Source organism: Bifidobacterium porcinum, from assembly GCF_055378475.1.
The window spans coordinates 1,151,741-1,209,411 of the sequence record NZ_AP029603.1 but is presented as its reverse complement, the minus strand read 5'-3'; the positions used below and the strand labels follow the sequence as shown (position 1 = coordinate 1,209,411).

The following is a 57,671-nucleotide window of genomic DNA, read 5'->3' as shown; positions in this document are numbered from 1 at the left end:
ACATCCAGGAAACACTGGAACGCAGCTGGAAGGCCCAAGGTTTGGCTGTCCGCCCGGACCATCAGATGATTGGGCATACCGGCTTCCTCGTCGTCACCCGTGCCATGGCCGAAGGATGCCACGCATTGCATAAGCGGGATCGCGCCACGAAGGACACGACCACCGATGTCGACGAGTTGAGTGTGCAGCAACGTGCAGCGCAGCTCGAAGACTTGGAACTACGCGATATCTCCGACAGAAAACTGCGCAAAGTCCTCCGCGATCTCGATGCGCAGGTCGCCAACATCTCCTCCGCACAATCAGGGCAGCAATCCGGTGCCGGCACATCCGCGGATGATGCTTCCTCGGAGTTGAAATAAGGACAAACCAAGTCGAAAGAGGCAGGAAATGGCACAATCACTGAAGAACATCGCCAAGACAGCGGACCGATATCGGTACGTGCTGCTGGTGATGCGCCACGCGAAAACCGAACCGGCAAATCTGGCGGGGGACCGTGCCCGTGAGCTGACGGACAAAGGCCGAAAACAGGCGAAAAACGTGGCGCGTGGAATCCAGTCCCTCAGACTGGTTCCTGACCGAATCGCGTGCTCGGGGGCGGTCCGCGCCCAGCAGACGCTGGACCGGATGCTCAAGGTGTTCGGCGATGGGCCGCAGGTAGATTATCGGCAGAGCCTGTATGAGGGCGGAGTCCAAGCGGTGTTTGACGAGATCGCGCGCACGCCGGATAAATACCACAAACTCATGGTCGTCGGCCATGAACCCACGGTATCCATCGCATCCGAATGGATCGCATCGGAGCGTTCGGAGCAGTCGGTACTTGACCGGCTTCAGCTGGGGTTGTCCCCGGCATCGGTGGTGGTATTCGGATCCGACAAACCGTTCTCGAGCTGGCAGGTGCATGCGGCGGATCTGCTCGCAGTGCTCAATCCCAAAGATTTCAGCGACTGAGGCGCTCTGCTGCTAGGAATGAACAACGGCAAGTAATAGGTGCACCGGATAACGTGTGAGTGAGCATGAGGCGGCGTGGTCAGCTACGTTTGTAGTCATCTATGTCCGTGAGGATCGAGAATCATTTGCGTTGCATGGCAATAACTTATTCTTTGATATCAGGCCAAGTTTTTCATCTGACGGTATTCGCAGCCTGATGCCGCCCAATCGGTTGATGGCAGCCGCTTTAGACGGCCGTGCGACGAGACCACATACCAACCACCGAGACTGACGACAATCCGCAGAAAACCGCGCTTTATACGAGGTGTCCGCCTGTTCGGCGCCGAAGCCGACAGTGTCTGGAATTCCATGGATATAAGTCAGTCTTATAACGACACCCATAATCGGCTGATGACCTTGTTACACGGATTTTTGATATGGTGAGCGCGTTGCAATAGATATCCGTTTCGATTTTGGAGGACAGCCATATGACAGCACTGACTTCTGTTTCCGGGTTCCCGCGCATCGGCAGCAACCGAGAGCTCAAAAAGGTCATCGAGGGGTATTGGAAAGGCGCCAAGACGCTCGAGGACGTGCGTACCACTGCGAAGCAGCTGCGCGCCAACCATTGGAAGCTTCAGCAGGAAGCCGGCATCGACCTCATCCCCAGCAATGATTTCAGCTACTACGACCAGATGCTCGACACCGCGATTCTGCTGGGCGCTGTCCCCGCACGGTACCAGCGTCTGGGCTTCGAACAGCCTGAGGACGCGCTGTTCGCCATCGGCCGCGGCTATCAGGGCGACAAGGGCGACGTGACCGCGCTGCCGATGAAGAAATGGTTCACCACGAACTACCACTACATCGTGCCGGAAATCGAAAGCTCCACGCAAATCCACCTTGCCAGCACCAAGCCCTTCGACGAATTCAACGAAGCGAAAGCGCTGGGCATTGTCACCAAGCCAGTGCTCATTGGCCCGTACACCTTCCTCAAGCTCGCACGCGACCCGCAGGCAGAAGAACTCGAATTCGACCGCGGCCTGATCAACGATATCGCCTCCGTCTACGCACAGGTGCTCGGCAAGTTCGCCGAGCTCGGCGCCCAGTGGGTGCAATTCGACGAGCCGTACCTCGTGCTCGACAAGGAAGACGGGGACGTCGAACTGTTCAAGAGCCTGTACGCCAAGATCCTCCCCGCCCGCGACGGCAAAGTCAAACTGCTGCTCAACACCTACTTCGGCCACATCGCCGACATCTACGAAACCGTCAACCTGCTCGGCTTCGACGGCATCGGGCTCGACCTGATCGAAGGCAAAGACGAAAACCTCGCCGCCGTAGACAAGTACGGCGTCGCCGACGGCACGACCATCTTCGCCGGCGTCGTCAACGGACGCAACATCTGGCGCAACAACTACGCCGTCAGCCTCGGCGTGATCGACGCGCTGCGCACCAAGACCGACAACATCGCCGTCTCCACCGCATGCTCCCTGCTGCACGTGCCGTTCAGCACCGAAGGGGAGACCGGGCTCGAACCGCAGGTGCTCAAGCATTTCGCATTCGCAGTCGAAAAGCTCGGCGAACTGCACGATATCGCGGTGTTGGCTGACCAGGACGATACCTCACGCCGCGACGCCAAGGCACTCGCCGACAACCAGGCGCTGTTCGACGGCACCCGCGTCACCCCGGACCAGGCTGTCGCCAAGCGTCTCGCCGCGCTGACCGCCGACGATTTCGTCCGCCAGCCCGCTCGCGCGGAACGCCAGAAGCTGCAGCGTGAGGCACTCGGCCTGCCACTGCTGCCGACCACCACCATCGGCTCCTTCCCACAAACCAAGGAAGTGCGTGCCGAACGTGCACGCCTGCGCAAGGGTGAAATCACCCGTGAACAGTACGACGAGTTCATCAAGCAGCAGATTGACGAATGCATCAAGCATCAGGAGCAGATCGGTCTCGACGTGCTCGTCCACGGCGAATTCGAACGCAACGACATGGTCGAATACTTCGGCCAGCATCTCAACGGCTTCCTGTTCACCAAGAACGCTTGGGTGCAGTCCTACGGCACCCGTTGCGTCAAGCCTCCGATCGTATGGGGCGACGTCTCCCGCGCCGAGCCGATTACCGTCGCCTGGAGCGCCTACGCGCAGTCCCGCACCAAGCACGTCATGAAGGGCATGCTCACCGGCCCGGTGACCATCCTCAACTGGTCCTGGCCGCGTGAGGACGTCAGCCATGAACTGCAAACCCAGCAGCTGGCGCTCGCCATCCGCGACGAAGTGCTCGACTTGGAGAAGGCCGGCATCAAGGTCATCCAGATCGATGAGGCCGCCCTGCGTGAGAAACTGCCGCTGCGCAAGAGCGACTGGCACAAGAAATACCTGGATTGGGCGATTCCTGCGTTCCGTCTTGTGCACTCCGCTGTGAAGCCCACCACGCAGATCCACACGCATATGTGCTATTCGGAGTTCAACGACATCATCCGCGATATCGACGCGATGGACGCGGACGTCATCTCCTTCGAGGCCTCCCGTGGCGATTTGGTCGTGCTTGACGCGATTCATGACGCGAACTTCGAGACTGAGGCCGGCCCCGGCGTGTACGACATCCACTCGCCGCGCATCCCGAGCGAAGAGGAGATCGAACACCGCATTGACGAGATCCTCGCCAAGATGGACGTCAACAAGGTGTGGATCAACCCCGACTGTGGTCTGAAGACCCGTGGCAACGCGGAAACCTGGCCGAGCTTGGAACATCTGGTCGCCGCCGCCAAGGCGGTGCGCGCACGACTGGGGAAGTGACATGCACCAGCCGATGTTCTCCATCGAGGTGTTCCCGCCCAAGCGCAATGCGCCGGTGGGAACCATCTACGACACGCTCGACGGGTTGCAGGGACTCAACCCCGACTTCATTTCGGTGACCTACGGAACCGGCAAGTCGTCTGACCGGACGGCGACCGCGCGCATCGCGAACACCATCCGCAAGGAGTATGACATTCCCGCCGTCGCCCACCTGACCGCGCAATACACCACGCGGGAGCAGGTCGACGAGGCGCTTGACATGTTCAAGCAGGCCGGAGTGTCCGCGGTGCTCGCGCTGCGCGGAGACCCGGTGCCGGGCCGCGAACCCGAAGGGGCATTCGAACATGCCAGTGATCTGGTCGCCTATATCCGCGAGCATGAGCCTGACATGACGATTTTCGGGGCATGCTACCCGGAATGCCACCCGCAGGCCACCGACTTGGATGAGGACATCCGCAACCTCAAAATCAAGGTTGACGCTGGTGCAAGCCATTTGATCTCCCAGTTGTTCTACGACAACGCGGATTTCTACCACTTCCTTGACAAGGCGCGAGCCGCGGGTATCGATGTGCCGATTGAGGCTGGCATCATGCCCGTGACCAACGCCAAGCAGATTCGTCGGATGGTGCGTATGTGCTCATCGCGTGTGCCGCTGCCGCTGGAATCCCTGCTCGACAAATGGGGCGACGACCCGAAGACACTCAAGCAGGCGGGTGTCATCTATGCGTCGAACCAGATTGCCGATCTTGTCGCCCACGGGGTTGACGGTGTTCACCTGTACTCGATGAACAAGCCCGCTGTCACACGGCAGATATGGCACAACGTCGAGGATCTGTTCTCGCCCGCGCAAACGGGCACGGACTTCGCCTGAGTAATCTATTGCAACAAGCCGGCGGACGGACGTACCATTGCGGTATGACTGTCCGCCGGCTTTTTTATGTGGTGGGCGGAATTGATTTCGACGGAGGGCTCTGTGGTGGTGGCTGAGTTTGGTATTCGCCCGCGGTGCGACATCCTGGTTGCATGCGGCGGCGGTTATGCGTGAGTGTAAAGGCCAGCGGTGTTGAATCGGCATGTGGTGCGATTGCGCTATTACACGGTGTTGGAGATAGATGTGGATTGAGGCCGTTGCGTCACGATATCTGTCCGCGGTGCGATTGCGCAGTGCCAGAGCATGGAGATATAACACGGGAGGAGGCTGTTGCAATATGGTATCTGCCTGCGGTGCGATCAACAGGTCACACGGCGGGCCGTAATCAAGTTGCCGTCATATCAGGCCCGTATTCCCTGCATCGGCGGGATTCGGCGGCATCGGCGGTATATTGGAACTATGGATTCATCACCGGCTTTTCCTTTCAGCACCCGTGATCTCATCCATATCGGATTCCAACGGTTGGACGAGGCTCGATCGGCTTTTTCGACACTTAACGAGTACGGCATCAGCGCCGACTATATCCGCCCGATCGCCGACGCATTGGCGAGCGCCCTCGACCCGGACACCGCAATCGACAATCTCATCGGCATACTCGACGGACTGCCGCAGGACGATGACAGCGTGCGTCGCATCCTCGAAGACGCCACCGCCGCGCGCAGGCTCATTGCCGTGCTCGGGGCGAGCGACAAACTGGGTAAACTCATGCGCACCCGAGCCGACCTTGTCCGCGCCGCGGCCTTAGACCCCTGCCATAGCTGCGACTATAACCGTCCGCAACGGTTCGCCAAGCTCCTCGACGCGGTACAAGCCAAAACATTGGAACTTACCGACGCACAGGAGGATGGCCGGACACATCTGGCGTACGAATCATCCCTGCCGTTGCCGGAGGCCACCGACCGCCTGCGTGCCGCCTACCGCCGCCAGCTTGCCGCGATCGTCGCCGTTGACGCCACCGCCGAACAGCCGTGTGACATTCAGCCGCGAATCAGCAAAGCGCTGTCGGACCTCGCGGATGCCGCGCTCGAAGCGGCGCTCGCCATCGCCCGTCATGAGACCCCGGACAGTGCACGATGCCGGTTCAGCATCATCGGCATGGGCAAACTCGGCGCCCAGGAATTGAACTACGTTTCCGATGTAGATCTGATTTACGTGGTTGAACCCACCGACGCCGACACCGGCACGACCACGCTCACCCGCATCGGCACCAGAATGGGCACCATGCTGCAACGCGTCTGCCAATCCGTCATCATGGGTTCCACCGAACCTCCGTTATGGCAGATTGACGGCGGACTTCGGCCTGAAGGCAAGGATGGCCCGCTGGTCCGCCGTCTCGAATCGCATCGCAGCTACTATGAGCAGTGGGCGCAGAACTGGGAATTCCAGGCGCTGCTCAAAGCACGTCCCGCCGCAGGCGACAGCGAACTGTCACAAGCCTACCTGGAGATGACCCGCCCGTTCGTATGGTCCGCTTCGAAACGCGACAATTTCGTCCAGGACTGCCAGCAGATGCGCCAACGCGTCGAACGGCTCATCCCCGACAATCTCAAAGACCGTGAAATCAAACTTGGCCGAGGCGGCTTGCGGGACGTTGAATTCACCGTGCAGATGCTCCAGCTCGTCCACGGGCATTCGGACACCACGCTACGTAAACGTGGCACGCTGGACGCGCTCAAGGCGCTCGCCGACGGCGGATACGTCTCGCGCAAGCAGGCGACGCTATTGGCGCAAGATTACCGGTTCGAACGCGTGCTCGAACACCGCCAGCAGATGTGGGAACTCAAGCGCACCCACCTGTTCCCGGACCTCGGAACCGGCAATATTGGCGGCCTAGAACGCAAACGGGACGTCGACATCGACGCGCTTAGCCACAATGAGGAACTCCGCCGGCTCGCGCGTACCTTCGGCCTGCACCCCGAGGAGCTCGTCGAACGCTACGACGAGACGCGGCGCGAAGTCAGGCGTCTGCACCTAGACATCTATTACCGACCGATGCTGCCGATCAGCGCGCGCATGGACGACGACCAGATCACCCTGTCTGACCAAGCGACCCGCGAACGGTTCGAATCCATCGGTTTTGCCGACCCCGACGCCGCCATGCGCCACGTCAAGGCGTTGACCGACGGCCTGTCACGTGCCGCGCGCATCAACCGCATCCTCCTGCCTGCCGTCCTCCAGTGGCTCGGGCAAGGGCAGAACCCGGATATGGGTCTGCTCAACTGGAGACGATTGGAAGAGCATTTCGGCGAAGACAGCGACTATCTCGGCTTCCTGCGCGACTCCCAATCCGCAGCGCAACGGCTGTGCCACATCCTGTCCAACTCGCGTTTCCTGGGCGACGCGCTCAACCGTTCGGTCGAATCCGTGACCTGGCTGGGCGACGATGACGAACTCAGGCCGCGCACCCGAGCCAGCCTCGACGTGCAATGCGACGGCATCATCGCCCGCAACCGGTCGAGTCTCAAAGACGCAGCCACGTTGTTGCGCGCCATGAGACGGCACGAGATCGAACGCATCGGACTGGGCTGGATGAGCGGCGTCATCGACGAGGACACCACCCTCACCGGCATGACCGACGTGTATGACGCAATCATCGATGCGGCCTTGCACTGGGCGTTGGAACACCGCTGTGCCATGATGGGTCTGGACGCATATCCGGCAGATATCGCCGTCATCGGCATGGGACGCTACGGCGGCAGGGAAATCAACTTCAGCTCCGACGCCGACGCGATTCTCATCTACCGAGCCAACGGCACGGGAGACACCGGACAGGGAACGCCGGACGAGGCGCTCGCCGGTTCATATGCGAGACAGGTCACCGACGATGTACGTTCCCTGCTGCAAGGCCCGTCCACATTGGAGCCACGCATCGACCTTGACCTCGACTTGCGGCCGGAAGGCAAGAACGGCCCGCTCATCCGTTCGTACGCCTCATGCGAGGAATACTACGGGTCCTGGGCGAGCACCTGGGAGAGCCAGGCGCTGATCCGTGCGCGGTATGCGGCGGGGGACGGCACGCTCGCCCATGATTTCCTTGACAATATCGCCAATCCGCTGCGCTATCCGACGGCACCGCTCAACGGGCAGCAGATCGGTGAAATCCGCAAGCTCAAAGCCCGTATGGAAGCTGAACGGCTGCCCAGGGGCGTGCGCCGCGACCGGCATCTCAAACTCGGTAAGGGCGGATTGTCCGACGTGGAATGGACCGTGCAGCTGCTGCAATTGGAGCATGCCGGCACCTGTCCCGAGTTGCGCACCGGGTCCACGATGGATGCGCTTGACGCGCTCGAAACCCAAGACATGCTTGGACACAAGGACGCGGACACGCTGCGTCGCGCATGGCGGATTTGCACCGCGGCCCGCAACGGCAACTACCTGTGGTCCGGACGTGCCACGCGCGCGGACATCCTGCCTGACGACCTCGATTCGCTCGGCGGAATGGCCGTGTACCTCGGGTACGGGGCCAATCGCGGGCAGCAATTCGAAAACGACATCCTCGCCCTGATGCGCCAATGCCGTGGGGTCGTGGAACGTCTGTTCTACGGGCAGCAGTAAGCTCCCGGCAGGCTTGGGACAAGCTGACACGACCGGTCCCGGCGAACCCGCGGTGACTCCGTAGCGCCGGGCCAACCCGCGCCGAACGCGAGTGTGCCGCGAGCTTGGCCGCAAGACGCCGGCATGTCCCTGAATCGTCCTACAGTTGGCTAGGTCACATAAGGTGGCCACCTCTCAACAGGAAGGTGAGCCTTGTCCGAACACAGCACTCAGTTGCCGGCAAACGGCGTTCCCCAAGAAGCCGAATCGTCCATGGTCGGCAAAAGCGTGGTCACGCTTGACGATTTGACGACATCCCAGATTGTCGATTTGCTCCATAAAGCGCAGTACATCGAAACGCATCGTCATGAGGTGGCGCATACCTGCGACGGCAGGGTGCTGGCCACCCTTTTTTATGAGCCCAGTACACGCACGCGTCTGAGCTTCGAAACGGCGATGCTCCGGCTCGGCGGCCATGTGATCGGTTTCGCCGGCGCCCAATTGTCCTCCGTGACCAAGGGCGAATCCATCGCCGACACCGTCAAAACCGTGTCCAACCTCGTCGACGTCATCGCGATGCGCCACCCCAAGGAAGGCGCCGCGCTCGTGGCGGCCCGTGCGGCCAAGGACTTCGGCATTCCCGTGATCAATGCGGGCGACGGCGGCCACATGCACCCCACCCAGACGCTCGCCGACCTTGCGACCATCACCTCGCGTTATGGCAGAATCACCGGGCTGACCATCGGCCTGTGCGGCGACCTGACCTTCGGGCGGACCGTGCATTCGCTGGTCGAGACCCTGTGCCGTTTCGGCAATGTGAACTTCGTGCTCATCAGTCCTGACGAACTGAAAATGCCGCGGTACGTGATCGACCGCATCAAACGCGCGCCCTCCTGCACCTACACCGAAGTGCGCGACCTCGCCGGTGTGATCGGCGATCTGGACGTGCTGTACATGACCCGCGTGCAGAAGGAACGCTTCTTCAACGAGGACGATTACCTGCGCTTGCGCGACACCTACATTCTTGATGAGGCGAAGCTCCAGCTCGCCAAGCCGGATATGGCGGTACTCCACCCGTTGCCGCGAGTCAACGAGATTTCCGTGGACGTCGACCACGACCCGCGCGCCGCCTACTTCGAGCAGGTACACAACGGCATGCTCATGCGCATGGCCTTGGAAAGCTCGGTGGTCGGCGACACGCTGCCCGGGTATGAGGAATGGAAGAACGAGGAGGTCCACGCCTGATGGAAGTCACCAGCATCCGCAACGGCATCATCATCGACCACGTGCCTGCGGGCACCGCGCTGAAGGTATTGCAGTACCTGAAGATCGATCCGACCAGCACGAAGCTCGCGCTCATCATGAATACGGACAGCCGCCAGTACGGTTCGAAGGACATCATCAAGATCGAGGACGCGGGGGATTTGAACCTCGACGTGCTTGGCTTCATTGCACGCCAGGCGACAATCGACATCGTGCGCGGCGGCAAGATCGTGCGTAAGGAGAGGCCGAATCTGCCTGAACACATGGTCAACGTCATCAAATGCAAGAATCCGCGGTGCGTGACCACCACGGAACGCGGAATCGACCAGATGTTCCATCTGGTGCACTCGGAACGCCAGGAATACCGTTGCGACTATTGCGACGAGGAAGCCAAGCTCTGAGCCGCGCCGCGAGCGTCGAGGAAAGGAACGATGAGTATGCTCACGCTGCATGACATCCGCGTCTGGGACACGGGGGAGAGGATCGACCTCGTGATCCCCGGCACGGACGCCCAGCGCTACTTCGACGAGCCGGGAGCCGTGTCTGACGGCGAGTTCGACGCCTCCGGGCTGACCGTGGCACCGGGATTCGCCGACCCGCACGTTCACTTCCGCGATCCGGGGCAGACCTACAAGGAATCCATGCGTTCCGGGTGTGCTGCGGCGGCCTCAGGCGGCTATACGCGGGTGCTTATCATGCCGAACACGTTGCCTGCGATGGACGGCAAACCGGCACGACCGGGGGCACCCGGTGCCGACGATGTACTCGCCGCCGGCGCCCGAGACACCATCGACTATCTCCAGCATTACGACGCGACCCATGACGGCACGCTGCCCGCACACTACGACCTGTGCGTGTGCGCTTCCGTGGATCGTGCCGGAGCGCAGGCCACCGACCCCGAGGATTGGCGCGCGCACCTGCCCGGTGTCGGCGATGATACAAAAGACCAATACCAGTTGACGCATCCGGTCACCGCAATCAGCGATGACGGCGCGGCTGTCCCGGACGCGATTCTCGACCAGGTGCTCGCCAATGCGAAAGCCACCGGGCTGTATCTCATCGAGCATTGCGAACACCATGACAGCGGCATCATCAACGAGGGCCCGGTCAGCCGCAAGCTTGGCGTGCCCGGCATCCCCGAGGACACCGAGTTGCGCATCGTCACCCGTGATATCGAGGCTTCGCGGCGCACCGGCGTGCACGTGCATTTCCAGCATGTGAGCACCGCCGGGTCGTTCGAGGCGATTCGCGCAGCCAAGGCGGAAGGCCTGCCCATTACCTGCGAGACCGCACCGCATTATCTTGCATTGAACGACGAGGCGATTCTCACCTACGGCGTCATGGCGAAAATGAACCCTCCGCTTCGTTCCGAAGCGGACCGCAGGGCCACCGTCGCGGCGATTTCGGACGGAACGGTTGATCTGATCGCCACCGACCACGCCCCGCACGCGCAAGATGAGAAGGCCGCGGGCCTTGAACAGGCCCCGAACGGCATCATCGGCCTTGAATGCGCGTACGGCGTATGCCATCGGGTGCTGGTGGACGGCGGCTACATCTCCGAGCAGCGGCTCATCGAACTCATGTCCGTGGCTCCGGAGCACCTCATGGGGCATACGCCGACCGACGTGGCCGGACTGCTGAATACCTCCTCGCGATGCGCGACCAAACGCACCTTGGACCTTGCTGCGGTGGAGCACCCCGAAACCGTGGATCTGGCGATTCTCGACACCTCCCGACACTGGACCGTGGACAAGAACCGCTTCCATTCCAAGGCGCGCAACACGCCGTTCGACGGCTGGCAGGTCACCGGCCTGCCGCTCGCCACCATCATCGGCTCGCGGCTGGTGTTCTCCCGTATCGGAGCATGAACCGGGAACCGTCGCAATACCCAAGCCACATGCTCACAGCGTTCTGAAAGAAGGCACATGGACAAGCTCATCGAAGCGATCAATACGACGCACAATCCAAGCGTCGTCGGGCTCGACCCGACCGACCAGGTAGTGCCGGCGCAGCTCATCGACTCCTTCCACGAGGAGGTCGCCGACCAAGTCGATGACCCGGCTGAAATCCCCGCCATGCAGCGTGCGGTCGCGTATTTCGAGTTCAACCGCGCGATTATTGACGCAATCGCGGGCATTGTGCCTGCCGTCAAACCGCAAATCGCGATGTATGAGGCCTTGGGGCCCGCCGGCATCGACACCTATGAGATGACCTGCGAATACGCGCAATCCCAAGGCCTGTATGTACTCGGGGATATCAAGCGCGGCGATATCGGCTCGACGGCCGCCGCCTACGCGCGGCATCTCGGCGGGCTCAACGCGCAGGACGGCGATGCTCTTGACCTGTGGCACGAGGACGCCGTTACCGTCAACCCGTATCTGGGCACGGACGGCATCACCCCGTTCGTGGACGCGGCCAAGGCAGCCGACAAGGACCTGTTCGTGCTGGTACGCACCTCCAACCCGTCCAGCAAGGAAATCCAAGAGCTCGAGCTTGCCGACGGGACACGCCTGTACGAGCGTGTCGCCGACCTCGTCGAGCAGTGGGGCGCGGAAACGCTTGGTGCATCCGGATACACGCGTGTCGGCGCGGTCGTCGGGGCAACCCACCCCGAGCAAGGTAAACAGTTGCGCGAGCGCATGCCGCATACCTTCTTCCTAGTTCCCGGCTACGGGGCGCAAGGCGGCACCGCGCAGGATGTCGCCGGCATGTTCGATGCCGACGGCTCCGGGGCGATCGTCAACTCGTCGCGCGGCATCATCGGCGCATGGCGCAAGAACGGCGGATACGACGAGAGCATGTCAGCTGACGATGCGCTCGCCCTGGTCGCCACCAGCGCCCGGGACGCGGCAATCGCCATGCGGGACGACCTGGAGGCCACGCTCGCCTGACACACCGCGTAACACGGCGAAACACCGAAGCAATAGAATGCACCCGTCGGCGGACGCCTCGCACGTTCAGCCGCACAGGTTCAGCCACCCACAGCTACCAAGCCCAACAGCCCAAAGGAGAGGCAATGCCCAAAGCAACGTTTATCCCAACCTTCGACGTGACCGCCGAAGCATCCCGTGCAGGACGCTTCCCCGGCAGGCGCACCGTACCGGTGGTGGATAACCGCAGATTGTCCGACGGCATCTATCGTCTGACCTTCCGTGACAGCTACATCGCGGGACATGCCAAGCCGGCCCAGTTCGTGGATCTGTATTCCGCGGATCCCACGCGCCTGATGCCACGGCCGTTCGGCGTCAGCGAAGTCGAGGGCGATGACGTGAGCCTGATCTTCGCGGTCGTCGGCAAAGGCACCGAGGAGTTCTCCCGACTGGCAGCAGGCGATACCGTCGATGTCATGGGCCCCTTGGGGCGCGGATTCGACATGAAAGCCGCCGCGAACTATGTGCTGGTGGCTGGTGGTCTCGGTGTGCCACCGCTGCTGTATGCCGCCCAGAAGCTCGCGTTGCGTGATGACGCGACCGCGACCGCCGCGTTCGGGTATCGTGACGAACGCTTCGCCGACGAACTGGTGGCAAAATACGCGGAACGTGTGGAAAGCATAACCAACGCGCAAGGCAATGTCGTCGATCTGCTTGATTCGATCGAGGATTCGCTGGTCAACGGGGAACTGCCCCCGGTCATCCTGTCCTGTGGCCCGATGCCGATGATGCGTGCCGTCGCCTCCTGGGCGGTCGCGCGCGATATCCCATGCCAGTTGAGCCTCGAGGCGCGTATGGGCTGCGGGTACGGCACCTGCTACGTGTGCGTCGTCGACACGGCGGAGGGACGGCAGAAAGTGTGCGTCGCCGGCCCGGTATTCACCCCGGAACAACTCGGATGGGACAAGTAGAGGTCAAGGCACGATGCAGGAGCAGCAGATGGACAAGCAGATCAACGTTTACGAACCGCATGAATGGAAACACAGCACCGTCGTCGCCGGCGTCGAGTGGAAGAATCCGGTGGGCACCGCCTCAGGCACGTTCCAGTATGACGCGTGCCACTGGTTCTACGATGTCAGCCAGATGGGCGCGGTGACCACCAAGGGCGTTTCCCCGGTCCCATGGGAAGGCAATCCCGGGCCGCGTACGGCCGAAACCCCGGCGGGCACGGTCAATTCGGTCGGCTTGCAGAACCCGGGTGTTGACCATTATCTCGTCGATGAGCTACCCAAGCTCAAGAAGGAAGGCGCGACGGTTATCACCAATGTGGCCGGCCATTGCGATGACGACTACGCCGAAGTGGTCGCCAAACTTGCCGATTGCCCTGCGGATATGCTGGAAATCAACGTGAGCTGCCCGAATGTCACCCACGGCGGCATGAGCGTGGGCACCGACCCGGTAGCACTCAACCGGCTGATCACCCGCTTGCGTCATATCACCTCCAAGCCTTTGATCGTGAAACTCACCCCGAATGTGACGGATATCGTCCCGATCGCGAAAGCCGCGGTGGACGGCGGTGCCGACGCGTTGAGCATGATCAACACGCTGGTCGGCATGCGTATCGACATCCGCACGGGCGAGCCGATTCTCGCGAACCGCACGGGTGGCGTGTCCGGGCCGGCGATTCTCCCGATCGGCCTGAGCTTCGTATGGCGTGTGCGCCAGGCGTTGCCCGATATTCCGATCATCGGCATCGGCGGCATCGATTCCGGTGAAAAAGCCTTGGAATACCTGTATGCCGGGGCAAACGCCGTCGAGGTCGGTGCTGTGGCGTTGTATGAGCCGACTGCTCCGATGCGTGTGGCCCGCGAATTGGACGACCTGCTGGACTCCCGTCCCGAGCTTGCCGCGAAACTCGCCGCAGGCCAGACTTGGCGGTGACGGTCAACCCCCTTGCGGTACCCTGATGTTCCGGAAACCGTCTGCACCCAGTGCAGGCATCGGCCGTGCCCTGGAGTGCGGCCGAATAGAGAAAGGACCCTCTGACCTATGACTGAGCAGAAAGTGCCGCTCGACCGGAGATTCACCTCGTTCCTCTTGCAATCGCAGGCATTGAAGTTCGGAGATTTCACTTTGAAGTCAGGCCGTCGCTCACCGTATTTCATCAACGCGGGAGCCTTCGACACCGGTCGCAAAATTGCTTTGCTTGGCTCGTTCTACGCTGAGAAGATCAACGCCGCAATTGCGGACGGAACCCTGCCCGGGGATATCGATACCGTGTTCGGGCCAGCGTACAAGGGCATCCCGCTGGCGGTTTCCACGGCGATCGCCCTGACCGCGCAATACGATATGGGCGTCGGCTACACCTTCGACCGCAAGGAGCGCAAGGATCACGGTGACGGCGGCATGTTCGTCGGAACCCAGCTGCGTGACGGCATGAAAGTGCTGCTTGTTGACGACGTGATGACCGCGGGAACTGCTGTGCGCGAGGTCGTGCCCAAGCTGCGCGAGGCGGCCGATGTGCAGATTGTCGGACTGGTGTTGTCGGTCGATCGCATGGAGAAAACGCGGGACAGCAATATATCCGCCGTCGCCGCCGTACAACAGGAGTTCGGCTTCCCGGTTGTTTCCATCGCGAACGTGCGTGAGATTTTCGATGCGGCGTCGCGTATGACCGGCGATGATGGCCTGCCGCTGCTCGACGAGGACATCAAGACGCGTGCCAAGGAGTATCTCGACACGTATGGCGCGTGACAACCGCATGATGTGATTCGCACGTCACTGCGGACAACGGCCGGCCGGGAACCACCGTATGGGGTTCCCGGCCGGCCTTATCGTTATTGCGTTCGTGTCGGTATGCGACGTCCTCACATCCGGTGAGCGTCGAGCGACGTCTTGCGCCTTGCGGGATTAGTCGATGAGCTTGTACCCGTGGGAGGCGATCACCGTGCGCAGCTTGTCCAGATAGGTCTGCGCGGCGGTCGAGAGTTTCGCACGCTCGTTGGTGATCCAGCCAAGCAGCATCGTCTCGTCCGTGTCCAGCGGCACGGTGACGATCTTCTCATTGTTGAGGTCGCCGTTGTCGATGCCCGTGCACACGGTGTAGCCGTTGAGGCCGATGATGAAGTTGAGAATCGTCGCACGGTCGGTTACGTTGATTTGCTTGGGGGAGTACTCCGGCCACACCGCTTCCTCGGCGAAATAGAAGCTGCCCTCGGAGCCTTGTTCATACTGGATGAACGGGAAGGGCTTGAGGTCTTCCATCGTGACTTTTTTCTTGCCGGCCAGCGGATTGTCTCGCGAGATGAACACATGCAGGTTCGCACGGAACAGCGGGTGGAACACGAGATGCTTCTCACGTAGCAGCTTGTTGATCACGTTTTTGTTGAAATCGGACAGATACAAGATGCCGATTTCGGACTGCATGTTGGCGACCTGGTTGATGATGTCCTTGGTGCGCGTCTCGCGGATGGTGAACTCGTATTCGTCGGAGTTGATTGAGTTGATCATTTCGACGAACGCTTCGACAGCGAACATGTAATGCTGGGTCGAGACGCTGCACAGCTGCTTGCGTGGCTTCGCATTCTTGTAGCGTTCCTCGAGCAGTGAGGCCTGGTCGAGCACCTGACGCGCATAGGTGAGGAATTCCGCGCCGTCCACGGTCAGCGCGATGCCCTGGGAGGATCGGGTGAAGATCTCGATACCCAGCTCGTGCTCCAGTTCCTTGACCGACGAACTCAAGGCCGGTTGCGAGACATACAGCTCGTGGGAGGCCTCGTTCATCGAACCACATTCGACGATTTTGACGATGTACTTGAGTTGCAAGAGAGTCATAAGAGGATTTTATATCACGAGGATGTCAAGAATCGGGCGGTTATATCCACATGCTGGTGTGACCCTCAACACCGGATCAGATCCGCACGCCCAACGATTGCAGCTCGCGTCTGGCGTGCGTTGCGTCATCGAACAGGAACGCATGCATGCCCACGGATTTCGCCCCCTCGACATTGCGCGGCGTGTCGTCGAAGAACACGCTGGATGCGGGGTCGGCGATGCCGAAACGGCCCAAAGCCAGACGGTAGAAGCCCGCGTTCGGCTTGAACTGCTTCTCCGCGCCCGACACCACGGTTCCGTCGAGCAGCTCCTTGAGCTGTGGGAACTTGTCGAACGCGAAGTGGAAGGTCTCATACGACCAGTTCGTCAACCCCCACACGCCGTATCCGGCGTCCTTCAAATCCTTGAGGAGCGATTCCGTGCCCGGGATGATCCGCGTCAGGGAATCGTCGTAGCGGGCGATGTAGTCGGCAAAGATATCGGCGATGTCATCCCCGTGGTCGCGCCTGACATCCGGGAGGATATCCGCGAGTGCCTCACCGTGGTCCATACGGTCCTCATAATCGAAGAAGCCATACGGGTCGTCCGGCGCGCAAATACGATCCACCAAGGTATCGGGGTAGCGGCCGCGCAACGCAGCAGCACACTGCCAGTCGATGAGCACGCCGCAGAAATCGAACACGATATCGCTGATCGCCGCAGCTTCATGTTCCGTGGGCTCTGCGTGCTTCGTGCCGTCCTGCGGTCCTGCCGTCTGCGTTGCCAGTGTCGTCATGCTGTCCCTTCCTATGAGCCTCGGCGATGGTTACCGACGCGCGCGTCATTCATCAGTCAGCTCCGCCAGCGACGAAGCCCGCACCACAGTCTAGCGGCAACGGCCCCCGGACTTGTGTAGACCGGCGTATCGGGGATATGAACATCTCGGGAACGTATCGCAAACAGGGCGTGGCTCACTCTTCGCCGGGTTGGAATACCTGAACGTACAGGATCTGGGTGTTTTTGTCCGCGCATCCGGTGAGACCAGTGGCATCGATGCTGAGGGCGTCCGTCTGGTCCGGAGGGTAGATGAGCATCGTGTCAGCAGCTGTTGGTGTGCAATCCGCGGCATCGAAATTCTCAGCGTTCACGATGCGCAGGGCGCTGTGCGCGGATTGCCCCGGCTTGAGTGTGATCGTGGAGGCAGTGACTGTGCTGTCGCGCTTCGCTGCAGCGCCGATTTGCGTGTCACCGTGACGTAGAGAAACGCCCGGATATCCACGCAACGTGCAGGTTTGCGAACCGGAATTGGTCAACACCAGATACGGGTAGGAGCTTCCCGCGCCCCCACCCGCGCCTTGCGTCAGCTTCGCGGTCAGTTCCTTCGTGGTGCATGCGCCGGTAGCGGCGGTGGAAGAGGAGGCCGATGCCGAGGCGGACGGTGAGGATGCCGACGCGGTGGAGGAGGGGGATTGCGACGCAGCAGGGGATGATGACGAGGCGGACGGGCTGGCATTCGTTCCGGATGTCGAGCCACACGCGCACAAGGAGCCGGCCATCACCGCCGCACTCAATGCGATCACCGCCCACGCCCGAGCCGGGGAATGAGCCCCGGACCGCCGTGATGAACCGGTACGGGACGACAAACCGCTGGAACCATTGCCATGCTGGGAACCGATCATGATATGTCCTTCCTCCGTGAAGCGCACAAACTCTTCTACCATTCTCCTACTGCTGACGCATACGACCACGTCATGGCTTCATTGTACCTGTACCATCGCTGGGAATGGGGAACCTGACGTTCGCGGGTTTCACCCGATGAGCTTGGCGATGGCCTGCGGAATGGCGCGTATCACATCGCTTGCGATAATCGGCTCGCCGGCAACATACCCGGTATTTCGCTCGCCGGCACCGTAGATTTCGGGCGCGCGCCACCCGCATTGCGTCGCGTGCGAGGCGATGGCGGCCGACAGACCGTGCAGATACACGGCCGCGGCGACGGTGTCGGCCACCGCTGGGGCGTCATCGGGTGATCCGGACACATCGGATTGGGCCAGCAACGCCCCGATCATGCCGGCAAGTACGTCTCCCGCGCCGGCCGTGCCCAGCCATGCGGGGGCGCGTCCGCACAGGAGAATCCGCGTACGGTCGTTGTCGTACGGGTCGGTTCCGGCGATGACGCTGATCGCGCCTTTAAGTACAACCGTTGCGCCGGTATCCTCATGGGCGAGCTGTGCATACCGGACGGGCGCTGACATCACCTGGTCGGCTGTAACCGGCCCGTTTATGGTATCGAGTCTGGTCAACAAACCCGCCAACTCCCCGGCGTGCGGGGTAATCACCACATTGCTGGGAACCCGGGCGGGCAGCAGGTCGAGCGCGCCGGCGTCCACGACAATGGGCGGCATCGCGTCAGGATGGATGCCCTGCGCTGCCGCATCGCCACCGTCGTCGTTGGTTCCGGACTCGTCGACGAGCGCATAATGTGCCAGCAGTCGTGTTATCGTCTCACGTTGGATATCGTCACCGTCTGCTGTGTCCGTGGACGCGGGGACGCCCGAACCGACGACCCAGGCGTTCACATGCCCTTTGCCGATGACCGCTTCCGGCAGCGCCTGCAACACGAGATCCTGGGCGCGTTGCGGGCCGAGATAGCGTACCATGCCGATGCCTGATCTTGCGGCTGCGTTGGTCCCCAGAACCGCAGCCCCCGGATATCGCGTCGACCCGGTGACCAGCCCGACGACTCCGCGCGTGTATTTCATGTCATGTACGGACGGCACGAGAATCGCGGAGGAAGCGAGGTCGGCGTCCATCATTTCCGAGGCGGGTTCGGCTTCGTCGATATCGAACCCGAAATCGACGAGTGTGACTTTGCCACAGGCGTACGCTGCGGGAGGCAGCATGGCGCACGGCTTGAGGGCGCCGAACATCACGGTCCGGTCAGCAGTAAGGTACGGACCGGGGAGTGTACCATCGTCCACGCCGATACCCGAAGGCGTGTCCACCGCCAATACCAGCGGCCGTTCGCCCGGATGGTCTTGGATCGTCTCGGAACCAGCCCGCCCGTCGATACCCCACGAATCCAATAACGCCGACGTCAATGTCGCCGCGATGCCGTGCAATGCGCCGGAAACCCCTATCCCCGTCATCGCATCCATGACAAGATCCGCCTGATTGACCAGATCGACGGCTACGCGGAGACGCTCACCGGCTTCGCCGGCGGAGAAACCGGTGACGCAACCGGGGATCTCGGCTTCCGGGTCAAGGACCAGCACACGTCCGCCACTATGCGCGAACGCTGCGAAACCGGCGTCATGCAGGCCCCGTCCGACGGCGACCACTGTGACCCGGGCGTCCTCTCCGGCAAGTTGCGCCGCGGCGAACAAGCCGTCGCCTCCGTTGTCGCCGGCTCCGGCGAGTACGACCACATTGGCATCCTCGAGCGCTACGCCTTGGGCGCCGAGCATGCGTTTGGCCTCATGTGCGGCGGCTGCCGCAGCCATACGCATCAGTGGGACGCCGTCATCCAACAGCGGCCGCTCCAGTTCACGTACCGTGTCCGCGGCATATGCGTTGAATCTAAGCATTTGCAGGCGTTCATGATCGATGCTCTCACCCATGGCATGGCCCCTTTCCTATCATTGGCGTCCAGGCCCGCTGCACACGGCATCAGGACTGCTCTTCCAACTGTAGTCCCTTTCCGGGTGAATCATGCTCCACCCGTTCCCTTGTTCGCAGCTGCATACAGCAAGAAGAAAACTCGGCTTAAGGTGTTCGTCTCCCCTAGGGCGGTACAGTGGTGGGGATGAGCGAATCGGCGAACAGCCGGTAGGAGACCAGGGAGCGTGGGTATGAACGTAGTGGCGGCTGCTGAAGCGTTATGGGCGCAGCATACAATCCATCTTGATCCTGAGCCGCAGGGGGAGCGGCACGGTGTCGTCAACGCCGATGATCCCGGTGACGCGTTGTCGTTCGTCGCCGTGGGCGATTCGATGATCGCCGGCTGCGGGGTCGAGAACCAGTCCGAGGGATTCACACCCGCCATGGCATCGGTGTTCTCCGATATGCTCGACAGGCCGGTTGACTGGCGTGCCGTCGGCAAGCTTGGCGCCACGATGCGCCGCGTTCGGTACCGTCTGCTCCCGCAGGTCGATCACCATGCCGATCTCATGGTGTTGTGCGCTGGTTCGAACGATTTGATGGCACGCAGGACCATCGCCCAGTGGCGTGATGACCTGTCAGCGTCGATTGACCTGGCCAAGGGGCGCGCCGACCATGTGGTCGTGTTCAGCGCCGCCCAGCTGTACTGCAGTCCTTCGCTGGGGCGGTCATTGCGTCACCTAATCGCGGACATGACCGACGAGCAGACGCAGACCAGCCGTGAGATCTGCGAACAGCATGGCGTCAGGTTCCTTGACATGACCCACGAGGATGTGCACGCCGATCGAGACGATTTCTACGCGCACGACCATTTCCACCCCAGCGCATACGGGTACCGGTGCATGGCGGAACGCGTCGGACAGATGCTCGGCGGATGGATGACCTCCGAACTGCGATAGCACCGGTTGCGGCTATGGGTCCGCAACGCTGTAGCCGCAGACCCATAGGACAGGGCTCCGTTGGCCCAGTGCCACGGTTATTCTTCGGCGACGAGCTCTAAATACCCGTCGTTCCACAGGTCCTCGTCGCCGTCGGGCATGAGCAGGACACGTTCTGGGTTCAACGCCTCGACGGCCCCTTCATCGTGGGTGACCAGTACGATCGCCCCCTCGTATTTCGCAATCGCCTTGAGGATTTCGTCGCGGGAGACGGGGTCGAGGTTGTTGGTCGGCTCATCCAACAGCAACACGTTCGCACGGGACGTGACCAGCGTGGCGAGCGCCAATCGGGTTTTCTCGCCGCCGGAGAGCACTTTCGTCGGCTTCATCACGTCATCGCCGGAGAAGAGGAAACTGCCCAGAATCGAACGCGTATGCGTGTCGTCAAGCTCGGGAGCCACATGCTGGAGATTCTCCAACACCGTCGCATCCATATCAAGCGTGTCGTGCTCCTGAGCGAAATACCCGATCTTGCAACCGTGCCCATACACCACTTCGCCGGTATCCGGCTGCTCCTCGCCGGCCAGGATCCGCAACGTCGTCGTCTTGCCGGCGCCGTTATAGCCAAGAATCACGACGCGTGAACCCTTGTCGATTGCCAGATTGATACCCGCGAACACGATATTGGACCCGAAGGCCTTGGAAATATCCTTCGCCATAATCGGGGTACGGCCGCAAGGCGCCGGTTCCGGGAAGCGGATGTCGGCGACTTTCTCCTTCTTCTCCGCCTCGCTTGTCTCTGCGAGCAACCGTTCGGCGCGGCGCATCATATTCTGGGCGGCGACCGCCTTCGTAGCCTTCGCATGCAGCCGGATGCCTTGCTTCATCAGGCGTTCCGCCTTCTTCTCCGCGACCTCGCGTTCACGGCGGCGGCGCTCCTCGTCGACCACACGCTGGTGCAGATAGGCCTTCCAGCCCAGCGAATACATGTCGATCTGGCCAAGCTGGGCGTCCAAATGCCACACCTTGTTCACAACCTCATCCAACAGTTCCGTGGAGTGGGAGATCACCAAGAAACCGCCTTCGAAACGCTTGAGATAGCCACGCAGCCACTCAATCGAATCAGCATCCAAATGGTTTGTCGGCTCGTCGAGAATCAACGTGTCGGCGTCGGAGAACAAGATGCGCGCCAGCTCGATGCGCCGCCGCTGGCCACCGGACAATGTGCCCAGCTGCTGCTGCATCACCTCTTGCGGCATACCCAGGCTATCGGCCATCGAGATCGCCTCGGACTGGGCGGCATACCCGCCTGCCTTCTCAAAATCCTGCATGGCCTTGTCATACCGGTTCATCGCCTTGGTCATCACATCAGGGTCAGGATCGGTCATATCCTTTTCCGCCTTGCGCAAACGCGAAATGATCGTCGCGATATCACGTGCGCTCATCATCCTGTCCAACGCAGTCTGCGTAGGGTCGGCGGCATGCGTGTCCTGGGGAAGATACCCAAGCTTGCCGGAAATGCGAACAGAACCCGCGGCGGGGAGCATATCACCGGTGATCACGCGCGTCAGTGTCGTTTTGCCTGCGCCGTTTCGGCCGACAAGACCGATCTTGTCGCCTTTGACGACATGGAAATCAGTGGGATGCAGCAATGTACGCGCACCGATCTGAATCTCCAGTCCCTTTGCCTCGATAGCCATGCCAACCTGCCGTTTCTTTCATCATCCGGGTCAAAGTCCAACGGGTTATCTTACCCATGGGGCGCCGACGTGCCGGGCATGTCATGGCGCGACACGCGCGGCACTCTTCCGCGGTTCAACCCAATATCGAACATCTGTTCGAATTTCGTCGTGCTTGCCTGTATCCTAGAACCCAGCACCAGACGTATCGGAGGCAAGACGTGAGCACAGCACAACAGGCGCAGCACCAGCATCGCACCACCGCGACCGAGCATATCCTCGACAGTGATTCGTTCCTGCAGCGGGAGCTCGCAAAAGCGCCATTGCGGGAACATGACGGCTCCCTCGTCGCCGATATCAGCCACATCCCCAACGATCTGAAAATCACCATCCAAGGCGCTCGCGAACACAACCTCAAGAACGTCGATCTGTCAGTGCCACGCAATCGCATGGTGGTGTTCACCGGATTGTCCGGGTCGGGAAAATCGTCGCTGGCGTTCGACACGCTGTTCGCCGAAGGACAACGCCGATATGTCGAATCCCTAAGCGCCTATGCGCGGCAATTTCTGGGGAGGATGGACAAGCCGAATGTCGATTTCATCGAAGGTTTGAGCCCTGCGGTGTCGATTGACCAGAAAACCACGAACCGCAACCCCAGATCGACGGTCGGCACCATCACCGAAATCTACGACTATTTGCGATTGCTGTTCGCGCGTACCGGAGAGCCCCATTGCCCGGTGTGCGGCGAACCGGTGAGCGCGCAGACCCCGCAGCAGATGGTTGACTCCTTGCTCGCCATGCCGGAGCGCACCCGTTTCCAGATTCTCGCCCCCGTGGTCAGAGGCCGCAAAGGTGAATTCGTGGATCTGCTTGAACTCCTGCGCTCCGACGGGTACGCCCGCGCTTTGATCGACGGCGACATGCGGCAACTGTCCGACGACATCAAACTTGCCAAGCAGAAGAAACACACCATTGAAGTAGTCGTCGACCGTCTAGTCATCAAGGACGGCATCCGCCAACGGCTCACCGATTCCATCGAGACGGCGCTGAAACTGTCCAAAGGCCTGGTCGTCGCGGATTTCGTCGATCTCGACGAACACGACCCGAACCGTCGGCGTCCGTTCTCGGAAAAGCGGGCGTGCCCGAACGGCCATCAGCTTGAGCTTGACGAAATCGAACCGCGCACCTTCTCATTCAACGCCCCGTACGGCGCATGCCCCGCATGCACCGGCATCGGGTACAACCTGGAAATCGACCCTGAACTGGTGATTCCCGACCCGTCGAAAACCCTCAACGAAGGCGCTATCGAGCCATGGGGGCTGACCAAGGGTACCGGTGATTATTACCGGCATGTGTTGGAAGGCCTCGGCGAGGAGATGGGATTCGATCTCGATACGCCATGGCAGGACCTGCCTGAAGACGTCCGTCATGCCATCATGTACGGCCATGATTTCAAGGTCAAGGTCTCGTACCGTAACCGCTGGGGCCGTCTGCGCGAATATTCAACGGGATTCGAAGGTGTCGTGCGTACGCTGATGCGCCGCCATGACGAGACGGATTCCGACCAGATGAAGCAATATTACGAGTCCTATATGCGCGAGGTGCCATGCCAGGCGTGTGGCGGCAAACGCCTTCGCCCGGAAGTGCTGGCGGTGACGGTGGACGGCAAATCCATCGCCGACGTGTGCGATATGCCGGTCGAACGCGGTCTCGCATGGATAAAGAACCTGCGTCTGGAAGGTTCCGCCGCCGCGATCGCCGGCGAGGTGGTCAAGGAGATCAGGGCACGTCTCACGTTCCTCAACGATGTCGGATTGAGCTACCTGACCTTGTCGCGCGCTGCGAAGACCCTGTCCGGCGGCGAGGCACAGCGCATCCGGCTCGCCACGCAGATAGGCTCCGGACTCGTCGGGGTCATGTACGTGTTGGATGAGCCTTCCATCGGCCTGCACCAGCGGGACAACAAGCGGCTGATCGAAACGCTTCATCATCTGCGCGATCTGGGCAATACCCTGATTGTCGTCGAGCATGACCAGGAGACTATTGAAACCGCGGACTGGCTGGTTGATATCGGCCCCGGAGCGGGTGAACACGGCGGCGAAGTGGTCTACTCCGGGCCGGCTGCGCATATCATCGATGCGCCGCGCTCCATCACAGGTGACTACATCGCCGGGCGGCGTGCGATCGAAGTGCCGAAACGTCGTCGCCGTACCAACGCTGGCCGGAGGCTCACTGTTGTCGGCGCTCGGGAGAACAACCTCAAGAACATCAATGTGAACTTCCCGCTGGGCGTCATGACCTGTGTCACTGGCGTGTCCGGTTCGGGCAAATCCACGTTGGTGAACACGATTCTGTACCCCGTGTTGGCTGACAAACTCAATGGCGCGCGCATCGTGCCAGGAAAACATACCAGGATTGAGGGCATCGAACAGTGTGACAAGGTCATTCATGTCGACCAGAACCCCATCGGCAGGACCCCACGGTCCAATCCGGCCACGTACACCGGTGTGTGGGACAAGATTCGTGCGCTCTTCGCCAAGACGCCCGAAGCCCAGGTGCGAGGCTATGGGCCGGGACGGTTCTCGTTCAACGTCAAAGGAGGCCGTTGCGAAGCCTGTCACGGCGACGGCACGTTGAAGATCGAGATGAACTTCCTGCCCGACGTGTACGTCCAGTGCGAGGAATGCCACGGCAAGCGGTACAACCGCGAGACTCTGGAAGTCAAATACAACGGTAAATCGGTGGCGGACGTGCTCGACATGCCCATCGAGGAGGCGGCAAAGTTCTTCAAAGCTTATCCGTCCATCTCCCGGTACCTCGATACGCTTACTCAGGTCGGCTTGGGATATATCCGTCTGGGACAGCCGGCGACGACCCTGTCAGGCGGTGAATCGCAGCGAGTCAAGCTGGCGACCGAGTTGCAGCGGCGCTCCACCGGCAAAACCGTCTACATTCTCGACGAGCCGACCACCGGCCTGCATTTCGAAGATGTACGCAAACTGCTCCTTGTCCTGCAGGGGCTTGTCGACAAAGGCAATACAGTCATCGTGATTGAGCATAACCTCGACGTTATCAAATCGGCGGACTGGATTATCGATCTCGGTCCTGAAGGCGGCGATGGCGGCGGCACTGTCGTCGCTCAGGGCACGCCGGAACAGGTCGCAAAGAACGCGAACAGCTGGACCGGCCGATTCCTCAAGGACATGCTCTGAACCTCAGGGAACTCCGGGAAACCGGGAACGGTATGGGCGCGGGACGTACATGTACGTCAACGCACCGGAACTAGAACACGACAGGTAACCATGGAAAGGAACCGACGAGCAGATGGGCATCATCGAGCGCCACAGCCCTGATCGCTGGCGTGCCACAGCCAAGGGGATTCTGGCCGAGCAGGCTGCGCAGGGGCATGATTCCACGACCGTGGACGGCCCTGCAGGCGACGCAACTGGCGGCAAGGTGGGCGCGTCGCGGGGCGTGAACGCGAACGGGGCCCCGCTGCTTGGCGACTCACGAGACCTTTTCCGCCCGAAAACCGGTGACATTCCCGCGGAACCTGGCGTATACAAGTGGCGTGACGGCGAGGGCAGGGTCATTTACGTCGGTAAGGCGAAGAACCTGCGCAACCGTCTGACGAACTATTTCCAGCCTCTTGACCAGCTGCATCCTCGCACCCAGACCATGGTGCTCACCGCACGAAGCTTGGAATGGACGGTGGTCGGCACCGAGCTTGAGGCGCTGACCCTCGAATACACATGGATCAAGGAATTCGACCCGCGGTTCAATGTCGTGTTCCGTGATGACAAAACCTATCCGTACCTCGCCGTCTCGGTGGGGGAAAGCGTGCCGCGCGTATGGGTGACGCGCAGCAGAAAACGGCGCGATACCAGGTATTTTGGCCCATACGCGAAGGTGTGGGATCTTCGGCACAGCCTGGACAGGCTGCTCAAGACCTTCCCGGTGCGCACATGCTCGGACGGGGTGTTCAACAAGGCGCGTCTCACCGGTAGGCCATGCCTGCTCGCCTCCATCGGCAAATGTTCCGCACCCTGCGTCGGACGTATCAGCGAGGCCGACCATCGCCGCCAATGCGAGCGGCTGGTCGGTGTGCTCACCGGAAGGGTCGGTAAATCATACATCGCCCAGCTAGGCCGGGAGATGAAAACGGCGAGCGACGACCTTGATTTCGAACGCGCTGCAAGGCTGCGGGACGAAATCGCGATGCTGCAAACCGTCATGCAGCAAAATTCCGTCGTTCTCGACCAGGATGTGGACGCCGACGTCTTCGGCCTGTCCTCTGACGAGCTTGAAGCGTCGGTCCACGTGTTCTTCGTCAGAGATGGATCGATTCGCGGCGAACGCAACTGGACCGTCGAACGTGTCGAGGATATCGGGGATGACGAACTGATGTCCGATCTCATCGTCCAGGTGTATGCCGATTTACTCCATGAACGCGGTAGCGTCCAAAGCTCCCGTACCGGCGAGGGCGCCCAGCCAATCAATGTTCTAGAACGCAGGGACGCTATCGGAGCCACCCAGAGCGTCACCGCTTCAGACAGCCTCACCAGGGCGCAGGCGACAAGAACCCGCCACGAGCGGTTGGAACAAACCGGCCGCGCCGACTTGCTCGCCCCGATCGCTCCGGTGCCGCGGGAAATCCTCATGCCCATCGAGCCGGCAAGACGGGCTGACCTCGAGGCATGGCTCAGCGGCGAACGCGGATCGCTAGTCACGATTCGGGTCCCTGGTCGCGGCGAAAAACGGACCCTGATGGAACGCGCCAACGACAACGCCGCCCAAGCGTTGCAACGTAGCAAAATGAGCAGAATCAGTGATATCGGCGCCCGCACCCAAGCGATGAACGACGTCGCGGACGCGCTCGGATTGCCCCAGGCACCGCTGCGCATCGAATGCTACGACATCTCCAACACCATCGGAGGCGCCTATCAGGTGGCGTCGATGGTGGTGTTCGAAGACGCCATCGCCAAGAAATCCGAATACCGCCGCTTCGCCATCCGCGGTGATGACGGCAAAGGCGCGCTCGACGACTTGAGCGCACTGTATGAGACTCTGACCAGACGATTCCGCCATGGAAATATCGCTGGCGACTCCGGTGACAGCATGGACAACGAGCGCAGAATCCGGCAAGCCGGACAGTATGCGTCCGAACAGCATGCGTCCCTCGTCACAGACCGGCCCGAAACCAGCAACGGCGAACCGGCAGGTATGGCGACGACGGCAGAAGCTGCCGGTACGTCGGGGTCTGCCGGCGTGTCCGGGTCCGCGCAGTCGATCCTGGCTCAGCACACGGTCAAACAGGGCGCCGTACAGGATGCCGCCGTGGACGAAGTCATCCAACAGAACACCCAACGGCGTCATTTCGCCTATAAACCGAATCTCGTCGTGGTCGATGGCGGCAAACCCCAGGTCATGGCGGCGGCGAAGGCATTGCATGACTGCGGGGTCGACGATGTCGCCGTATGCGGTCTTGCGAAGCGTCTCGAGGAAGTGTGGGTCCCGGATGATGACTATCCGATCATTCTCCCGCGCCAATCCGAAGGCATGTACCTGTTGCAACGCGTGCGCGACGAATCGCACCGATTCGCCATCACCTACCATCGTCAGACACGCAGAAAAGGGGCTTTGCGTTCCGCGCTCGACGACATTCCGGGCATCGGGCCGTCCTACCAGAAGCGTCTGCTCAACGCGTTCGGATCGGTCAGGGCAATGCGCGAGGCGAGTATCGAACAGCTCGAACAGGTTAAGGGCGTCGGCCACGCCAAGGCCGAAGCCGTGTACGCGGCGCTCCACGCGAAGGACGAGTGATTCGGCTACCATGGGCAATGCCGGAAACGTCGTCACCGAACGGGTGCGCGGCATGAAGACACGATTGGAACACGGGGAGGCACACGCATGATGGATATCGAGGATTCCGCGAGAGCTCCGATTACCGGCAACCAGTGCGCGGTGCTCGGCAAGCCGATCAGGCATTCACTCTCGCCGACGCTGCATCAGGCAGCTTACCGTGCGCTCGGCCTCGCCGGCACGTGGTCGTATCACCGCTACGAGATCGACGAGGATCATCTTGGGCCGTTTCTGTCAGGTCTTGATTCGAGTTGGCGAGGTCTGAGCCTCACCATGCCGTTGAAACGCACCATCCAGCCGTACGGGCTTCCCTCCAATATGTGGGCGCGCAGGCTTGCCGTCGCCAACACCGTGGTCTTCGACTGGGACGAGCCCGGCATCCCCGGCCCGGCGCGAGAGCACGGCCTTCCCTTGATGCGCCTGTATAACACGGACGTTGACGGCATCGACCTCGCCATCCGCCACGCGTGGCAGACAGCAGGAGCGGATATGCGACCCCAGAGGCATGGTATGCACGCGTTGGTCATCGGCAACGGGAACACCGCGATGTCCGCGATCGCCGCATTGTCTCAGTTGTCTTCCCCGGAGGGAGCGGTGGTGCGGTGTATCACCGTAGCCGCACGCCATCCAGAGCATAATGCGGACATCGTCGCACTTGCCGAGCATCGAGACAACGGCAGATTGTCCGGCATCGGCATCGACGTCGACATCATCATGCTCGACCGTGTCCCTGAGACGATCGCCGATTGCGATATCGTGATTTCGACGCTCCCGTCGAGGGCCGCGGATCCCATTGCGGACGCCTTGGGTGAAGCCGGAGCCATGGTACACGGCACTTTGCTCGACGTCGCCTATGATCCACGTCCCAGCGCATTGAACCGCGCTTGGTCGCAGGCGGGCGGCCTGTCCATCGGCGGCGAGGACATGCTCCTGTATCAAGCCATCGGGCAGGTATGCCTGATGACCGGCAGGGGAGCGGAACGCTGGAACGGGGATCAGCCGGCAGTCATGGAGGAAGTCGATGCCCCGCTGGAAGATGCAATGAGAGAAGCGTTATTGGAGGCACTGAATGGCTGAAACGAGCGAACAAAGCCCTGCGACCGCCGCCACGGGAAATGGCGATCGACCGGATCCCGCCGATTCTTTCGAGGTGCTGCTCATCACCGGTATGAGCGGAGCCGGACGCACGCATGCCGCGGATGCACTCGAGGACATGGGGTGGTACGTTGTCGACAACATGCCCCCGAAACTCCTGATCCCGCTGGTCGATATGATGACATCCTCCGGTTCGAAGGTCCACAAGCTCGCAGCCGTGGTGGATGTTCGTTCGCGCAGCTATTTCGACGATTTGTCCGAGGTGCTCAGTCATCTTGATGATCTGGGTGTCAAGACGCGCATCCTGTTCCTCGATGCCAGCAACGAAGTGCTGATCAAACGGTACGAGTCCGTCCGTCGCCCGCATCCGCTCCAGCATGGCAACCGGCTGATTGACGGCATTCTAGAAGAACGTACGTTGCTCGCCAATCTCAAGGAACATGCGGATATGGTGATCGACACGTCGTCGCTCAGCATCCATCAGCTGTCTACCAAACTGTATGAGGCGTTACTCGGCTCCGGCCCCACCACGGTTTCGGTCCATATCTTCAGTTTCGGATTCAAATACGGCATCCCGATCGATGCCGATTTCGTGGCGGATGTCAGATTCCTGCCCAATCCGTACTGGGTACCTTCCCTGCGTGAGCTGACCGGTCTGGACAAACCGGTGAGCGACTATGTGCTCTCGAGCAAGGGTGCCAAGGAGTTCCTTGACGCCTACCAGCGAGCCATCAGTATCGCCATCGACGGTTACGCCAGGGAAGACAAACATTATGTGACCATAGCCATCGGCTGTACCGGAGGTCAGCATCGTTCAGTGGCCATGAGCAATGCGCTTGCTGAGCGTTTGCGCGCGCAAGGATTGTCCGTGACGGTGTCCGCGCGCGAGCTGCATCGTCATCTGCATCAGGCCTGACCGCATGGCGAAAAGCCCCAAGCTGAATTTACACGGCTTGTCGTAATCTTGTCCAAGATATTGGATATCACAGTTACACGTTGCCACCTTGCCGGATTATGCCGGCATGTTGCAGAGGCAGTGAAGAGAAACAGGAAGTAGGAGGTTGGCTCTTGGCTCTTCTCGATGATGTCAATAGCGAACTCGCCACGATTAACGATGACCTGCCAGCTGCAATGGTGGCTCAGGCGGCCGCCATGTTCCAATTTGGCGGCGGTCTGCGTCAGACCAGCAGCAAACAGGTCGTGTTGTTCGCACAGTTCGATTCGCTGGAAGCGGCGAAATGGCTGCGCAATGCCATTGTCAACCAGTTCCAGCATCAGGCTCAGGAAGTCGCGAAGAGACAGCCGTTGCACGAGCAGAACGGTGCCAAGCAACCGAAATTCGACGCTGTCATCAAGTCGGTCCGCCGTAAGACCCCGCAGGGTCAAATCATCCAGCGGTACAACGTCGTCGTCGATCATGGGGCTATGGGACTAGCTGTCTGGCTGGGACTGTACAATCCGCGCATCCATCGCGTGGTTCGTGGCCTGCCGCCCGAGATCGTGAACGGGAAAATCCCGCAGATCAAAGCTGCATGGCGTGGTGCGTTCATGGCCCACGGCCGTATCTCGGACATCGGCACGGCCGGCTATCTCGAGGTCATCTGCCCAACCCATGAGGCGGCATTGGCGCTCCAAGGCGCAGCTCATCGTCTTGGCATCAGTGCAAAAACACGTCAGGTGCGCAGCTCGGAGCGTGTGACTCTTCGTGATCCTGACGCCATCGAACGGCTGCTCAACCTGATTGGCGCACCCCAGTCCGCAAGGGAATGGACCGGCAAGCGCACCGACGGCGAACCACGAGGCAAGACGAATCGTCTGGCGAATTTCGATGACGCCAATATGCGTCGTAGCGCGAAAGCAGCCGCAGAAGCGACCGAAAAAGTGCGTAACGCCTTCCAAGTCCTCGGCGAGGATATTCCGCCGAAACTGCGTGCGGCAGGACAGCTTCGCCTCGATCACCGTGACGCCAGCCTAGAGGAACTCGGCCGCCTTGCTGATCCCCCAATCAGCAAAGATGCAATCGCAGGGCGCATCCGGCGGCTGCTGCAGAAAGCGGAGAAAGTCCAGAATGCGCGGCAACAGGGGTTGTGAGCCTCTCGTTTCGCGACACGGTTGCGTTTTTCCACTTTGACGGCGTCATCCTTCTCGCTGCACGCGAAGGATGGCGTCTTTTGTTCTTCGTTGCCTGTATCATCGCAATTGGCGTAGTCACGTCACCATCTTCCCGCATGGCCTGTGTGGCATGCGGTTAGGAAAGGATATTCATGAAGACACTGAAGGATCTTGGAGATCTCAAGGGCAAGCGCGTTCTCGTCCGCGCGGATTTCAACGTTCCGCTGGACGGCACCACGATCACCGATGACGGCCGTATCCGTGCCGCCCTGCCGACCATCAAGGCTTTGCGCGCCGACGGCGCCAAGGTCATCCTCATGGCGCATCTCGGCCGTCCGAAGGGCAAGGTTGTTCCTGAACTGTCTCTCGCGCCGGTTGCCAAGCGCCTTGGTGAGCTGCTGGGTGTCGATGTCCCGCTCGCTGAGGACACCTATGGCCAGGACGCCCATGCCAAGGTCGCGGCGATGAACGACGGTGACGTCGTGCTGCTGCAGAATGTGCGTTTCAACCCTGAGGAGACCAGCAAGGACGAAGCCGAGCGCGACGCCTATGCGAAGAAGATCGCCGAACTCGGCGACGTGTTCGTCTCCGACGGCTTCGGTGTCGTGCACCGCGCCCAGGGCTCCAATTACTCCATCGCCAAGTTCCTGCCTTCCGCGGCCGGCCTGCTGGTCGAGAAGGAAGTCAAGGCGCTGTCCCGCGCCACCGAGAACCCGGAACGCCCGCTGACGGTCGTGCTCGGCGGTTCCAAGGTCTCCGACAAGCTCGGCGTCATCGAGAACCTGCTCGGCAGCGCCAACCGTCTGGTCATCGGCGGTGGCATGGTCTATACCTTCCTCAAGGCCAAGGGCTATGAAGTCGGCACCTCGCTGCTCGAGGAAGACCAGCTCGAAACGGTCAAGGGCTACATCGAGACCGCTGAGAAGACCGGTGTCGAGCTCGTGCTTCCGACCGATATCGTCGTGAACGCCGGCTTCCCGGCTGGCGACACCCCGATCGCTCCGGAGGTCGTCAAGGCGGATGCCATCCCGGCTGACAAGATGGGTCTGGATATCGGCCCGGATTCCCAGAAGCTGTTCCACGACAAGATCGTCGATTCCAAGACGGTCGTGTGGAACGGCCCGATGGGTGTCTTCGAAGTCGCTCAGTTCGCTGAGGGCACCCGCGCTGTGGCGCAGGGGCTGGTCGATGCGACCAAGGCCGGTGCGTTCACCATCGTCGGCGGCGGCGATTCCGCTTCTGCCGTGCGCAACCTCGGCTTCCCGGAGGATGGCTTCTCCCACATCTCCACCGGTGGTGGCGCTTCCCTTGAGTTCCTCGAGGGCAAGGAGCTTCCGGGTCTGAAGGTGCTCGAGTAATTCGCATGTACGGCGAACCGTGTGCGGGCATGTCGTGACCGGCGTGCCCGCACACGTGTTTCCCGGTGTCGTGCACGTATCGTCGCCGGAAAAGTGGTGTCGGGGTTGTTGACAAGGATGGAGATGGTATGGCGGTGAATCGGATTCCGCTGGTCGCGGGGAACTGGAAGATGAACTTCAATCATCTCGAGGCGACCTATTTCGTCCAGAAATTCGCATGGCTGTTGCGGGACGCTCATGTGGATCCGCGCACGTGCGAGGTCGCGTTGATGCCGTCGTTCACGTCGATTCGCAGTGTCCAGGTGCTGGTCGAAGCCGATGATCTGCCCATCAAGTATGGCGCGCAATCCGTGTCCGTGACTTCGCAAGGGGCGTTCACCGGTGACGTTTCCGCAGATATGCTGGCGGCGCTGGGTTGTTCATATGTGATTGTCGGCCATTCGGAGCGACGCAAATACCATCCGGAAGATGACGCGAATATCGTCGATCAGGTCCGTGCCGTGCTCGCAGCTGGCATGCGGCCCATCCTGTGCGTGGGCGAAAGCTACGAGGAACGCAAGCAGGGCATCGAGCTTGATTTCGCCGTCGGCCAAGTGCGGGATGTGACCCGTGACCTGTCTGTGGAAGAGGCCACGAAGCTGCTGATTGCATATGAGCCGGTTTGGGCGATTGGCACCGGCATGGTGGCCACCCCGCAGTCAGCCCAGGATGCAGCCAAGGCGATTCGTGACGATATCCGTGAGACCTTCGGCGATGAGACGGCCACGAGCCTGCGTATCTTGTACGGCGGGTCGGTGACCTCGAAGAATGCGGCCCAATTGATCACCCAACCCGATGTCGATGGTTTCCTTGTCGGTGGCGCGTCCTTGCATCCGGAGGAACTCGCCAAGATTGTACGTCTTGTGGCGAAATCTGGGGCGTCGGGCCGCAAGTAGCGTGGGGCCGCGCCCGGCGGAAATGAGTTTTTGCGGTACTGTGTTCTTGCCGTTTGTCAGAGTGCCTTGCCCCTTTCGGGGTTAGCATGCCAAAATCCCGCGGTTGCGCTATGCTTAGATAAGTTACACACAATGGAGGTTCAACTCGTGTCAGGTTTGGCTGTTCTCAAGCTGGTTATCCAGATTCTGGTCGTTGTACTCAGCTTCCTGTTGACGCTGCTCATTCTTATGCATAAGGGCAAGGGCGGCGGCCTTTCCGACATGTTCGGCGGCGGTCTCACCCAGAACGCGGGCTCTTCAGGCGTCGCTGAGAAGAACCTGAACCGTTGGACGGTGATTATCGCGGTGCTTTGGGTCGCTCTGATTATCACCCTCGATTTGTTCACTAAATTCAATATCGGCGGCTGAATCGTTGCGAATTCCGGCACACAGACGACACGCTATGCAGTCTCGTCGGCTCTTTCGCTATCGTCACGGTAATTCAGCGCGATAGATATCAGCGGATATCAGTACAGCATCGTCATGAAACCGCCCTGCTTCTCATACGGAGACAGGGCGGATTTTGTATCCATCGGCCTATCAAATGCTCAGCCCAACATCACCCCTCGCCAGGAAAGCAATCGCGCAACGGCGGTAATCCCATGCATCGGTCGGTTGGGGGAGAGGAAGCAACAATGATTGAGGCGGCATCATCATCACAATCGGGGACAGACACCATCCCCGAGCGTCCCGAACATAGGGACCGACTTGAACATGGTGCACCCATGAATCACGATAATAACCGGGACCGCTGTGATACGCCCGTGCGTTTGGTCGTCGCCGATCTTGATGGAACGTTGATGCACGATGCCCCGACTTTCGAGGAACGGTATCTCACCGAGCATTCCATCGACGCCGTGTGGCGGATGCATGACGCGGGCGTTCGATTCGCCGTTGCGACGGCACGCCCGGTGAGCACCGGATACGAGGTCGTCGACAGACTGCCAGTCGACGCGTGCATCTACCTCAACGGGGCACTGATCGACACCAATCCGTCTGCGTCCGACGTCGATATGCTCACCAGCGGTGTATTGCCCGATGACGGGCATCTGATGAAAATCGGGTTCTCATCCCGACGCGCATGCGAGGTGTGCAGGTATCTTGTGCATGAATTGCCGGGGTTGAAGATCGGCATCGTCATGGATGACGTCCGGTACACGAATTTTGACGTCAGCGTCTACTGGAAAACGCAGACCTTCGTCATCACGGATTTCACGGACGTACCCGATGGCGTGGCCGACAAGATCATCATCTTTCCCGATCCGTACCAGTGGTCGGTGTTGGGTAGGCTAGTCCCGGACGATTTTTCGGTGAGCATCTCCGAAGGATCAATGTGGATGCTGATGAACCCGCAGGCGAACAAGGAACGGTCGCTGGAACGGATTTGCGCGTCGATGAATATTCCGCTGTCGCAGACCGTTGCGTTCGGCGACGATCTGATTGATATCGCGATGATGCGGCGCTCGGGAACCGGTGTAGCGGTGTCGAATGCGAATCCCAAGGTGTTGGCAATCGCGGATGACATCTGCCCGTCGAATAATGAGGATGGTGTGGCCCAATGGATTGAACGGCACTGGGGGATGTGAGCATCTTCCAGTGGTATGAGCGTCCCAAATGACGATGGTGATGCCCCCGGAATCGAATTGAACTTCCTGTAACGCTGTATGGTTCAAATTCAGACTTTCCGGTTCATTGTTTCCGAGAGTTGTGCTATAGTTCCTGATAAGATTGAACATACGTTGAACTCTGGAGTGTTATGGCAGAAGGATTGTTCGCACAACGGCTCACCCAGGCGATGAACCAACGCCACCTCAAGCAGATAGACATCGTCAGGCGTGCACCTGAATTTGGCGTGCATCTTGGCAAAAGCCATGTCAGCCAGTATGTGAGCGGAAAAACTGTCCCGCGTACCGAAACAGTCAACGCCTTGGCTGATATGCTCGGCGTGAGCGCCTCGTGGCTGATGGGGGACAGCGACGAGATGACCCGCAGGAAGCCGGATGCTTCCACATCCCCGGAATCCGGCGAAGGCTCGCCTGAGCATCTCGACGTTAAGGCTGCATCAACGAAAGGAACCACCATGCGGCATTTCGGCAAGTCATCGAAGCTTGATAACGTGCTCTATGATGTCAGAGGACCTGTTGTCGACGAAGCGGCGCGAATGGAAGCCTCCGGGACCCATGTCCTCAAGCTCAATATCGGCAATCCGGCGCCGTTCGGCTTCCGCACGCCTGATGAAGTCGTATACGACATGGCGCAGCAGCTGACCGATTGCGAAGGCTATTCCGATTCGAAAGGCCTGTTCTCCGCTCGCAAGGCGATCATGCAATACGCGCAGCTCAAGAATATCCCGAATGTCAGCATCGACGGGATTTACACGGGCAACGGTGTGAGCGAACTGATCAATCTGAGCATGTCGGCGTTGCTTGACAACGGTGACGAGGTGCTGGTGCCTTCGCCTGATTATCCGTTGTGGACGGCGTGCGTCACGCTGGCGGGTGGTACGGCCGTGCATTACGTGTGTGACGAGCAGTCGGAATGGTATCCCGATATCGAGGATATGCGGCGCAAGATCACCGACCGTACGAAAGCGATTGTCATCATCAACCCGAACAATCCGACAGGCGCATTGTACCCGCCGGAAGTGTTGCAGCAGATCGTTGAACTCGCCCGTGAGCATCAGCTCATGATATTCTCCGATGAAATCTACGACCGGTTGGTGATGGACGGTCTCAAGCATGTCTCCATCGCGTCCATGGCGCCCGACCTGTTCTGCGTCACCTTCTCAGGGCTGTCGAAATCACACATGATCGCCGGATACCGCGTCGGCTGGATGGTGCTCAGCGGCAACAAGGAGATTGCGAAGGACTACATCGAGGGATTGAACATGCTGACGAACATGCGCATCTGCTCGAATGTCCCTGCACAGTCCATCATCCAGACCGCGCTCGGCGGCCATCAGAGCGTCAACGACTATATCGTTCCGGGTGGCAGGATCTATGAGCAGCGCGAATACATCTATGAGGCGTTGAACTCGATTCCGGGCGTGTCGGCGGTCAAGCCGAAAGCCGCGTTCTACATCTTCCCGAAGTTGGATGTCAAACGCTTCGGCATCAAGGACGACGAGAAGTTCGCGCTGGATTTGTTGCGCGAGCAGAAGCTCCTCATCGTGCAGGGCAGTGGGTTCAATTGGCAGCAGCCCGATCATTTCCGTGTGGTCTATTTGCCGAGAATCGAAGTGCTCAAGGACGCCACCGCCAAACTGCGCAATTTCCTGGCCACCTATCATCAATAATCAGCCAAAAGCTGAAACTGTGGTTCCTGATGCGACGGGAACCGAATGCCCGTGTGTGATGGCGGCGTAACCGCGTGGCCATCACACAATCCGGTAACCCTCAGTGTGCGTGTTATATAGCCGGTTTGTGCCAGTCCACAAACCGGCTACGCTGCGCGCGTGAATTCCGTCACCAGTTTGTGTAGCACTACAGACTAGCTACGCTGACGTCGTGATATTCGTAGCTTGTTGGTGCAGCGGCGGACGGTTTCCCTCCTTGGCTCGACCTGAATACGCCGCTTCCTTCTGTTTCTGCCGACGCTGACAGTAGTCTCAGCGTCGGCAGAAACAGAAAGGTCAGGTGTGCTGTGACAACGATGTCACAGATGGGCGTCATCAGCAAACAGAAGATTACCGACCTGTAAGTCCCACATAGCACCGCGTCTCAGAGCTCGCACGTGTCGATATCAGTTTCCGTCCAAAACGCAACTGGCCCCGCCTCCCAAAGTGGGGAAGCGGGACCAGTTGCGTTATCGTCCTACTGATGAGTTACATCAGCGTGGATTCATAGTCTCAGCCGTTGACGCGGTCGATACCGGACTGGACGTCAGCCAGCACGGAATCCCAAGAGGCGATGAACTTGGCGACACCGTCAGCCTCGAGCTGGTCGGTGACATCCTTGATGTTGATGCCCAGGGCAGCGAGCTTGTCCATGATAGCCTGGGACTCCTCATAGGTGCCCTTGATGGACGGAGCGCCGTTGCCGTGATCGGCGAGAGCATTCAGGGTCTTCTCCGGCATGGTGTTGACCACGTGCGGAGCGACGAGCTCGTCGACATACTTGCAATCGGAGTACGCGGCGTTCTTGGTGCCGGTGGAAGCCCACAGCGGACGCTGCTTCTTGGCGCCCTTGGCCTCGAGAGCAGCCCAGCGAGGATCGTTCGCGAACTTATCCTCGAAGAGCTTGTAAGCCAGACGAGCGTTGGCGACAGCGGCCTTGCCTTCGAGGGCCTTGGCCTCGTCGGAGCCGTTGGCTTCGAGCAGCTTGTCGACAGCGGTGTCCACGCGGGACACGAAGAAGGAAGCGACGGAGCCGATGTGCTTGAGGTCGTGGCCGTTGGCGTCAGCCTGGGCGATGCCCTCGATGAAGGCGTCGATGACCTGCTCATAGCGCTCGATGGAGAAGATCAGCGTCACGTTGACGGAGATGCCCTTCGCGAGCGTGGCGGTGATGGCCGGAAGGCCTTCGAGGGTCGCCGGGATCTTGATCATGGCGTTCGGGCGGTTGACCTTCTCCCACAGTTCCACAGCCTGCTTCTCGGTGGCTTCGGTCTCATGGGCAAGACGCGGGTCCACTTCTATGGAGACGCGGCCGTCGACGAAGTCCGTGGCCTCGGCGATATCACGGAAGATATCGGTCGCGTTGCGCACGTCGGTGGTGGTCAGCTCGCGCACGGCGGTCTCAACGTCGACCTTGCCGAGCTCCTTGAGCTGCGCATCGTACGGGCCAACCTGAGAGAGGGCCTTCTGGAAGATGGACGGGTTGGTGGTCACGCCAACGACGTTCTTGTTCTTGATGAGGTCCTGCAGGGAGCCGGACTCGATGCGGGTGCGGGACAGGTCGTCCAGCCAAATGGAAACACCGTTGTCGCTGGTGCGCTGAGTTGCTTCAGTCATGTTGTGTTACTCCTTGATATTCCTAGATGGGAACACATTTATTCTATATGGAAGGGTACCTTGAGGTTTCCTTTACGCGAAGTCAAGGTACCCTTCCATGGTGGAAATGAACGGAATCAGGCGTTCACTTCGGCGATGGAAGCCTTGGCAGCCTCCACGACGTGCTCGGCGGTGATACCCAGATCGATCATGTTCTGGGCGCCGTCACCCTGCAGGCCGAACTGCTCGATGGAGATGGCCTTGCCGTAAGCACCGAGGTACTTGTACCACGGCATGGCAACGCCGGCCTCGATGGAGACGCGGGCCTTGACACCGGCCGGGAGGATTTCCTCCTTGTACTCGTCGTCCTGCTCCTCGAACCATTCCATGGACGGGAAGGACACAACGCGAGCCTTGATGCCTTCAGCGGCGAGGGTCTTGGCGGCGGCCACGGCCCACTGGACCTCGGAGCCGGAAGCCATGACGATCACGTCCGGGGTACCCTCGGTGTCGACGAGGACATAAGCGCCCTTGCGGACACCGTCCTTCGCCTTGTCCTTGGTCTCGGCGAGCGTTGGCACACCCTGGCGGGTGAGGATCATCGCGGTCGGCAGGGTGTTCTTCTTCTCGAAGAAGTAACGGTAGGCCTCTGCGGTCTCGTAGGCGTCGGCAGGACGCACGACCTCGAGCTGCGGCATGGCGCGGAAGGCGGCCAGATGCTCGATCGGCTGGTGGGTCGGGCCGTCCTCGCCGAGGGCGACGGAATCGTGGGTCCACACGTACAGGTTCGGGATCTCCATGAGTGCGGCCAGACGCACAGCCGGACGCTCGTAATCGGAGAACTGGAAGAACGTGCCGTTGAACGGGCGGGTGTCGGAGCCGAGCAGGATGCCGTTGGTGATGGCACCCATCGCGAACTCGCGCACGCCGAAGTGCAGCTGGCGGCCGTATTCGGACTGCTCAGGCCAAGTGCGGGTCTCGTCGGAGGACGGGCCGAAGGACTTTGCGCCGTTGATGTTGGTGTTGTTGGAGCCACCGAGATCGGCGGAACCGCCCCACAGCTCAGGCATGACCTCAGCGATGGCGTTGAGGACCTGACCGGAGGACTTGCGAGTGGCGACACCCTTGCCGACTTCCTGGGCTGCTTCGAAGGCGTCGATGGCCGCGTCGAAGCCTTCAGGCAGCTTGTGCGCCTTGATACGCTCATACAGGGCGGCCTTGTCCGGGTTGGCCTTCTGCCAGGCGGCGAACTTCTCGTCCCACTCCTTGTGGGCCTCGAGACCGCGCTCGGCGACCTTACGGGCATGGGCGAGGGCTTCCTCGTCGATCGGGAAGTCGACGTCCGGGTCGAAGCCGAGTTCCTTCTTCAGGCCGGCGACAGCCTCGGCACCGAGCTTGGAGCCGTGGGAAGCCTCGTTGTTGGTCTTGCCCGGGGTCGGCCATGCGATGAGCGTGTCGACCTTGATGAAGTGCGGACGGTCGGTGACGGTCTCGGCCTTGTCGATGGCCGCGGCGAGCGCCTCGACGTCCTCCTTGTAGGAGCCGTCGGGCTGGATGAAGGACACTTCGTCGGTGTACCAGCCGTAGGCCTCGTAACGCTTGAGGATGTCCTCGGAGAAGGTGAGCTTGGTGTCGCCTTCGATCTGGATGTGGTTCGCATCGAAGATCACGAAGAGGTTGCCGAGCTTCTGGTTGCCAGCGAGCGAGCCGGCTTCGGAGGAAACGCCTTCCTCGACGTCGCCTTCACCGCAGATGACCCACACCTTGTGGTCGAACGGGGAGGTGCCTTCGGCGGCATCCGGGTCGAGCAGACCGCGCTCGAAGCGCTGGCCGTATGCGAAACCGACGGCGGAAGCAAGACCCTGGCCGAGCGGGCCGGTGGTCATTTCGATGCCCGGGGTCAGGCCGTACTCAGGATGGCCCGGGGTGCGGGTGTCGGCGCCGCCGCGGAAGTACTTGAGGTCGTCCAGCGTCAGGCCGTAGCCGGAGAAGAACAGCTGCACGTACTGCGTGAGCGAAGCATGGCCACCGGAGAGGATGAAGCGATCACGTCCGGCCCACTTGGGATCGTTCGGATCGTGCTTGATGTAGTGCTGATACAGCGTGTAGGCAATCGGAGCCAGGGACACAGGGGAGCCGGGGTGGCCGTGTCCAGCACGCTCGACGGCGTCGGCGGAGAGGACCTTCGCCATCTTGACGGCGCGCTCGTCCAATTCAGACCAGGTGAAATCGGTCATAGGTGATCTACTTTCCTTCCAATACTTCGGGTGGCCGCGCATTCGGCTTGTGCCGCGCCACGGACGCCCTCACATTGCTATTCCATGCTAACTATTGCATCAGACTTCGGGGTGCGCTTTTGGCGTGTTATGGCACATTCGTGTGCTCTTGTTGGTGCAAATGAACATGATGTTTGTGCGGATTTCCCTGTCGATGAACCGATTAGCACTCTCGACTCTGGAGTGCTAAGACAATACATATCGACTTCTCATCAGAAATCATGCCTGTGTCGTGTGTGCCGGTACACAAGCGCGCTCCTGCCCGCCTGGACGGGAGACCGGCATGATTCCAACAGAAGAACCTTCACGGAACGTGAAACAACGACAAAGAAACGAATAAGGAGGCGCGCATATGACGCAATCGAGACGCATGTTGGTCCTGCGCGCCGTGGTGGAGGACTACATCCGTTCGCAGGAGCCGGTCGGCTCGACATCGCTGACACGGAACCACCATCTCGGTGTGAGCTCGGCGACCGTGCGCAACGATATGGCCGCACTGGAAGACGAAGGTTACCTGGTCCAGCCGCATACCTCCGCCGGCCGAGTGCCAACCGAAAAAGGATACCGATATTTCGTTGACCGCTTGGCGACCGTCGTTCCGCTGTCACCAGCGCAACGCAGGGCGATCGGCAACTTCCTCGGCGGATCGGTTAGCCTTGAGGACACCTTGCAGCGAGCCGCCCGATTGCTGGCCCGCATCACCGGGCAGGTGGCGGTCGTCGCTTCTCCGGCGTTGTCGAAATCCACGCTCAGGCACGTCGAAATCGTCCCTGTATCCATGAACAAACTGCTTGCGGTCATCATCACCGATACCGGAAGAGTCGCCCAGCATACCTTGGAAGTGCACCCGTTACCCTCGACCGAGCTGCTCGCGACCTTCTCGGAGACGGTCAACGCGCGCTGTGCCGGGCAATCACTGACATTGGCGGCGAAAACCATCGTCGCCTTGGGCAAAACCGTCGAACACGGCGAACTGTCGGCACTGGCACAGGCCCTGTCCCGCGCCCTGACCAGCATGGCAGAAGACGAACAGGCCACCGACATGTATATGGCGGGTACATCGAAACTCGCCCATCAGCATTCCGGCACAGAGATGGCCCCGCTGCTCGACGCGCTCGAGGAACAGGTCGTCATCATGAGACTCATGAATTCACTAAGCGAGGAAGTCACGGAAAACGGCGTGGGCGTCGCCATCGGATCGGAAACGCATACCCCCGAACTCATGCACGCCTCCGTCGTCACCAGCGGATACGGGCATATCAACGCGACCATCTCCGAAGGCTCTGCCTCCGCGCAAGCCGGCAAGCCTGTCGCTTTTGTCGGGTCAATCGGTCCCACGCATATGGATTACGTCACGACCATGGCCGCGGTCCGAGCGGTCGCCAGATACCTCACCGGGATCATCGGCGAAGACGCGACAGACGCAGACAGCTGACATAGGGCTGTGACACAATACTTGCAGAAACCAACCAAAGGAAATAAGCAGTGGCAGACTACTACGAGGTCCTGGGCGTGGAACGCACGGCCAGCGAAGAGGAAATCAAAAAGGCCTATCGCAAGATGAGCCGCAAATACCATCCTGATATCGCCGGTCCCGAATTCGAGGACAAATTCAAGGAGGTCAACAGCGCCTACGAAGTGCTGTCCAACCCCGACAAACGCCGGATGTACGACCAGGGCGTCGACCCCAACGACCCGTCAAGCGGTTTCGGGTCCGGAGCTGCCGGCTTCGATATGGGCGATGTCGGCGATATCTTCGGACAATTCTTCGGCGGTGCTTTCGGCGGCGGCGCTTCGCAAGGTCCCACCCCGCGCACCCAGCCGGGTAGGGATGCGCTCGCCAGAACGTCCATCGACCTGAAAACCGCGGTGTTCGGCGGTGTCGCCCACGTGACTATCAACACCTTCGGCCTGTGCCAGGAATGCGGCGGCTCGGGCGCCACAGAAGGCTCCCAGCCGGTGACATGCCCCGACTGCCACGGACAGGGGTACCGCCAGAAAGTCGTGCGCACGATGCTCGGCCAGATGATGACATCCGCGCCGTGCGAACGTTGCGAAGGACATGGGACCATCATCGAGCATCCTTGCCCGGCGTGCATGGGGCATGGCCGCGTACGTACTACCCGTGACGTCGGAGTGACTGTCCCGGCGGGCGTCCACGATGACACCAGGCTGCGTCTGCCGCATCAGGGAGAAGTCGGCGAAGGCGGCGGGGCCGCGGGCGACCTGTACGTCGATATCCGCATCAAGCCTGACAAACAATTCACCCGTGACGGCGATGACCTGCACTGCTGGGTACAGATTCCGATGAGTTGGGCGGTGCTTGGACACGGGCTCGATATCGACACCTTCGATGGTTCGCAGCATCTTGACATTCCTGAAGGCTGCCAACCAGAACAAACCGTGACCTTGAAAGGGCTTGGGGCGACCAAGCTCGGTGAGACGAACCGCGGCGACCTGATCATCCACGTCAATGTGGTCATTCCGACCAAGTTGAAGGACGGTGAACGCCAGCTGATTGAGCAGTTCGGCGAACGTCACGACGGGGACAAACCGAAGGTCGAGCAAAGCTCCAAGCCGTTGAGCGCGAAGAAAGGCTTCTTCAGCAAGCTGAAAGACGCTTTGGGCTGATTTATGGTGACGGTCCGGTGATTCAATAACTGTGCCCGTTTGCTGTTGATGGGTTTTCAGGATTCCCATCAACAGCAAACGGGCACATTCGGTTGCGCACTGGCAAGGAGACCAGCCCGCTGTTCATTGTTATTTCAGCAAGGAGTTATTTCAACAATGAGTGGCACATCGAGCGGTATTCGCTGACATACCCGCCGCCGAAGAACACGCAGTGCCCGGCGATGGGATAGAGCTGCCAGATGGTGATGCGGTCCTGCCATCCTGCCTTGAGCGGATGCACACGCTGATATCCGTCGAGAATCTCGTGCAGATACGACATGCCGAACAGGTTCAGCATCGCGAGATCCTCCTCCCGGTGTCCGCCATGGGCGGCCGGGTCGATGAGCACTGCCTCCACATCGCCGCTGTCCCGGGTCCACATGACGTTGCCGCTCCATAGATCCCCGTGCACGCGCGCCGGCGTGTCGTCCGCGGCGCGTCCCAGCAGATCCGGCAGGCGGTCGATGACCTCATTGGTCAGTGCCAGGTCATCGTCGGTAAGCTCGCCGCGCTGGATGCCCAATTGCACCATCGGCCTGAGCCTGCCATCCGCCAGATAACTCACCGGGTCGTCCCAGTCGCCGGTGTCCATCGGAACCGGGTCCTGCAGCGGACCGAAATAGCACGTTCCTGTGTATCCATCCGGAGCCGACCCGAAATGCGCGGCGCCGGCGTCATGCATATGGGCGAGCGCGGCCCCGAAATCGTATGCGGCTTTCGGCGTGGGCGAGCAGCCTTCGACACGCTCGATATCCAGCCAGTTGTCGCCCCATCCGTAGACGTCGACCACGCGCGGTCCGCCCTGGGCTTGGGCTTGACCCAACCATTGCAACCCGCGGCCCTCGCATTCGAAGAACCCGGCGGGAGTGAACATCCTGCTCTTGCGGTATTTCGCCATATGAACAACCTCCTGATCGGTTTATTCCAGTGTATGCCTTTCCCGTTGTGTGTGCTCTTTGCGGCAAAACCGAACCGTGTTGTGGAAATATGCGCACGGCCGGATAAAGTAGTCACGTCATCTGCTGTAAGCAATACTGACAACCAGATAGACAATCGATTCGACACGATAAGAGGGATCATGAATTTCTTCCAAGCGATTATTCTCGGCTTGGTGCAGGCGCTTACCGAATATCTTCCGGTATCGTCGAGCGCACATATTCGTATCATCGGCGAGCTGATGTTGCACACCGATCCTGGGGCTGCGTTCACCGCGATCATTCAGCTGGGTACTGAACTCGCGGTGCTGTTGTATTTCCGCCGTGATATCGCGCGCATTCTGTCACATTGGTTCCGCTGCCTGTTCACCCGTCCGATCACGGGGGATTGGAAGGAGCGGTTCGGCACGCGGGACAGGGACGCGGCCGAAGGCTGGTACATCATCATCGGCACCATTCCGATTGTCGTGGCCGGTCTGCTGTTCCAGGACGCCATCGAGACCACGTTGCGCAACCTGTGGATCACGGTGACGGTGCTGATCATCTTCGGCGTCCTGCTGTGGGTGATTGATGCGAAGGCGCCGCAGAAGAAGACGATTCGCGAGATGAACTGGAAAGAGGCGCTGATTTTCGGTATCGGACAGATGCTCGCTTTGATTCCTGGCGTGTCGCGTTCCGGCGGCACCATCACTTTCGGCCGTGCGATGGGATACACCCGTGAAGCCGCAGTGCGGGTGAGCTTCCTGATGGCGATTCCGGCGGTCTTCGGTGCGGGCATTCTGGAAACCGTGAAATCGGTGGGTTCGGCTGCTGCCGATCCGACCTTCCCGGGTTGGGGCGCGACCATCGCGGCGACTGTCGTCAGTTTCGTGGTCGGTTATGTCGTGATCATCGGCTTCCTGAAGTTCGTTTCGACGTTCTCGTACCGCGCGTTCGCTATCTACCGCATCGTGATCGCCGTCATTGTCGCGATTCTGCTGATTGCCGGCGCATTGCAGCCGATGGAGCAGACGACCAAGACGGCTGCGATTGAGATGGTCAACACCGTGGCAGCGATGTTCTGACCTACGTAAGGCTTTGGATTGCCTCCATGCACGTGGCGGGCCGCGAGGGGCGTCATGCGTGTGGTTCCGCGGATTCGCGGATTCATACGTGTGGCGCCCTTTGCATACCCGAAGAGCGCTGTCTACCCTGAGCAGGCCTGTGGGTATCATGCCCTTCCATGATGCAACATGTGGTTCACGGATTCGGCCCTGTATGGGACGAGGCTTCGCAAGTGCTTGTGCTAGGCAGTATGCCGAGCCCGAAATCAAGGGAGCAGGGCTTTTACTATATGCATCCCAGAAACCGGTTCTGGCCTGTGATGGCGGCGGTGTTCGGCGGCGATCCCGGGCGCGAGCCGGCCACGCGTGCGGCGTTCGCGTTGAACCATCATGTCGCATTGTGGGACGTGCTTGCCTCCTGTGATATTTCGGGGGCGAGCGACGGTAGCATCCGCAATCCCGAGCCCAACGACATCAGTATGATTCTACGTGGCGCGCCGATACGGCTGGTGATGACCACTGGAAGCAAGGCCGGACAGCTGTACGTCAAACTTGTCGAACCCGGACTCAAACGGCTCGGTATTGATGTGGAGATGATGACAGTGGCGTCCACGAGTCCGGCAAATGCAGCCAAGTCGCTGGATGATCTAGTGTCGATTTACCGAGCGGCGTTCGCCCGCGCAGGGGTGCTTGTGGCGGTGCATGCGGCAACTGACGCGTCCGCCGGCGGGAGAAGCGGGGCCGCGGAGGGGAAGCCTACAGTGGAAAACAAAAAATCCCGGGCTTGACACCCGGGATGATGGAGCGGACAACGGGACTCGAACCCGCGCTCTCGACCTTGGCAAGGTCGCGCTTTACCAACTAAGCTATGTCCGCATGTTCTTCTGTCACAACGTAACCGCACGACTTGGAACGTGGATTACTATAGCGTCGTGTCGACCGGCCGGCAAATCCACGGCGTGTCGGCCGGTCGACACGACTGCTGAAGGTGAATCGCCGCTTTACTCCATGCGTTTGAGAAATGCCTCGGCCTCTTTGACCAGCTGTTCGGCTTGCGGCGCCCCGAGCGAGGCTATGGTACGGGCGCGCTGGGCGAGGTCGTACTCGCGCTCTAGCTTGGCGATATACGCTGACAGCCGGTCGTCACATGCGGCGATTGTGGACGCCTTCATCTTCCATGTCTCCGCCTTCGCCGCCAGATCCTTGGTGTCAAGCGGCACGCCGAGAATCGTGGACAGTCCGTGCACAAGTTCCAAAGTGCCCTGCGCACACATATCCGTATTCATGTATTTGGGAATGGACACCCACATGGATGTCGTCCGCATGCCAGCGTTGCAGGCCATCTGGTCAAGTATGGTGGTGATACCGATGGGGCCACTGTATTCACGGTCGAGCTCGCAAGAGCAGGTGGCACTGGAAATGTCTACCGGCAGCGGCCTGGTGTGCGGGCATGCGGCGTACATCGAGCCGAGCGTGATGACATGGGTGACGTCGTAGTCCTCGGCGACATGCAGGACCTCCCTGCAATAGTCTTTCCAGTGATAATTCGGTTCTGGGGCGATCTGGACCAGAACGTGTAGGTCGGGAGAGAGGGTGATGTCGTAGAACGAGGTGTGCGGCCAGATGATGCGTGCCCGGCCGGTGATATGGCAGAGCATAGGGCGGGTGGCCTGGTAGTCGTAATAGCCATCCGAATTGATTTCGTGGATGAGTTTGGATTCGTAGTGGCCGATGAGGTAATGGATGACTTCGCTTGCGGCTTGGCTCGCATCGTTCCAGCCCTCGAAGGCGGAGATCATGAATGTCTCATGCATCGGTTCTGCTCTCATAGCCTCTAATGTATCTGTTCCTTGCGGTGTGTGCCGGCGCTTATGCCGGTGGTGAATCCTCTCAGCCCTTGGAAATATTGAGTTTTTCCTACTGACGGGAACGACGGCGGCAGAAAGCGACACGCCGAGGAAGGCACTCGATTTTGCAAATCACACGGATGTCGTTATAGTAATTACTCGTTGCTTCAAACACAGCAATGTGGTTGAAACGCGGACATAGCTTAGTTGGTAAAGCGCGACCTTGCCAAGGTCGAGAGCGCGGGTTCGAGTCCCGTTGTCCGCTCTAAGGTCCGATGAGTTGACGACCTTACGGTGGGTTAGCCAAGCGGTTAGGCAGCGGCCTGCAAAGCCGTATAGACGAGTTCGACTCTCGTACCCACCTCTGGCGAGGAAGGCGTAAGTCTTCCAAACCAAGACACAACCTGGGCGGTTGGCGCAGAGGTAGCGCACTTCCCTGACACGGAAGGGGTCACAAGTTCGAATCTTGTATCGCCCACGAGTCCGGAGGAATCCGGCTTTCTTCACCAATCGGGTGATTGGCGCAGCGGCTAGCGCACTTCCTTCACACGGAAGGGGTCGCAGGTTCGATTCCTGCATCACCCACATCATCAGGAACGTCACGCGATGCGTGGCGTTTTTTGTTTTCCACTGTCGGCTTCCCCTCCGCGGCCGGGTTATAGGCCAACATGTGTGTCCAGCGGCGCGCCAATGGAACACTGCCGTCACCTACAACTGGTTACGCCAGGATCATCGTCAACGCCGTCAGTTTGTGCAGTGATTGCCCAAGACGCGTGTCCGGTTGTGGAGCGTACGACAGTTAGGATCATTGTTCCGGTAGTTGTGTGCGTCCTGTACGCCGTGGCATGCGCAACTGGACAGATATAGCCGGAAAGTATCGGCACTGCATCGTGTTCCGCGCCTTACACATGCCCGGACATATGTAAAGTGACATTCCGTCACCCAGACAGGCTGGAAGATCTCCTACCTAGCGTGAGACGTATGCCGGGGCATGCGCGGCACGGCATATCCGAACTCGCGCGTACACCTTGCATCGCAACAGGTCCGTGCGGGTTTCAGGTACCCATGCCTGCCCGGTCCGAACCCACAGACCAGAAGACCCAAAACCGCGACACACCCGACAACACAACCCTTCCACCCAATTCCAGACACACAGATTGGGCGATACTTGGCGGACATCCACAGTCTTCATGCCGCACCGGGGTGCAATGTCGTGTCCCGCATTTACCGTAAACGAGGTAACACACAGTCCAGGCCTGCACCTTAGTACCGCGGGCCCCGATAGCAAAGGACACCTCATGGCAGAACAAACCATCTCCATAACAGTCAACGGTGAAGTGAAGGAGGTGGATGCAAGCCAGACCGGCGTCGATCTCTTCAGCGACAACAAAGACATCATCGCCGTGCGTCGCAACGGCGAACCCCGTGACCTGTACACCCCTCTTCACGATGGTGACAAGGTTGAGCCGATCGCCCTCGATTCCGAGGACGGTCTGGCCATCATGCGGCACTCCGCAACCCACGTCATGGCACAGGCCGTGCAGGAGATTCGTCCTGATGCCAAGCTCGGCATCGGTCCTGTCATCAAGGATGGCTTCTACTACGATTTCGACGTCAAGGATCCGTTCACTCCGGAGGATCTCAAGGAAATCGAAAAGCGCATGCAGCGCATCATCAAGTCCTCCCAGTCCTTCCGCCGCCGCGTGGTCAGCGAGGAAGAAGCTCGCGCCGAAGAAGCGGGCCAGCCCTACAAGCTTGAGCTGATTGGCGCCAAGGAAGCCGAAATCGACGAAGCCGCGTCCACCGAGGTCTCCGGCAAGGGCGAGCTGACCATGTACGACAATGTCGACCGTGAAGGCAATGTGGTGTGGAAGGATCTGTGCCGCGGACCTCACCTGCCGAACACGCGCTACATCAAGGCATTCAAGCTGGAACGCACCGCAGCCGCATATTGGCGCGGCGATGAGAAGAACCCGATGCTTCAGCGTATCTACGGCACCGCGTGGGCGAGCAAGGACGACCTGAAGGCCTATATGTCCCGCATGGAAGAGGCCGCCAAGCGCGATCACCGTAAGCTCGGGCAGGAAATGGACTTGTTCTCCTTCCCGGAGGAGATTGGACCTGGTCTCGCCGTGTTCCATCCGAAGGGCGCCGCGGTCATCAACGCGATGGAGGATTACTCCCGCGAAATGCATCGCAAAGCCCATTACAGCTTCGTGCAGACCCCGCACATCACCAAGGGCGGCCTGTATGAGACATCCGGGCATCTGCATTGGTACAAGGACAATATGTATCCGCCGATGCGCGTTGACGAGGAACGTGATGCGGACGGCAACGTCACCAAGCAGGGCTTCGACTACTACCTCAAGCCGATGAACTGCCCGATGCACAACCTGATTTTCAAGTCACGTCAGCGTTCCTACCGCGAACTGCCGCTGCGTCTGTTCGAATTCGGCACGGTGTACCGCTACGAGAAGTCCGGCGTGGTGCACGGCCTGACGCGAGTCCGCGGTCTGACTCAGGATGATTCGCATATCTACTGCACGCGCGAGCAGATGAAGCCTGAGCTTCGCCGCCTGCTCACCTTCGTGCTCAAGGTGCTCAAGGACTTCGGCCTCAACGACTTCTATCTGGAACTGTCGACCAAGGATCCCCACAAGTTCGTCGGCTCCGACGAGATCTGGGAGGAAGCGACCAATACGCTCGCCGAGGTCGCCAAGGAATCCGGACTCGAACTCGTCGACGATCCTGCTGGCGCCGCGTTCTACGGCCCGAAGATTTCCGTCCAGGCGCGCGATGCCATCGGCCGTACCTGGCAGGTGTCCACCATCCAGCTCGACTTCAACCTGCCTGAGCGTTTCGGCCTTGAGTATATCGCGGCAGATGGCACCCACCAGCGCCCGGTGATGATTCACCGTGCCCTGTTCGGCTCCATTGAGCGTTTCTTCGCCATCCTGCTCGAGCATTATGCCGGCGCCTTCCCGGTCTGGCTCGCCCCGGTGCAGGTCACGGGCATCCCGGTCGCCGACGAGTTCGCCCCGCATCTGCAGGCGTTCATCGATGATCTCGAGGAGAACCTCGTGCGTTGTGAGATGGACAACTCGGACGATCGTTTCGGCAAGAAGATCCGCAATGCGTCCAAGTCGAAAGTCCCGTTCACACTTATTGCCGGTGAGGAGGACGTCAAGAAGAACGCTGTCAGCTTCAGGTTCCGTGACGGTAGCCAGCTCAACGGCGTGCCGGTGGACCAGGCTAAGGCGTGGATCCTCGAAGTCATCAAGAAGCGTGTCCAAGTGAACAACGCCGACGATTTCGCGGCCGCGACCAAGTGACCCGTACGACATTGCGCTGAACGGGTTCGGGCGGCACTGGACATTTCAGTGCCGCCCGATTCGCCTGCCGATAATCGACAAGAAAGGTATCGAAGACAATGCTGGAACATTGCCGGGGATTGTGGAAGAAACTGACCGAACCCATCGCCCGTGTTTGCGTACGTATGCATATGAGTGCCAATGGCATTACAATCACCGGGTCGATTCTGTCCATAGCGTTGTCCATTGCAATTGGCATCACCGGTTGGATCATTCCCCTCGTGTTTTTCCTCGCGATTGTCGTGCTGTTCGATTCCCTGGACGGTTCTGTGGCCATGCTGACCACCGGGGGAACGAAATTCGGCGCATTCCTTGATTCAACTCTTGACAGAATCGCCGATTGGGCGGTTCTCATCGGCTGCATCTTGATTTTCTACCTGCATAGCGACTGGTGGATGCACGGCGGATCCGGTGAGGACGTCATCTCTCATGTCGGTATCAGTTGCGCGCTCGTTTCCATCATGACCTCATTCGTCACCTCCTATGCCCGTGCTCGTGCGGAATCTGTGGGGTACGAGGCTAAAAACGGCATCGCGACACGGGCTGATCGCCTGTTCATCATCCTAGTTGGCATGTTCGTGACCGGATTGACCTATAACGGGTTGTGGCTTGCCATCGCGATGGCGCTCTTGACTGTGCTCGGCCTGATTACGGTGTTCCAGAGGATTTTCGAGGTGCGGCGTCAGATGAAAGCCGATGAGCGGTAACACCGGCCATGCTTGACAGGGTCCTTATCTTCATCGCCAAGCACGCCGGTATGCTGCCTGAGCGGCTGGTCAGGGGGCTGTTCTTGTTCGCCGCTGATATCGCTTGGCTGACGCGCGCCGGCGGCGTCAAGCAGTTGGAACGCAACCTGTCACACGTATTGCATGACCACAACCGGTCTGAACATGACGGAGTATGGGCAGCAATCCGGAACAGGATACATCTGCGGCATGTTTCCCACCGGGCGATGCGGTCCTATTTCACGTATTTCTCCGAAGCCATGACGGTCGGCGGCAGAAGCGATGAATGCCTGAGTGCCCGTGTACGCGGGGACGGCCCCGGGTGTGCGCTGATCATCGAATCCACGCGTGTGCAAGCCGGTTCGGTGCCCATCGCTATGGGACATCAAGGCAATTGGGATTACGCCGGGTATTGGGCGTATCGCGATATCGCCCCGGTGACCACGGTCGCCGAACGGTTGGAGAACGAAGAACTGCTCAAGACTTTCGTGGACATCAGACGGTCCCTGGGCATTTCAATCCTGCTCACCGGTCAGCCCGGCCTAATCGGTAAACTGGAGGAAAAACTGGACAAGCCGCATGTGGTGGTGCCGCTACTCGCAGACCGTGATCTGAGCCGTCACGGCGAATTCGTCCGCGCCTTCGACTCGATGATTCGTGTGGCGCGAGGGCCTGCAACCTTGGCCTATGACACCGGCTTGCCCCTGTATGTCGTCAATATGTATCGTGAACGTCTGCATGGAGAAAGACGCAGGACAGCCCGTACCCCATACGGGTATGTCTGCCGGGTCAGCGCCCCGATTGATATCTCTCGATTCGCCGGTCTTCCCCGTGAGCAGGCGATTCATGATATCAGCCAGGCATGGGTTGATGTGTGGGCGAGCGGTATAGCCGAGCATCCGCAGGACTGGCACATGCTCCAACCGATTTTCATCGAGGATCTCGACCTGTCACGGCTCAAGGACGTCCCCGACGAGGTCCTCAAGATGATCAAGCAGCGCAAACGAGGCATGTAAGCCTTCGCCGGAAAGCCCGAGACGGTGTAGGCTATGACTATTGTCTTGTTGACGGAAGAAAGGACATGATGTCGAACGCAGATCGTCGCGATGAGGCAGACTGTGGAGCGCAGTGTCAGCCGGATCCGTTGCACGGCCGGAAGTTGCGCGTCGGTATCATCTCGCCGTATTCGTTCGAGACTCCGGGCGGTGTGCAGTTCCATATCCGTGACTTCGCGAAGGAACTGATTGCGCGAGGCCACGAGGTCGAGGTTCTTGCGCCCGGACGACGGACCAACGATATGCCGTTGTGGGTGCAGACGGTCGGTACCTCCTTTGCGATTCCCTACAACGGTTCGGTGTCGCGGCTGAGCTATTTCGGGTTCGTCGGGGCCCAGGTGCGTCGTTGGGTCCGGCAGGGGCATTTCGATATTGTGCATCTTCATGAGCCCGAGACGCCTTCCCTGAGTCATAAACCGCTGACCATGGTGCATCATCCTCCGCTCATCGGGACATTCCATGCTGCGTTCGACGTCTACCCGTTCGCGTTGCGCTTCTTCCAAGGTTACCTCAACCGTTATCTGCGACCACTGTCCCACGCCATCTGTGTCAGCGATGCCGCACGCGAGGTTGCACAACGGTATTTGCCCGGGAACGTGCCGGTGTCGGTCATTCCCAATGGCATCGATGCTGATCAATTCGCCCAGGCCACCCCCGTGACCGCCTGGCAGGGAGACGATGAGAGCCCGACGATCGGGTTCCTTGGAAGGATGGGGGAGGAACGGAAAGGATTCGCGGTATTCTGCCGTACAGCGTCAAGGATTCTTGACCGGTATCCGCAAACCCGGTTCCTGTGTGCCGGCGATGGTGAGCGCGAAGGCAGGTCGATTGTCAATGCGGTCGACCCATCGGGGCGCCTTATGGATCATATGGAATTCCTTGGCAGAATCAGCGATGAAGACAAGGCTCGATTCTACAGGTCGCTCAGCGTCTATATCGCTCCTCAGACCGGAGGTGAAAGCTTCGGTATCGTGCTCGCCGAAGCCATGGCGGCGGGGTGCGCGGTCGTGGCTTCCGATCTTCCTGCATTCGTGGCTGTCGCGGATGATGGTCGTGCTGCTGCGTTGTTCGGTAATGGTGACGACCGTGATTGCGCTTCCGTGGTGTGTTCGTTGATAGCAGACCGTGGGGCACGCGCGTCGTTGGGTGAGGCCGGCCAGAACCGCGCATTGCAGTATGACTGGAGCAGTGTCGTAGACCAGGTGCTCGGCGTGTACGCCGAGGTCTTGTCTTGAAAGCGCTTTACAATCGGTGTGTTTATCGTACCCGTATCTGCTAGGAGCATTATGTCAGGGCATTCCAAGTGGGCGACCACCAAGCATAAGAAGGCCGCCATTGACGCCAAGCGCGGCAAGCTGTTCGCGAAGCTGATCAAGAACATCGAGATCGCAGCCCGTCTGGGCGGCGGCGACCCCGACGGCAACCCGACGCTGTATGATGCGATTGTCAAGGCCAAGAAGGCATCCATGCCTGCCGACAACATCAAGCGCGCCGTCAAGCGTGGCTCTGGTGAGGAAGACGGTGCCGCCAACTACGAGGACATCGTGTACGAAGGGTATGCGCCTGCCGGCGTCGGCCTCATCATCGAATGCCTGACCGATAACCGCAACCGTGCCGCGGCTGAAGTGCGTTCCACACTGACCAAGGGCAACGGTTCCCTGGCCACGTCAGGCGCCGTGAGCTTCAACTTCGAGCGCAAGGGCCAGATCGAGGTGCCGTCCGAGGGTCTGGATTACGACAAGCTCTTCGAGATTGCAGCCGAAGCCGGCGCCGAGGACGTGTCCGATGACGGTGACGTGTTCAGCGTGATCACCGATCCCGCCGATCTTATCACGGTCCGCAAGGGTCTCCAGGAAGCTGGCATCGACTACGATTCCGCCGATCTGGTCATGATTCCGAAGAACGAGATTGAGCTCAGCCTCGACGACGCCCGCAAGGTGTCCAAGCTGATTGACAACCTCGACGACCTTGACGATGTCCAGAACATCTACAGCAACTGGACCGCATCCGACGAGGTGATGGCCCAATTGGAGGAAGAGGAGTGATCTGTTGATCATCCTTGGCGTTGATCCCGGCCTGACTCGGTGCGGGGTCGGCGTGGTGGAAGCCGGCGCGTCACGCCGGCTTTCTTTTATCCATGTCGATGTCATCCGCACCAGCCCCGACACTTCCCAGGATTTGAGGCTGCTTTCGATTTACAACGGACTGGTTGATAAAATCGAACGCTTTGTCCCTGACACGGTGTCCATTGAACGCGTGTTCGCGCAGGCCAATCGCAACACCGTGCTCGGAACCGCGCAGGCGGCGGGTATGGCCATGCTCGCAGCCGCGCAGCGGGGGATACCCGTCGCTTTGCACACTCCGACCGAAGTCAAGCTCGCGATCACTGGCAACGGCAAAGCGGACAAGCTCCAAGTCGAACGCATGGTCATGCGTATCCTGAACCTGTCCGAGATGCCCACCCCGCCTGACGCAGCTGACGCTTTGGCGCAAGCGATGTGCCATGCGTTGCGGCCGGCAGGGGCGTTGCAGGGAGGCGAACGTGAACAGCATCTGACCGCCGCGCAACGACAGTGGGCGGTCGCGGCGCAGCGGGCGAAGCGTCGTCGCGGAGTCGACCGCGGCATGTAAGCTATCGAACAGATGTTCGATTGTTGGTTACACAGCCTGAAGGAGACAATATGATCGCCATGCTTCATGGGCAGGTCGCAGCGGTCGACCAGTCCGGGGTCGTGCTTGATGTCAGCGGTGTGGGCTTTGACGTCCGTATGCCGCAGACTGATCTTGCCTCATTGCACTCAGGGCAATCCGCTACCGTGTACACCTCTATGGCGGTCACCCAGGATGCCATCACGTTGTATGGATTCCTGTCACCTGCTGAGAAAAAGATGTTCCTCCAGCTGCAAAAAGTGAGCGGCATCGGCCCGAAGGTCGCACTTTCGTTGCTGTCCACCTTGCCTCCTGACCGTCTTGCCAGGGCGGTTGCCGACGGGGATGCCACTGCGTTGGCCAAAGCGCCGGGGCTCGGCAAGAAGGGGGCGCAGAAAATCATCCTGGAGCTCAAAGGCTCGCTTGATCTGTCCCAAGTCGAGGGCGTATCGGGCCCAGCTCAGTCGCCGGTGGACACGGGTGCCCAACAGGTCGTTGAAGGGCTTATTTCGCTTGGGTGGCGTCAGCAGGATGCCTTGGATGCCGTCGAACGCGCATGCCGCGACCATGATATTGACACTCCTATAGGCGAGAAGGACGTGCCTCGTGTGCTCAAACTGGCGCTGACCGAACTTGACCGCGGGCGATAATGCATGAGAAGGGCACAGGCGAGATATGCGACAATCTGAAGATATGACGGTGAATAATGATGGCGCCAGGGAGGAATCCCTGCGTATGGTATCTTCGCAACCATTGGACAGCGAGCCAGTGAGTGACGAGGAGCTGCGTCCCCATGTCCTTGAAGGGTTCATCGGGCAGCCACGGCTCAAAGCACAATTGCAGCTGTTCCTTGACGCAGCACGCAAACGTGAGGTTCCCCCGGACCATATCCTCCTGGCGGGCCCTCCAGGGCTGGGTAAGACCACACTTGCCATGATCGTGGCCAACGAACTGGGCGTGCCGATCAGGGTGACTTCGGGGCCTGCCATCCAGCATGCGGGGGATCTCGCATCCATTCTCAGCTCGTTGGACGCCGGAGAAGTACTGTTCATCGACGAGATCCATCGTCTGCCTCGGCCGGCAGAGGAGCTGCTGTACATCGCCATGGAGGATTTCCGTGTCGATGTCATGGTCGGCAAGGGGCCCGGTGCGTCATCCATCCCGTTGACTTTGCCGCGCTTCACGGTGATTGGCGCCACCACAAGGGAAGGCATGTTGCCTTCGCCGCTTCGGGCGCGTTTCGGTTTTACCGCGCATCTGGATTTCTATCCACATGAGGAGTTGGAGAAACTCATCGAGCGGTCCGCTTCGGTGCTTGGCGTGGAATTGGAAGAAGGCGCGGCGCATCAGCTATCCCTGAGATCCAGAGGGACGCCGCGTATCGCGAACCGGTTGCTGCGTCGTGTGCGCGACTGGGCAATCGTCCATGATTTGGAAAGTGTGGACGTCGATGCGGTCACTCAGGCGCTGGCTCTGTACCAGATCGATTCCGAAGGATTGGACAGACTCGATATCGCCGTATTGCAGGCAATCTGCCGTAATTTCAACGGCGGACCAGTTGGCTTGAACAATCTGTCGGCGATGGTGGGCGAGGAATCGGAAACCGTGGAGACGGTATGTGAGCCGTATCTTGTCCGCGAGGGATTCCTCGTACGCACTCCAAAAGGCCGTGTCGCAACGGCTAAGGCCTGGAGGCATCTCGGCCTTGAACCCCAGGATGATGTCAACAAGCTATTCTAAGGTTAGATATTTGGATAGCACCCCGCTAGCACGTCAGGAGTCCCATGTCTCAGAATCTCGATCCTAATATGGTTATGATCGTCATCCTCATCCTGTTCATCTTCATGATGTGGATGAGTTCACGTCGTATGAAGAAGAAGCAGCAGCAGCAGCAGGAAGAATTGCGGGAGGCCATGGTCCCGGGCACTCTCGTCGTGCTTCGTGGCGGCATCATCGCCACGATTGTATCCGTGGACGAGAAGTACGAGGAAATCGTCGTGGATTCCGAAGGCTCTCGTCTGCGCTTCAAGCTCAACGCCGTCGCCGGAAAATACGTGCGTCCGGCGTTCATCGATGACGACGAGGCCGAAGCCAATGATTCGCAGCAGGAAGATGCCAGCAGCGAGGGTGCCGAGGGCACGTCTGCGGCGTCCGAGACTGGGGTTTCTGACACCGAGCGAACCGACGTGCAGAATGCGTCCTCGGCGGATGACACTGCTGATACAGCTGCACCGGCTGAAGCAGGCGAAGCCGATACCGAAGACAAAGCATCCGACAACGAAGCCAAATAACCTATCATAGTCGGTTTCCGTCTCGATTTGCAGCCCGGCGAATCCGGCAACACAGCAATCAGAAAGATCAGGTCCCATCGATGGCATCCGATATCCATATCAGACAACTGGAACTAGTAGGCAGGGAC

Annotated in this window: 46 protein-coding genes and 5 tRNA genes (2 of these 51 running past the window's edge); 41 read left to right on the top strand and 10 right to left on the bottom strand. The window is 60.1% G+C overall.

Annotation, left to right across the window (positions count from 1 at the left end; translation table 11 throughout):
- From ACZ41G_RS04740 to pyrE, 12 genes are all read left to right on the top strand, one after another.
- On the top strand, positions 1-359 hold the 3' end of the coding sequence (locus tag ACZ41G_RS04740) for a tRNA (adenine-N1)-methyltransferase (protein WP_464144708.1). Its footprint begins 763 nt before the window's first position; only the last 359 of its 1,122 coding nucleotides appear in the window; its start codon lies beyond the left edge, outside the window; it ends in the stop codon at positions 357-359.
- Positions 360-387: 28 nt separating this feature from the next.
- Positions 388-948, top strand: a complete 561-nt coding sequence (locus tag ACZ41G_RS04735) for a SixA phosphatase family protein (RefSeq protein WP_033505681.1) — start codon at positions 388-390, stop codon at positions 946-948.
- A gap of 467 nt (positions 949-1,415) precedes the next feature.
- A complete protein-coding gene (gene metE / locus ACZ41G_RS04730) occupies positions 1,416-3,722 on the top strand; it encodes a 5-methyltetrahydropteroyltriglutamate--homocysteine S-methyltransferase (protein ID WP_464144706.1) in 2,307 nt (768 codons plus the stop codon).
- A 1-nt stretch (position 3,723) separates the two neighbouring features.
- Positions 3,724-4,593: a methylenetetrahydrofolate reductase [NAD(P)H] gene (metF, locus tag ACZ41G_RS04725; protein ID WP_033505676.1), complete on the top strand. Its 870-nt coding sequence runs from the start codon at positions 3,724-3,726 to the stop codon at positions 4,591-4,593.
- A gap of 459 nt (positions 4,594-5,052) precedes the next feature.
- Complete coding sequence (locus tag ACZ41G_RS04720) at positions 5,053-8,208, top strand: bifunctional [glutamine synthetase] adenylyltransferase/[glutamine synthetase]-adenylyl-L-tyrosine phosphorylase (RefSeq protein ID WP_464144705.1); 3,156 nt, start codon at positions 5,053-5,055, stop codon at positions 8,206-8,208.
- Between the two features lie 252 nt (positions 8,209-8,460).
- Entirely contained in the window at positions 8,461-9,432 is a 972-nt protein-coding gene (pyrB, locus tag ACZ41G_RS04715; RefSeq protein WP_029576693.1) for an aspartate carbamoyltransferase, read from the top strand.
- Complete coding sequence (locus ACZ41G_RS04710) at positions 9,432-9,851, top strand: aspartate carbamoyltransferase regulatory subunit (RefSeq protein WP_015450618.1); 420 nt, start codon at positions 9,432-9,434, stop codon at positions 9,849-9,851. The genes pyrB and ACZ41G_RS04710 overlap by 1 nt, the downstream gene beginning before the upstream one ends.
- A gap of 36 nt (positions 9,852-9,887) precedes the next feature.
- Entirely contained in the window at positions 9,888-11,318 is a 1,431-nt protein-coding gene (locus ACZ41G_RS04705) for a dihydroorotase (RefSeq protein WP_464146226.1), read from the top strand.
- A gap of 57 nt (positions 11,319-11,375) precedes the next feature.
- Positions 11,376-12,341 (top strand): orotidine-5'-phosphate decarboxylase, encoded by a 966-nt coding sequence (pyrF, locus tag ACZ41G_RS04700; RefSeq protein ID WP_321046868.1) that lies wholly within the window; start codon positions 11,376-11,378, stop codon positions 12,339-12,341.
- A gap of 125 nt (positions 12,342-12,466) precedes the next feature.
- Positions 12,467-13,291 (top strand): dihydroorotate dehydrogenase electron transfer subunit, encoded by an 825-nt coding sequence (locus tag ACZ41G_RS04695; RefSeq protein WP_033505667.1) that lies wholly within the window; start codon positions 12,467-12,469, stop codon positions 13,289-13,291.
- Between the two features lie 13 nt (positions 13,292-13,304).
- Complete coding sequence (locus ACZ41G_RS04690; RefSeq protein WP_321046867.1) at positions 13,305-14,261, top strand: dihydroorotate dehydrogenase; 957 nt, start codon at positions 13,305-13,307, stop codon at positions 14,259-14,261.
- A gap of 108 nt (positions 14,262-14,369) precedes the next feature.
- Complete coding sequence (pyrE, locus tag ACZ41G_RS04685) at positions 14,370-15,074, top strand: orotate phosphoribosyltransferase (protein ID WP_033505659.1); 705 nt, start codon at positions 14,370-14,372, stop codon at positions 15,072-15,074.
- A gap of 156 nt (positions 15,075-15,230) precedes the next feature.
- Here pyrE and ACZ41G_RS04680 read toward each other — a convergent pair whose 3' ends face one another.
- The 4 genes from ACZ41G_RS04680 to ACZ41G_RS04665 all read right to left on the bottom strand — a co-directional run bounded on the left by ACZ41G_RS04680 (position 15,231) and on the right by ACZ41G_RS04665 (position 19,753).
- Positions 15,231-16,154 (bottom strand): LysR family transcriptional regulator, encoded by a 924-nt coding sequence (locus tag ACZ41G_RS04680; RefSeq protein WP_033505657.1) that lies wholly within the window; start codon positions 16,152-16,154, stop codon positions 15,231-15,233.
- A gap of 76 nt (positions 16,155-16,230) precedes the next feature.
- Entirely contained in the window at positions 16,231-16,929 is a 699-nt protein-coding gene (locus ACZ41G_RS04675) for an HAD family hydrolase (protein WP_152570331.1), read from the bottom strand.
- A gap of 175 nt (positions 16,930-17,104) precedes the next feature.
- The gene (locus tag ACZ41G_RS04670; protein ID WP_464144702.1) at positions 17,105-17,854 is read right to left on the bottom strand and encodes a DUF4232 domain-containing protein; all 750 of its coding nucleotides are present in this window, start codon (positions 17,852-17,854) and stop codon (positions 17,105-17,107) included.
- An 87-nt stretch (positions 17,855-17,941) separates the two neighbouring features.
- On the bottom strand, positions 17,942-19,753 hold the full coding sequence (locus tag ACZ41G_RS04665) for a bifunctional ADP-dependent NAD(P)H-hydrate dehydratase/NAD(P)H-hydrate epimerase (protein ID WP_464144701.1): 1,812 nt from the start codon (positions 19,751-19,753) through the stop codon (positions 17,942-17,944).
- A 231-nt stretch (positions 19,754-19,984) separates the two neighbouring features.
- Between ACZ41G_RS04665 and ACZ41G_RS04660 the strand changes: the two genes are divergently transcribed.
- The gene (locus ACZ41G_RS04660; protein WP_464144699.1) at positions 19,985-20,692 is read left to right on the top strand and encodes an SGNH/GDSL hydrolase family protein; all 708 of its coding nucleotides are present in this window, start codon (positions 19,985-19,987) and stop codon (positions 20,690-20,692) included.
- A gap of 77 nt (positions 20,693-20,769) precedes the next feature.
- On the opposite strand, the gene ACZ41G_RS04655 is transcribed toward ACZ41G_RS04660, so the two are convergent.
- Positions 20,770-22,371, bottom strand: coding sequence for an ABC-F family ATP-binding cassette domain-containing protein (locus tag ACZ41G_RS04655; protein WP_464144698.1), 1,602 nt, complete (start codon positions 22,369-22,371; stop codon positions 20,770-20,772).
- A 254-nt stretch (positions 22,372-22,625) separates the two neighbouring features.
- On the opposite strand from ACZ41G_RS04655, the gene uvrA reads away from it, so the two are divergent.
- The 10 genes from uvrA to ACZ41G_RS04605 all read left to right on the top strand — a co-directional run bounded on the left by uvrA (position 22,626) and on the right by ACZ41G_RS04605 (position 37,046).
- Positions 22,626-25,562, top strand: coding sequence for an excinuclease ABC subunit UvrA (gene uvrA, locus ACZ41G_RS04650; protein ID WP_033505873.1), 2,937 nt, complete (start codon positions 22,626-22,628; stop codon positions 25,560-25,562).
- Positions 25,563-25,845: 283 nt separating this feature from the next.
- Positions 25,846-28,173, top strand: coding sequence for an excinuclease ABC subunit UvrC (uvrC, locus tag ACZ41G_RS04645; protein WP_464146223.1), 2,328 nt, complete (start codon positions 25,846-25,848; stop codon positions 28,171-28,173).
- An 87-nt stretch (positions 28,174-28,260) separates the two neighbouring features.
- Complete coding sequence (locus tag ACZ41G_RS04640) at positions 28,261-29,289, top strand: shikimate dehydrogenase family protein (RefSeq protein WP_464144696.1); 1,029 nt, start codon at positions 28,261-28,263, stop codon at positions 29,287-29,289.
- The gene (rapZ, locus tag ACZ41G_RS04635) at positions 29,282-30,223 is read left to right on the top strand and encodes an RNase adapter RapZ (RefSeq protein ID WP_015450602.1); all 942 of its coding nucleotides are present in this window, start codon (positions 29,282-29,284) and stop codon (positions 30,221-30,223) included. The genes ACZ41G_RS04640 and rapZ overlap by 8 nt, the downstream gene beginning before the upstream one ends.
- Before the next feature lie 152 nt (positions 30,224-30,375).
- Positions 30,376-31,398, top strand: coding sequence for a DNA-binding protein WhiA (gene whiA, locus ACZ41G_RS04630; RefSeq protein ID WP_033505648.1), 1,023 nt, complete (start codon positions 30,376-30,378; stop codon positions 31,396-31,398).
- A gap of 173 nt (positions 31,399-31,571) precedes the next feature.
- Entirely contained in the window at positions 31,572-32,777 is a 1,206-nt protein-coding gene (locus tag ACZ41G_RS04625; protein WP_029576710.1) for a phosphoglycerate kinase, read from the top strand.
- A 128-nt stretch (positions 32,778-32,905) separates the two neighbouring features.
- Positions 32,906-33,712 (top strand): triose-phosphate isomerase, encoded by an 807-nt coding sequence (tpiA, locus tag ACZ41G_RS04620; RefSeq protein ID WP_464144694.1) that lies wholly within the window; start codon positions 32,906-32,908, stop codon positions 33,710-33,712.
- Between the two features lie 156 nt (positions 33,713-33,868).
- Positions 33,869-34,120, top strand: a complete 252-nt coding sequence (secG, locus tag ACZ41G_RS04615; RefSeq protein WP_015450598.1) for a preprotein translocase subunit SecG — start codon at positions 33,869-33,871, stop codon at positions 34,118-34,120.
- A gap of 356 nt (positions 34,121-34,476) precedes the next feature.
- The gene (locus ACZ41G_RS04610; RefSeq protein ID WP_044098478.1) at positions 34,477-35,337 is read left to right on the top strand and encodes an HAD family hydrolase; all 861 of its coding nucleotides are present in this window, start codon (positions 34,477-34,479) and stop codon (positions 35,335-35,337) included.
- 170 nt (positions 35,338-35,507) lie between these two features.
- Positions 35,508-37,046 carry an aminotransferase class I/II-fold pyridoxal phosphate-dependent enzyme gene (locus ACZ41G_RS04605; RefSeq protein WP_081602301.1) on the top strand — a complete coding sequence of 513 codons (1,539 nt, stop codon included), beginning with the start codon at positions 35,508-35,510 and terminating at the stop codon, positions 37,044-37,046.
- 552 nt (positions 37,047-37,598) lie between these two features.
- Here the strand turns inward: ACZ41G_RS04605 and tal are convergent.
- Positions 37,599-38,702 (bottom strand): transaldolase, encoded by a 1,104-nt coding sequence (gene tal, locus ACZ41G_RS04600; RefSeq protein ID WP_015450595.1) that lies wholly within the window; start codon positions 38,700-38,702, stop codon positions 37,599-37,601.
- 116 nt (positions 38,703-38,818) lie between these two features.
- Positions 38,819-40,918 carry a transketolase gene (gene tkt / locus ACZ41G_RS04595; protein ID WP_033505644.1) on the bottom strand — a complete coding sequence of 700 codons (2,100 nt, stop codon included), beginning with the start codon at positions 40,916-40,918 and terminating at the stop codon, positions 38,819-38,821.
- Between the two features lie 391 nt (positions 40,919-41,309).
- Between tkt and hrcA the strand changes: the two genes are divergently transcribed.
- Both hrcA and dnaJ read left to right on the top strand, forming a co-directional pair.
- Positions 41,310-42,392: a heat-inducible transcriptional repressor HrcA gene (hrcA, locus tag ACZ41G_RS04590; RefSeq protein WP_033505642.1), complete on the top strand. Its 1,083-nt coding sequence runs from the start codon at positions 41,310-41,312 to the stop codon at positions 42,390-42,392.
- 50 nt (positions 42,393-42,442) lie between these two features.
- Positions 42,443-43,588, top strand: a complete 1,146-nt coding sequence (gene dnaJ, locus ACZ41G_RS04585) for a molecular chaperone DnaJ (protein ID WP_464144692.1) — start codon at positions 42,443-42,445, stop codon at positions 43,586-43,588.
- Positions 43,589-43,733: 145 nt separating this feature from the next.
- On the opposite strand, the gene ACZ41G_RS04580 is transcribed toward dnaJ, so the two are convergent.
- Positions 43,734-44,525, bottom strand: a complete 792-nt coding sequence (locus tag ACZ41G_RS04580) for a fructosamine kinase family protein (RefSeq protein ID WP_412171399.1) — start codon at positions 44,523-44,525, stop codon at positions 43,734-43,736.
- A 180-nt stretch (positions 44,526-44,705) separates the two neighbouring features.
- Here ACZ41G_RS04580 and ACZ41G_RS04575 point away from each other — a divergent pair, with 180 nt between their 5' ends.
- Both ACZ41G_RS04575 and ACZ41G_RS04570 read left to right on the top strand, forming a co-directional pair.
- Positions 44,706-45,626, top strand: a complete 921-nt coding sequence (locus ACZ41G_RS04575) for an undecaprenyl-diphosphate phosphatase (RefSeq protein ID WP_464144691.1) — start codon at positions 44,706-44,708, stop codon at positions 45,624-45,626.
- A gap of 158 nt (positions 45,627-45,784) precedes the next feature.
- Entirely contained in the window at positions 45,785-46,393 is a 609-nt protein-coding gene (locus tag ACZ41G_RS04570; RefSeq protein ID WP_464144689.1) for a DNA-deoxyinosine glycosylase, read from the top strand.
- 12 nt (positions 46,394-46,405) lie between these two features.
- On the opposite strand, the gene ACZ41G_RS04565 is transcribed toward ACZ41G_RS04570, so the two are convergent.
- Together ACZ41G_RS04565 and ACZ41G_RS04560 are read right to left on the bottom strand one after the other, a co-directional pair.
- Positions 46,406-46,481, bottom strand: a tRNA-Gly gene (locus ACZ41G_RS04565).
- Between the two features lie 125 nt (positions 46,482-46,606).
- Positions 46,607-47,434, bottom strand: a complete 828-nt coding sequence (locus tag ACZ41G_RS04560; RefSeq protein WP_033505633.1) for a PAC2 family protein — start codon at positions 47,432-47,434, stop codon at positions 46,607-46,609.
- Positions 47,435-47,644: 210 nt separating this feature from the next.
- Between ACZ41G_RS04560 and ACZ41G_RS04555 the strand changes: the two genes are divergently transcribed.
- From ACZ41G_RS04555 to ACZ41G_RS04490, 14 genes are all read left to right on the top strand, one after another.
- Positions 47,645-47,717: transfer RNA gene (locus tag ACZ41G_RS04555), tRNA-Gly, on the top strand.
- A 28-nt stretch (positions 47,718-47,745) separates the two neighbouring features.
- Positions 47,746-47,816, top strand: a tRNA-Cys gene (locus ACZ41G_RS04550).
- 42 nt (positions 47,817-47,858) lie between these two features.
- A tRNA-Val gene (locus ACZ41G_RS04545) sits at positions 47,859-47,930 on the top strand.
- A gap of 34 nt (positions 47,931-47,964) precedes the next feature.
- A tRNA-Val gene (locus tag ACZ41G_RS04540) sits at positions 47,965-48,037 on the top strand.
- A gap of 713 nt (positions 48,038-48,750) precedes the next feature.
- Entirely contained in the window at positions 48,751-50,784 is a 2,034-nt protein-coding gene (thrS, locus tag ACZ41G_RS04535) for a threonine--tRNA ligase (RefSeq protein ID WP_464144687.1), read from the top strand.
- Between the two features lie 98 nt (positions 50,785-50,882).
- Complete coding sequence (locus tag ACZ41G_RS04530) at positions 50,883-51,530, top strand: CDP-alcohol phosphatidyltransferase family protein (protein WP_464144686.1); 648 nt, start codon at positions 50,883-50,885, stop codon at positions 51,528-51,530.
- Between the two features lie 8 nt (positions 51,531-51,538).
- Entirely contained in the window at positions 51,539-52,564 is a 1,026-nt protein-coding gene (locus ACZ41G_RS04525) for a phosphatidylinositol mannoside acyltransferase (protein WP_464144684.1), read from the top strand.
- A gap of 68 nt (positions 52,565-52,632) precedes the next feature.
- The gene (locus ACZ41G_RS04520; protein WP_464146221.1) at positions 52,633-53,838 is read left to right on the top strand and encodes a glycosyltransferase family 4 protein; all 1,206 of its coding nucleotides are present in this window, start codon (positions 52,633-52,635) and stop codon (positions 53,836-53,838) included.
- 51 nt (positions 53,839-53,889) lie between these two features.
- Entirely contained in the window at positions 53,890-54,648 is a 759-nt protein-coding gene (locus ACZ41G_RS04515) for a YebC/PmpR family DNA-binding transcriptional regulator (protein ID WP_015450581.1), read from the top strand.
- 4 nt (positions 54,649-54,652) lie between these two features.
- On the top strand, positions 54,653-55,234 hold the full coding sequence (gene ruvC / locus ACZ41G_RS04510; RefSeq protein WP_015450580.1) for a crossover junction endodeoxyribonuclease RuvC: 582 nt from the start codon (positions 54,653-54,655) through the stop codon (positions 55,232-55,234).
- Between the two features lie 50 nt (positions 55,235-55,284).
- On the top strand, positions 55,285-55,902 hold the full coding sequence (gene ruvA / locus ACZ41G_RS04505) for a Holliday junction branch migration protein RuvA (RefSeq protein ID WP_033505624.1): 618 nt from the start codon (positions 55,285-55,287) through the stop codon (positions 55,900-55,902).
- A gap of 25 nt (positions 55,903-55,927) precedes the next feature.
- Complete coding sequence (ruvB, locus tag ACZ41G_RS04500; RefSeq protein WP_033505622.1) at positions 55,928-56,992, top strand: Holliday junction branch migration DNA helicase RuvB; 1,065 nt, start codon at positions 55,928-55,930, stop codon at positions 56,990-56,992.
- A 44-nt stretch (positions 56,993-57,036) separates the two neighbouring features.
- A complete protein-coding gene (locus ACZ41G_RS04495) occupies positions 57,037-57,543 on the top strand; it encodes a preprotein translocase subunit YajC (protein ID WP_081966487.1) in 507 nt (168 codons plus the stop codon).
- Positions 57,544-57,623: 80 nt separating this feature from the next.
- Positions 57,624-57,671, top strand: the 5' portion of a protein-coding gene (locus tag ACZ41G_RS04490) for an adenine phosphoribosyltransferase (protein ID WP_033505620.1). The gene runs 531 nt beyond the window's last position; the window shows 48 of its 579 coding nt (coding positions 1-48); its start codon is at positions 57,624-57,626; its stop codon lies off the right edge, out of view.

Excerpts from the sequence above, each read along its gene's own strand:
- ACZ41G_RS04735 (WP_033505681.1), top strand. The coding sequence starts at position 388 with ATGGCACAATCACTGAAGAACATCGCCAAGACAGCGGACCGATATCGG.
- ruvA (WP_033505624.1), top strand. The coding sequence starts at position 55,285 with ATGATCGCCATGCTTCATGGGCAGGTCGCAGCGGTCGACCAGTCCGGG.
- rapZ (WP_015450602.1), top strand. The coding sequence starts at position 29,282 with ATGGCTGAAACGAGCGAACAAAGCCCTGCGACCGCCGCCACGGGAAAT.
- ACZ41G_RS04695 (WP_033505667.1), top strand. The coding sequence starts at position 12,467 with ATGCCCAAAGCAACGTTTATCCCAACCTTCGACGTGACCGCCGAAGCA.
- tal (WP_015450595.1), bottom strand. The coding sequence starts at position 38,702 with ATGACTGAAGCAACTCAGCGCACCAGCGACAACGGTGTTTCCATTTGG.
- ACZ41G_RS04515 (WP_015450581.1), top strand. The coding sequence starts at position 53,890 with ATGTCAGGGCATTCCAAGTGGGCGACCACCAAGCATAAGAAGGCCGCC.
- tpiA (WP_464144694.1), top strand. The coding sequence starts at position 32,906 with ATGGCGGTGAATCGGATTCCGCTGGTCGCGGGGAACTGGAAGATGAAC.
- metE (WP_464144706.1), top strand. The coding sequence starts at position 1,416 with ATGACAGCACTGACTTCTGTTTCCGGGTTCCCGCGCATCGGCAGCAAC.
- ACZ41G_RS04675 (WP_152570331.1), bottom strand. The coding sequence starts at position 16,929 with ATGACGACACTGGCAACGCAGACGGCAGGACCGCAGGACGGCACGAAG.
- ACZ41G_RS04705 (WP_464146226.1), top strand. The coding sequence starts at position 9,888 with ATGCTCACGCTGCATGACATCCGCGTCTGGGACACGGGGGAGAGGATC.
- ACZ41G_RS04570 (WP_464144689.1), top strand. The coding sequence starts at position 45,785 with ATGATGCAACATGTGGTTCACGGATTCGGCCCTGTATGGGACGAGGCT.
- hrcA (WP_033505642.1), top strand. The coding sequence starts at position 41,310 with ATGACGCAATCGAGACGCATGTTGGTCCTGCGCGCCGTGGTGGAGGAC.
- ACZ41G_RS04655 (WP_464144698.1), bottom strand. The coding sequence starts at position 22,371 with ATGGCTATCGAGGCAAAGGGACTGGAGATTCAGATCGGTGCGCGTACA.
- ruvB (WP_033505622.1), top strand. The coding sequence starts at position 55,928 with ATGCGACAATCTGAAGATATGACGGTGAATAATGATGGCGCCAGGGAG.
- ACZ41G_RS04710 (WP_015450618.1), top strand. The coding sequence starts at position 9,432 with ATGGAAGTCACCAGCATCCGCAACGGCATCATCATCGACCACGTGCCT.
- ACZ41G_RS04610 (WP_044098478.1), top strand. The coding sequence starts at position 34,477 with ATGAATCACGATAATAACCGGGACCGCTGTGATACGCCCGTGCGTTTG.
- ACZ41G_RS04625 (WP_029576710.1), top strand. The coding sequence starts at position 31,572 with ATGAAGACACTGAAGGATCTTGGAGATCTCAAGGGCAAGCGCGTTCTC.
- tkt (WP_033505644.1), bottom strand. The coding sequence starts at position 40,918 with ATGACCGATTTCACCTGGTCTGAATTGGACGAGCGCGCCGTCAAGATG.
- ACZ41G_RS04495 (WP_081966487.1), top strand. The coding sequence starts at position 57,037 with ATGTCTCAGAATCTCGATCCTAATATGGTTATGATCGTCATCCTCATC.
- thrS (WP_464144687.1), top strand. The coding sequence starts at position 48,751 with ATGGCAGAACAAACCATCTCCATAACAGTCAACGGTGAAGTGAAGGAG.
- ACZ41G_RS04690 (WP_321046867.1), top strand. The coding sequence starts at position 13,305 with ATGCAGGAGCAGCAGATGGACAAGCAGATCAACGTTTACGAACCGCAT.
- ACZ41G_RS04660 (WP_464144699.1), top strand. The coding sequence starts at position 19,985 with ATGAACGTAGTGGCGGCTGCTGAAGCGTTATGGGCGCAGCATACAATC.
- ACZ41G_RS04720 (WP_464144705.1), top strand. The coding sequence starts at position 5,053 with ATGGATTCATCACCGGCTTTTCCTTTCAGCACCCGTGATCTCATCCAT.
- pyrB (WP_029576693.1), top strand. The coding sequence starts at position 8,461 with ATGGTCGGCAAAAGCGTGGTCACGCTTGACGATTTGACGACATCCCAG.
- pyrF (WP_321046868.1), top strand. The coding sequence starts at position 11,376 with ATGGACAAGCTCATCGAAGCGATCAATACGACGCACAATCCAAGCGTC.
- ACZ41G_RS04670 (WP_464144702.1), bottom strand. The coding sequence starts at position 17,854 with ATGGTAGAAGAGTTTGTGCGCTTCACGGAGGAAGGACATATCATGATC.
- ACZ41G_RS04580 (WP_412171399.1), bottom strand. The coding sequence starts at position 44,525 with ATGGCGAAATACCGCAAGAGCAGGATGTTCACTCCCGCCGGGTTCTTC.
- ACZ41G_RS04665 (WP_464144701.1), bottom strand. The coding sequence starts at position 19,753 with ATGGGTGAGAGCATCGATCATGAACGCCTGCAAATGCTTAGATTCAAC.
- ACZ41G_RS04520 (WP_464146221.1), top strand. The coding sequence starts at position 52,633 with ATGTCGAACGCAGATCGTCGCGATGAGGCAGACTGTGGAGCGCAGTGT.
- ACZ41G_RS04560 (WP_033505633.1), bottom strand. The coding sequence starts at position 47,434 with ATGAGAGCAGAACCGATGCATGAGACATTCATGATCTCCGCCTTCGAG.
- ACZ41G_RS04575 (WP_464144691.1), top strand. The coding sequence starts at position 44,706 with ATGAATTTCTTCCAAGCGATTATTCTCGGCTTGGTGCAGGCGCTTACC.
- ACZ41G_RS04605 (WP_081602301.1), top strand. The coding sequence starts at position 35,508 with ATGGCAGAAGGATTGTTCGCACAACGGCTCACCCAGGCGATGAACCAA.
- ACZ41G_RS04640 (WP_464144696.1), top strand. The coding sequence starts at position 28,261 with ATGATGGATATCGAGGATTCCGCGAGAGCTCCGATTACCGGCAACCAG.
- ACZ41G_RS04525 (WP_464144684.1), top strand. The coding sequence starts at position 51,539 with ATGCTTGACAGGGTCCTTATCTTCATCGCCAAGCACGCCGGTATGCTG.
- pyrE (WP_033505659.1), top strand. The coding sequence starts at position 14,370 with ATGACTGAGCAGAAAGTGCCGCTCGACCGGAGATTCACCTCGTTCCTC.
- metF (WP_033505676.1), top strand. The coding sequence starts at position 3,724 with ATGCACCAGCCGATGTTCTCCATCGAGGTGTTCCCGCCCAAGCGCAAT.
- ACZ41G_RS04680 (WP_033505657.1), bottom strand. The coding sequence starts at position 16,154 with ATGACTCTCTTGCAACTCAAGTACATCGTCAAAATCGTCGAATGTGGT.
- ACZ41G_RS04530 (WP_464144686.1), top strand. The coding sequence starts at position 50,883 with ATGCTGGAACATTGCCGGGGATTGTGGAAGAAACTGACCGAACCCATC.